A 57388-nucleotide genomic window follows, 5' to 3' on the forward strand; every position below is an offset into this window, starting at 1 on the left:
ATCCTGTGCCGTTTTGTGCACTTCAGCGCGCTGATGTCGCTGGCGGGGGCGGGTGCCATGACGGTTATGCTGGCCCCGGAGCACTATCGCCAGCCACTCAGCCAGCGGCTGATGCCGCTGATGCGCGCTGCCAGCTGGCTGACGTTCCTGAGCGCGCTGCTACTGCTGGCCGCGCAGACCGGGCTAATGGGCGATGGCTGGCAGGATATTCTCGATGGGGAAACCTGGCTTGCCGTGCTGCAAACCCGGTTCGGCCTGGTCTGGCAGGGCCAGTTAGCCTGCGCGCTGCTGGGCTGCCTCGCACTTTGGCTGCGCGGCAGTGTGCGCCAGACGGCCCTGTTGCTCATGGCGCTGGCACAGCTCGCCGGCCTGGCGTTTGTCGGGCACGCGGCAATGCTTGAGGGCTGGATGGGCGTGCTGCAGCGCACTAACCAGATGGTGCATCTGATTGCTGCCGCATTCTGGGCGGGAGGACTGGTGCCGGTGGTGGTGCTGATGCGCTTAGCACGCCAGGATAAGCCGCAGTATGAAGCGATTCGTACCATGATGCGCTTCTCGCGCTATGGCCATTTGGCGGTTGCGCTGGTGCTGATAAGCGGCATGGTCAACGCGCTGCTGATCCTTGGCTGGCCGCCCGGCAGTTTCCGCCTTTACAGTCAGCTGCTGCTGTTAAAAACCCTGCTGGTGGCGGCGATGATAGCCATCGCCCTGTTTAATCGCTACTGGCTGGTGCCGCGCTTTCAGCGCAGCGGAGAAGGGGCGCAGCAACATTTTATGACCACCACGCTGGCTGAGATAGCGCTGGCGGCGGCGGTCGTGCTGACGGTCAGCGTGTTTGCCACGCTGGAACCGTCATAAGCCCGATGATTATTCACATGGCAGATTAAGTTTTATTGTTTGAGGTATAGAGATGAAAAAGTTGGCACTGTTATTGGTAGCACTGGGCGTTAGCAGCAGCGCAATGGCCGGAATTGAAACCGTCAGCCGCTTTGAGATGGGTAAAGACAACTGGCCGTTTACCCGCGAAGAGATCATGCTGAGTTGCGAAAAGGGCAACGTGCTGTTTGCCATCAATGACGGCACGCTGGTGCAGTATCCGCTCAACGCCGAGGCTGAGGCGAAGGTGAAATCCGGCCAGTCAAAAGGCTTCCCTATCGACAAGATTCTGGCAGACGACCCCACTCATCCCGGCGAGAAGAAGAGCCTGGCGCCCATCATCGCCCGCGCCGAAAAACTCTGTCACTGATCCTCAACGCTGGCGCACCTGTCGCGGTTCGCCAGCCTGAATGTCTGAGCGGTTAACTCTTGCCGCGCAGCAAAACCCTCTGGTTATATGCAGCCGGGATCACAGCGCTAACAATCAGTTGCCGGGCTGTTGACAACTGGCTGGAAATCCCCCACTTCTGGTCTACCTTTTAAAGTGCAAGGCGTAACCGCCTGCATAAATGCCAACTTTTAGCGCACGGCTCTGAAAAGAGCCATTTCCCTGGACCGAAGACAGGAATCGTCTTCGGTCTTTTTTTAACGCATTGAAATTTTACAATATAAATAGTCTTTTGCTGCCTTACATGGTTAGTTCCAGATGTTTTCCGTTAGGGAGAACAATAGAAACATTGAGAGTCCCACCGATAGCTTCAACATATCGCTTAAGGGTCGAAACTTTAATCTCTGCGCCACGCTGTTCCATCGCCGCCACTGTCGGCTGTGCGATACCCATAGCTTTACCTACGCCGGTTTGAGACGCTTCTGCCGCCTCTCTCAGCTGGTCTAGTCTTGTAACTATCAATAACTCGTTTGTTCTTTCTATGATGCGCTGCTGGCTTTCTGGAGAGCGTTTAGCCATCAGTTCTTTTAAATTTGCCATCTTATTTCTCCAGACTATCTAAATGTTTTTGGTACGTTCTATCGGCTACTTTTATCATATCAGCATAAAACTTAGCCTCGTTGACCCCTGTCTTATCACCAGCACACAACGCGATGGCATTTCGTTGAGGGTCAAATGCAAAAAATGCTCTTATGGGGTCGCCTTTGTGTTGGACTCGCAACTCTTTCATATTCTTAAATTTAGAGTCACGTACAGTATCAACAAATGGCCGTCCAAGATTTGGCCCTCCGGCCTCAATCAGCCCTAACCCCGCGAGTATATCTTCCTGCAGTTCTTCCGTCTGACTATCAAACCACTTATCAAAGAGGTCCGAAGTATTAACTTCCCACATCCTGTGCTCCTTATAGCCTAAAGGCTATAGAGTTAATATATAGCCCAAGGGCTATGGTGTCAATTTACCGTCCAAAGTATTTTTTGGTTTCCACTCTGATAACAGCGTGTCCAGATATGACTTTAATTTTTAGACCTCAAAACGATGTTGAAATGAGAAGGGTGCTTAAGCGCTAACAGCCCAACAACAAAGTGGCGGGGATTGCTCCCCGCCGGTTGCCATCACGATTTGGATTCGTAAGCCATAAAGACGGCAACCTCCGTATGGTCGGTTCGGATGCGTACCTCACAGAGGTCTTTCCTGCTGACCAGCACGACTGCAATAGCCGCGATGATAATCAGAGCGGTGATCGTAATCACCCGTTGCTGCTTCATGGTTGCGTCTCCTTGCCTTTCGGCACGCAAGAAGCTAACCTAATGTTGTGGAGCATTAGAGATGGCCTCATTTTGATTAAGTGTCAAAGTGGGGCTTTTCTCTTTCTGCCGTCTGCAACATGCTTAAGGCAGAAAGCCTCAAGCACCCGCCGATAAAATACGCCCGTCTGGCTAATTAATCTCATTCATCAAACAAATTTGCGTAGCGCCTCGTAAATATGGCAGGTAATATTAACTGTGAAATTAACGTAAACAGGTTATTTAATTAACCTTATAAGGTTCGTGCAATGGGAACAGTATTAGGTTTTATGGGATTAATTTTGGGTGCATGGGCGGTACGCAGCATCTGCATGAAACAGCAAAATAATGTATTGAAAGCCTGTAAAGCGCTCTTCGCGGCAGTTTACTTTCTGGGGGCAGGCGGGTTGGGGGGGACGAATGAGAAGATGTTCCCAACGGCGATAGTCATGCTGCTGGTAGGGGCCGGCGTGATGCTCTATTCAAACTGGGCAGCAAAGAAGGGGGCCTAAGTGCTAATAGCCCTAATTTAAAAACAGAAATTGCGTAGCGGCGCATAAACTGGCAGCGTAAAGCGAAATAAAAAACGGGGCCTTATTCAGCCCCGTGACTTATTACTCGCTCTCTTTTTCCGGATGGTTTTGACCCTCTTCCATAAAGTCGCGATCGATTTCGTCGGTATTACCTCTATGGTCGCGGCCTGAAAGCAGATTCCAGCAGGAGATAAACAGCGCGGCGATCAGCGGACCGATAACAAAACCGTTAATACCGTAAATCTCCATACCACCCAGCGTGGTGATCAGTATCAGGTAGTCGGGCATCTTGGTATCTTTGCCGACCAGCAGCGGGCGCAGAATATTATCAATAAGACCAATCACAACCACGAAGAAGAAGGTCAGGATCACCCCTTTAACGATTGCACCGGTAAAGAAGAAGTACAGGACTACCGGCAGCCAGATAATAGCGGAGCCTACCGCCGGAATAATCGACAGGAAGGCCATCAGCGAGCCCCATAAAATACTGCCCTGAATCCCGGCAAAGAAGAAGGCGATACCGCCAAGCGCACCCTGTACGGCGGCAACCACCACCGTACCTTTTACCGTCGCGCGGGATACGGCGGCAAACTTCACGAACAGATGCTGCTTCACATATTGCGAAAGTGGGATCGCGTCCAGCGCCAGGCTAACCAGGTAAGCACCATCCTTCAGCAGGAAGAACAGCAGGTACAACATGATGCCGAAGCCAACGGTAAAGCTGAAGGTGCTTTTACCGATCATCATCAGGCTACCCGCAAAGAACTGCCCGCCCTTCATCGCCACGCCGGAGAGTTTTTCCTGAATAGCACCGGCGTCGTTCAGATTGTTTTCGGCAAGGAAGTGACGCAGCCAGTCGGGAAGATGGTTGATCACTCCGGCCGCTGCAGAGGTCAGTTCACTCTGGTTATTTTGGATGCGGTTGTATAACGCATTGAATTCAAGCGCCAGCGATGAGGCGACGATGGCCAGCGGAATGAAGACAATCAGGCAGATAATTAACATTGAAATCAGTGAAGCGAGGCCGTTACGGTCACCCAAATGCTTCCTGATTTTCGTTTTCAGCGGGTGGAAGATAATCGCCAGGATGGCGGCCCACAGAATGGCGGAGAAATAGGGTCCCAGGATGTGTAAAAAAGCGAAGGTGGTGATCGCCAGTATGAAGATGAAAAATCCCTTACTTAAGCCCTTAATGATCATTGATTGGTCTCTGTTATCAAAATGCTATCTGGTTACGCGCTAAAAGTAGACCAGCGGCGGGTTTACGGCAATAACGTGCGCAACATAAAACGAAAAGAGTCGTTACGGTCGGGAGCCTGGCCAGCGGTAAACCTTTTGCGCCAGCAGGGAAAAGTCACTCTGAAACAGCGCACCACTTTTCTTCATCCGGTCGCGCAGCTCAGACAATGGTGAAGGACAGTGCTCACGGCTGGCATAAATCACCACATTCCCGCTGGGAGTCGAGCAGTACAGCACGGTGCTGAACAGGGAGGTTAGCGCAGCGGAAAAGGCAGAATCCTCATCGGGGGCCGTTTGGTGATTAAGTACCAGCCACCCCCCCGGCTGCAGGGCCTGGGCGCAGTGGCGCAAAAAGGTGCGCGTCGACTGCAGCGGAACCGCTGCGCTGGCGGAGTAGAGATCGGAACAGATGAGCGAGTAGTGGCCTTTCAGCGCGTTGGCGATGAACAGTGCAGCATCGTCTACCTGATAGCGAATATCGTTGCTCAGCGGCAAACAGAAGTAGCTTTTCGCCACGTCAACCACGGCCTGGCGCAGCTCGACCACATCGATAGCGATGGCGGGATCGTGCGCATGCAGCGCGCGCACCAGACAGCCGCCGCCCAGCCCGAGCAGCAGAACCTTATCCAGCGGCGTGAGCGCTGCCGCCATCAGCATCGCGCTGATGTATTTATGCACCGGCAGCTCAGGGCGGCTCTTCTGCATCTTGCTTTGCTCAAAGACCCGGTCAAAGCTCATCAGTCGATAAATCTTATTATCGATCACCGAAACTTCTCCCTGCTCATCTTCAACGCTGGCGACCAGCTCTCCACGAATGCGAAACAGCGGGGATGAGTTATAGAGTTGGGCATCTGACATTTTAATCACTCCTTAAATGCACATCTTTCCTGATTATGCCGCCACATCTTCACATTTTTGCGGGTAAATGGGCAACCTTAGTCAAATTCGCACTACAAATGACATCACTGCTTGTGGATCGTCACGCAGCGCTTTACGATGTCAGGTGGCCCGGCGCCGCGGATACCCGCAGCGCTGAATACTGGCCGGGAGCCTGTTGCATGAAAAGCGAGAAAGAGATATCCATCGATCAGTTTACCGAAGAAGAGAAAGGGTTGGTGGAGCAGCGGGTGAAAACATTGACGGACAAATTAAGTCATGTTGCCAGTAAGAAAGAGGAAAAAGAGATCCTCAAAGAGGCGAAACGCCTGGTAATGAAAGAGCGCGTGATGCGCGAGAGCAGCAAAGTTGTGCTGGCGAAGAAACCGCGTAAGCCCTCCGCGGCGAAAGAGAGTGAAGTAAAAGAGTTTAACTGGACTGCATCGCTGCGTAAGAATCCGCGTGCGTTAAAATAATTGAATCTCGGGCCGCAAAGGCCCTTGTCACCCTGATCCTACCTGAGTCAGTCACCCGACCACAATCAGATGTACCATCCGCGCCAACACTTCAATAATCAGCAAACTGCCAATCGTAATTAGCACCAGCGTGAAATAAAACTGCTTACGGTTATTCATGACGCTGGAGTCCCTGTCTGGCTGAAAGGCTATACTTTATCGCAAATTCACTAAACCAGGCGTCAATATGTGCCGATAAGAAAGGTTTAAGCGATGCTTTACCACTATTTAAACGGGGAAAACTGGCGGCATATTTTCATCGTTGGCGATCTGCACGGCTGTCGTGACATGCTGCAGCAGCAGTTAACTGCTCTTCATTTCGATCAACAGCGGGATCTGGTCATCGGCGTAGGTGACTTGATCGACAGAGGTCCCGACAGTGCAGGTTGCCTTGCGCTGCTGCATCAGCCGTGGTTTCGCTGCGTGCGCGGCAATCATGAACAGATGGCGCTGGATGCGCTGAGCGGGGCGGGCAGTCAGATGTGGCGCCGCAACGGCGGCGACTGGTTTTACTCCATGAAGGGTTTACCGGTGCTGGAAGTTAAACGCAATTTGTTACGTTGTCACGAATTGCCACTGATTCTTCACCTGCAGCTGACAGAGCGCGTCGCGGTTATCGCGCACGCTGACTATCCGGCGGAAGAGTATGCCTGGGGCAAGGAGATCGATACGGAGGCTGTGCTGTGGGGGCGCGAGCGCGTTGCAGCAGCGCAGCGCGGTAAAGGGGCAAGGATCCGCGGTGCCGATGATTTCTACTTTGGTCACACGCCGCTGCCGGCGCCGCTGAATGCCTGGAACCAACACTACATCGATACCGGCGCAGTGTTTGGTAATAACCTGACGCTGGTCCAGGTGCAGTAATGATGCGGCCTGATGACAGGCCGCAGGCTGTTACACGCTGAACAGTTTGCCGTCGCGCACCAAATCGCGCGGGTAGTTATTTTTAATCCGGCTGCCCACCTTTTTGGCAATGCCAATCGCCTGCTGCTGATAGCAGACAATCACCTCGTCAGCAGGCAGGTCGCGTTCAGGATAGATATCCCGCCCGCGATACCACTCTTCCGCTTCGCTGCTGGTCAGTTCGAACGCGTTTGCCGCGTGAGGATCCGCCAGCGCAATCGCGGCTTCATGCTGCCAGCGCCAGCCTTTCGGGAATGTTTCCGCCAGCTTCAGGCCGATACGTGAGAAACGGACGCGCCCAAGCCACGGCTCCATCGCACGCGGGAACAGCCACAGCTCCTTATCACGCTGCCACAGCGACAGTTCATCGCTCCAGTTCAACCCGGCTTTTGCTGCGGCATCTGCCACGTCCTGCTGCTGCTTGCGGTTAAGCGGGCTAAAGGGCGGCTTGCCCACTTTATAGCCTGGAGCGGGCAGGCGCGGCACGCTTTCCAGCTTGCGCAGGCGGGCGACGAAGAAGCCTTCGCTGTCAAAAATATGCGGGAAGACGTGCAGAAACCCCTCCGCGGTGGCGGCCTGCTGCGCGCCGCTAAACAGCTGGTCGAGCGGCTCGATTTCAACGGCACCGGGATACTCGGCGAGCAGCCACTCAATGACCTGCTGATTCTCACTGCGGTTTAACGTGCAGGTGGAGTAAACCAGGATACCGCCAGGTTTCAGCGCGTGAAACGCGCTGTTGATCAGCTCCCGCTGGGTAGCGGCGATGTCGGCAGTGCTGGCTTCTGACCAGTTGCGCAGCGCATCGGGATCTTTGCGGACAACCCCTTCACCGGAACAGGGGGCATCCAGCAGTACCGCATCGAAACACTCGGGCAATGCAGGGCCAAATACCCGGCCGTCAAAGTGGGTCATGGCGCTGTTGCTGACGCCGCAGCGGCTGAGGTTAGCGTGCAGCACTTTCACCCGGCTGGCGGAGTATTCGTTGGCGAGGATGGTGCCTTTGTTCGCCATGCGCGCCGCAATCTGGGTGGTTTTAGAGCCCGGTGCGGCAGCGACGTCCATCACGCGTTCCGGCTGGCTACCGTTGGCAAACAGCGCGCTTACCGGCAGCATTGAGCTGGCCTCCTGGATGTAAAACAGCCCGGCAAGGTGCTCTGCCGTACTGCCCAGCGGTAACGCATCCGCATCGTCGCGGCTGATCCAGAAACCCTCTTCGCACCACGGGATCGGCGTGAGCGCCCACTGCCAGGGCGCAACCAGCGCCAGGAAGTCATCAACGCTGATTTTCAGCGTATTAACGCGCAGGCTGCGGCGCAGCGGCTGCTGGCTGATAGCAATAAAGCGATCGAAGTCGTTCGCATCCGGCAGCAGTTGCTGCATCCGATCGAGAAAAGGCTGCGGGAAAAACACGCGGGAAGAGTGAGGCACAGGCAGGATCCACAGGAAAAAATGTGCGCGCAGTTTAGCACAGGGGGGCAGGTAAAAAAATTGGGCAGCGAAGGCTGCCCAATAGGAGGTTACTGCGGCAGGGCGGTTCCCCACTTGCGCCAGTCCTTCGGCTCTTCATCTTCCAACAGGAAGTGTTTACCCGAATTCGCCTGCGGCGCCAGCGGCACCGTTGGCGGCGTGGCAAAGGCAATGCCACCCTGGATAAACTGCTGGAAGGTGCCGGTTTTCACCACGCCGCCAATCAGGCCAAACTTGAGGTTGTAGCCGGAAGCCAGCCAGAACACCGAGTTGTTCCGTACCAGATGTTGATATTTCTTGCTGATGCGCAGAGTGATCTGCACGCGGTCGGCCATCGAGCCGAGAGACGTTCCGGTCACCGTACCCACTTCGATACCGCGGAACAGCACCGGGGTTCCGACCGTCAGAGAACCTCCCTCCGGCGCATCCATCACCACATTCAGCCCATCAAGGTAGCGTGCGTCGGTAATGGTTGATTCCTGCAGTTCGAAGCTGCGCTGAGGGCGCCCTTTACCTGGGTCAACGTTAATGTACGGCTGCAGCAGCGTCTCAAGATGGTTGACCCCCGCCGCCGAGATCTGCGGTGAAACGACCGAGAAGCGCGAGCCGAGACGGGCAAAGTCCTTCACGTATTCAGGGTAGAGCACCGCTTTGGCGATCACCTGATTGTTACCTTCGCCGAGCGCCAGCGACTCCAGCTGACCAATCGTGATGCCAAGGTAGCGGATCGGCAAACCCGGCGACAGTTTGCTGGCGTCGTAGGTGCGCAGGGTGATCTGGCTACCCACCGCACGCGCGGCGGTTTCGGAATCATACAGCGTGCGTTTGTCCTGGCGGGTCAGGCCCACTCCGGCGCCGGTAAGATTTTCGAAGCTGATCGCCCCTTTCAGCGCGCGGTTAAGCGGCGAAGCCTGCACCGTCAGACCGCTGCCGTTAAGCTGCACGCGCGCCCCGCCTTCAGCCCAGAACACGCTGCTTTGGGTCAGCAGCCGGCGATATTCCGGCTTGATATGCACATTAACGTCGAAGGCATCGGCACGCGGCGTAACGCTGACGATTTCACCGACCTGGAATTTACGGTAAAGCACCACGGAACCGGCCTGGATATCCGGCAGGCTGGTGGCCGTCAGGGTGAGGGTAGTTGGCAAGCGATCGCCGACCACCCCTTCAGCGGCTTTTTCCGCATTAGCATACAGTGGGTAAGTTTTTTTCACTTCGCCTTTGCTGCCGGGATCGAGGCGAATACCGCCGTCCACCCACTCACGGGCGCTGGCACCCAGCACTTCCATGCCATCAATGCCGAGCTTCACGTCGAGACGGCTGTTAATGATGAATTTGCTGTCGCCATGGACGAGGTCGCGATAGTCCGCGGCCACCGCCACGTTGAAGGTGACGCCTTTTTCATTCAGCGTGCGCTTTATCACCTGGCCGATGCGCATGCCGTGCAGCATCAGGGGCTGGCCGGCGTCAATGCCGTAGCTTTCCGGGGCGGTGAGGGTGACCTCCAGCGCATTCGGCTGCTGCAGCAGCGACTCATTGCTTGGCAGCACCACGAAATGGTCCTGCGGCGCGCCGTCGCCGGGGATCAGTTCGAGGGTATTGCCGGTCAGCAGGCTGCTGAGGCTGCTGTCAGTCAGGCTAATTTTCGGGCTGCGCATCTCAATACGCGTACCGCTGCGCATCAGACCGGTGACGGAAGGATCCAGCGTCAGCTCACCGCTGACTTTGCCGTTATCCTGCAGCGTCATTTTGGTCAGTGAACCCACTTCAAGACCCTGATACATCAGCGGCGTGCTGCCTTCCTTGAGGTTTTTACCGTCCGGCAGGTCGAGCAAAATTTTCACGCCGCGCTGGCTCTGCGCCAGGTCAGGGTAGAGGTTATAGCTGTCCTCACTCTTCGCCGGCTGCGATGCCTGCGGTGAATCGAAGGCCACTGCGCCATTGACCAGCGCGGCAAGACTCTCCAGCTGAACTTTAGCTCCACTCAGACCCACATCGGCCTTGACGCCGGAGACATTCCAGAATCGACTCTCCTTTTTCACCAGATTGGTAAAGCGGCGCTCAATCAGCACGTCAATCGTGACCCCCTGATTACCGGAGTTGATGCTGTAGTCATACACGCGGCCAACCGGGATTTTGCGGAAGTAAACCAGTGAACCGCTGTTCAGCGCGCCGAGGTCAGGGGCGTGAAGGTGGATCATCATTTCGCCGGTATTTAAGCGGTATTTGGGCTGGGTATCGAGCGCGGTGAAGTTTTCACGCGGTTCCCCCTTCTTGCCCGGCATCATGCCGATGTAGTTGCCGCCTACCAGCGCATCCAGACCCGAAACGCCGGCCAGCGAGGCTTTCGGCGTTACCAGCCAGAACTGCGTATCCTCACGCAGTGCGCCTTTCATATCGCTTTTAATGCTGGCCTTGATCTTAATGGTACGCAGGTCGTCGGTCATGCTGATGCCCTGCACCAGTCCGACTTCGACGCCCTGATAGCGTACCGGCGTGCGGCCCGGCACAATGCCGTCCGCGGTGGCGAAATCAATGGTCACCGTGGTGCCGCGCTCCTGGTAATTTGACCAGATAAGCCAGCCGGCAATCAGCAGGGCAATAAAGGGCAGCAGCCAGAATGGCGATATTTTTCGCCGATTTTTGACGCGTGCATTAGTCGGTGTAGTCGGCGTTTCCTGTTGCATGAGCATCCCAAAGTAAACGGCTATCCAGCCACTCAACGGCAAGAATAGTGAGTATGACCGCTGAGCCGAAATAGAAGGCAGCCGGTCCCATAGTAAAAGCTAAAAGCTGGTCGCGATTAACCAGCGACATCGTTAGTGAAATGACGAACAGGTCGAGCATCGACCAGCGCCCCACCCACTGCACCACGCGCAGCAGGCGGATGCGGGTTTTCAGCCCTTGCTCACATTTGAAGTGAATACTGAGCAGCAGGGTCACCAGGACGATAACTTTGGTAAACGGCACCAGAATACTGGCGACGAACACCACGATAGCCACCGGGATATTGCCAGAGGCGAGCGAGAGAATACCAGAAAGAATGGTGTCATCCTGGCGAGAGCCGTTGAGATAGATGACTGAAATCGGCAGCAGATTAGCCGGGATCAGAAAAATAATCGAGGCGATCAGCGCCGCCCAGGACTTCTGCAGGCTGAAATGACGGCGGAAATAGAGCCGCGTGTGGCAGCGCGGGCAGCGGCCACGCTCATCGGCCACGCCGGTATGGTGGCAGCTCAGGCAAACCTGCAGCTGGGCAATCGGCACATTTGGATGAGGCTGCGGATAGAAACGGTGCCACAGCTGTTCAACGTTAAGGTGAATCAGCGTCAGCAGGCTGAGAAGCGTCAGAGAGATAAACGCCACCAGCCCAAGGCCCGGCGTAATGGCGGCATAGTCCTGCACCTTTATTGAGGCAACGGCCACGCCGACCAGGTAGATATCAAGCATCACCCACTCTTTCAGGCGGTCAAGCATCAGCAGCACCGGCCGCAGGTTCATGCCCAGCTTGTCACCGAAATAGAGGTAGCCAATTGAGACGACCAGCGTCAGCGGGGCGCCAATCGTGCAAAATGCCACCATTGAAGCGGCAATGACGTCACCTTCCCTGGTCATCTGCATGATGCCGCCCAGCAGGCTGGCGTAAATGTTGGTGCCGAGCAGCCGGATTGACATCAGCGGCTCATTGAAAGCGAAAGGCATCAGCAGCAGCATCGTCACCGCCATGGCGGTCAGTCGCGTCATCGACCAGTCCCGGCCATTCAGGATGCGCGCATTGCAGCGCGGGCAGTGCGCAGACTGGCTTGATTTAACATCTGGTAAGGAAAAAAGGGTATCGCATTGGGGACATCGCTGATAACGTGCCTGTGGCAGAGCATGACTTATGGCGTGTATTTTCATATTCCCGATCGTGCTTTGGCCCAACAGCGCAGGTGCAGGGCAGGTTAGGCTGATTAACGCCATGAGAGCAGGACTTCAGTATAGCCGTGCTTCAGTATTCGGATAAATCCAAGGTTATATTAACTAACGGAATGAATCACCTTGTCCCGCTGTACTTTTAATGCTTAATTTTATCGGACTCAGTGGCTACCGGCCTGGTCTCAGTTTCTACAATGGTTAAACAATGACAAAAGCAGAATTTTATACCGACCTCAATCGCGACATGCGCGCACTTCTCAGCGGCGAAACCAGCTTCCTGGCGGTGATGGGCAATTGTAGCGCGCTTTTATACGAACGTCTTGATGGGGTTAACTGGGCGGGTTTTTATCTGCTGACCGAAGAGAACACGCTGGTACTCGGCCCGTTCCAGGGCAAAATCGCCTGCGTGCGAATTCCTGTCGGGCGCGGCGTTTGCGGTACAGCGGTGGCAGAAAACAGCGTTCAGCGTGTTGATGATGTGCATGAATTCCCGGGCCACATTGCCTGTGATGCTGCCAGCAACGCGGAAATTGTGCTGCCGTTAGTGGTAAATGGTCAGATTATTGGCGTGTTAGATATCGACAGCGTTGAATATAACCGCTTTGACAGTGAGGATGAAGCGGGGCTGAAAGCGTTGACTGACGGGCTTTGCGAGGTGCTTGCCGGATCGGATGTGGAAAAATTTATTCACATGAAACGCACCTAAAGCGCTGGATCACGTAGCAATTGCTGATGGGGTCATTATAATGTCGCCTGTTCATGCCTGCGCTGATTGGCAAACCCGTTGTAATCAGGAAATTTCATGGAAAATCAACCTAAGTTGAATAGCACCAAAGAAGTCATCGCCTTTCTGGCCGAGCGTTTCCCACAATGCTTTAGCGCCGAAGGCGAAGCACGACCACTGAAGATCGGAATCTTTCAGGATTTAGTCGACCGCGTGCAGGGTGAAATGAACCTGAGTAAAACTCAGCTTCGTTCAGCACTGCGTCTATATACTTCCAGCTGGCGCTATCTGTACGGCATCAAAGTCGGTGCGACTCGCGTTGACCTTGATGGCAATGCGTGTGGCCTGCTGGATGAACAGCACGTTGAACATGCGCGCAAACAGCTTGAAGAAGCCAAAGCGCGCGTGCAGGCACAGCGCGAACAGCAGCAGGCGAAAAAGCGTGAAGCCGGTGAAGACACCGCACCGCGTCGTCCGCGTAAACCTGTTCGTAAACCTGCGGCCGAAGGTGAGCAGCCACGTAAAGTGCGCAGCAAGCCAGAGCGTCCGCAGGCTGAACGCAACTCTTCCTCAGCAAGAGAAGAGACTCAGACGTCGAGTAGCAAACCGGTTACCGACACCTCAGCGTTGCAAGTGGGCCAGAGCATTAAAGTTACCGCAGGCAAAAGTGCGATGGATGCCACCATTCTTGAAATCTCTAAAGATGGCGTCCGGGTACAGCTGGCTAACGGTCTGGCAATGATAGTACGCGCAGAACACTTGCAGTTCTGATACGGAGGCTAATCAGGGCATGAACACTCTTTTTAAACGCACCATCATTGCGGGCCTGCTGATTGCAGGCAATGCCTTCGCGGCCGATAACATCACCCGTGCAGACCAGATCCCGCAGCTGCACCAGGAAGCACAGCACGCGACCGTCAGCGAGCGCGTCACTTCCCGCTTTACCCGTTCCCATTACCGCCAGTTTGACCTCGATAAAGACTTTTCGGTCAAAATATTCGAGCGTTATCTGAACCTGCTCGACTACAGCCACAATGTGCTGCTGGAGTCTGACATTGCGCAATATGCGGACAAGAAAACCACGCTGGGCGATGAGTTAAAAAGCGGCCAGCTTTCGGCGTTTTACGATCTGTATAATCTGACGCAGAAACGCCGTTTTGAACGTTATCAGTACGCGCTTTCCGTGCTGAATAAGCCGATGAACTTTACCGGCAACGACACCATTGATATCGACCGCAGCAAGTCCCCCTGGCCCAAAAGCACCGCAGAGCTGAATGCCCTGTGGGACGCCAAGGTGAAATATGATGAGCTGAGCCTGAAACTGGCCGGTAAAGATGAGAAAGAGATCCGCGAAGTCCTCACCAAGCGCTATCAGTTCGCTGAACGTCGCCTGGCGCAGAGCAACAGCGAAGACGTGTTCCAGCTTGCGATGACCGCGTTCGCGCATGAAATTGACCCGCACACCAATTATCTCTCCCCGCGTAACACCGAACAGTTCAATACCGAAATGAGCCTGTCGCTGGAAGGTATTGGTGCGGTGCTGCAGATGGATGATGATTACACGGTGATCAATTCAATGGTTGCTGGTGGTCCGGCGGCGAAAAGCAAAACCATTACCGTGGGCGACCGTATTGTTGGCGTTGGTCAGCCGGGCAAACCGATGGTCGATGTGATCGGCTGGCGTCTGGATGATGTCGTTGCGCAGATCAAAGGACCGAAGGGCAGTAAAGTGCGCCTGGAAATCCTGCCTGCCGGCAAAGGTACCAAAACCCGTACGGTAACCCTGACGCGTGAAAAGATCCGCCTGGAAGATCGCGCGGTTAAAATGTCGGTCCATAACGTCGGCAAACAGAAAGTTGGCGTGCTGGATATCCCAGGTTTCTACGTTGGCCTGACTGACGATGTGAAGGTGCAGCTGCAGAAATTGCAGAAGCAGAACGTCGATAGCATTGTTATCGATCTGCGCACCAACGGCGGTGGGGCACTGACCGAGGCGGTTTCTCTCTCTGGTCTGTTTATCCCAAGTGGCCCGGTGGTTCAGGTTCGCGATAACAACGGCAAAATCCGCCAGGACAGCGACAACGACGGCATTACTTACTACAAGGGTCCGCTGGTGGTGCTGGTTGACCGCTTCAGTGCTTCGGCTTCTGAAATCTTTGCCGCTGCCATGCAGGATTATGGCCGCGCGCTGATTGTTGGTGAACCGACCTTCGGTAAAGGTACGGTACAGCAGTATCGCTCGCTGAACCGCATTTACGATCAGATGCTGCGCCCTGAATGGCCGGCGCTGGGTTCCGTGCAGTACACCATTCAGAAGTTTTACCGCATCAACGGCGGCAGCACGCAGCGCAAGGGTGTGACGCCTGACCTGCTGATGCCTACCGGCGTAGAAGCGATAGAAACCGGTGAGAAGTTTGAGGACAATGCGTTGCCGTGGGATAGCGTTCCTGCTGCTACCTATACCAAAACTGAAGACCTCAAGCCGCTGGAAGCACAGCTGATTAAAGATCATCAGGATCGCATCGCTAAAGATGCTGAGTTCCAGTACATCATTAAGGATATCGCCCGCTTTAATGCCAACAAGGACAAGCGCAATATCATCTCTCTGAATCTTGCCGAGCGCGAGAAAGAGAACAAAGAAGATGATGCATTGCGGCTGGAACGCATTAATGCTCGCCTGAAAGCAGACGGTAAGAAACCGCTGACCAAGCTGGAAGATCTGCCTAAAGACTACAAAGAGCCGGACCCGTATCTGGATGAGACGGTGAACATTGCCAACGACCTGGCGCAGCTGGAAAAACAGCAGCCGCCAGTGACACCGGCAGCGGCAAAATAAGCCCAACAGGCACAGCAATCGCTGTGCCTTTTTTTATCCTGTCCGTCCTGCCTGGCGCTGTGCGCGAAAAGTAACACAAAGTGTAAAGTTATGTCTTTTTAAACACTTAAAGATTAAGAGTGCTTGAAAAGCGGCGTATTGACCTTACGATGGTGGTACGCGAAAAGCGGAATAACTGAGGAAGTCTAATTTTATGATGCGTATTGCTCTTTTCCTGTTGACCAACCTCGGGGTTATGGTGGTTTTCGGGCTGATCCTCAGCCTGACAGGGATCCAGTCAAGCAGTGTAATGGGCCTGATGATCATGGCGGGTCTGTTTGGCTTCGGCGGTGCGTTTGTTTCACTGCTGATGTCGAAGTGGATGGCACTGCGCTCCGTTGGTGGTGAAGTGATTGAACAGCCGCGTAACGAAACCGAACGCTGGCTGATGGAAACCGTGGGCCGTCAGGCTCAGCAGGCCGGCATTGCCATGCCGCAGGTGGCTGTTTACCATGCGCCCGACATTAACGCCTTTGCTACCGGTGCGCGTCGTGACGCCTCGCTGGTGGCGGTATCAACCGGCCTGTTGCAGAACATGAGCCGTGATGAAGCGGAAGCGGTGCTGGCTCACGAAATCAGCCATATCGCCAACGGAGACATGGTGACCATGACCCTGATTCAGGGGATTGTGAATACCTTCGTGATCTTCATCTCGCGCATTCTGGCACAGCTGGCAGCGGGCTTTATGTCCGGTAACCGCGACGAGGAAGGCAGCAGCAACGGCAACCCGATGGTGTACTTTGCAGTATCAATGGTGCTGGAGCTGGTATTTGGTATTGTCGCCAGCATTATTACCATGTGGTTCTCACGCCACCGTGAATTCCATGCGGATGCGGGTGCTGCTCGCCTGGCCGGGCGTGAGAAGATGATTGCCGCACTGCAACGTCTGAAAACCAGCTACGAGCCGCAGGAAGCCAGCAGCATGATGGCCTTCTGTATCAATGGTAAATCCAAGTCGTTGAGCGAGCTGTTTATGTCGCACCCACCGCTGGATAAACGCATTGAAGCGCTGCGCAGCGGCGAATACCTGAAGTAGGGGCGCGGCATACCGCGCCCGTTCAGGGCAAAATCATCAGTAAACCGGGCATGCGCCCGGTTTTTTTATGCCCGGTGATTGCCCGGCTGTGTAATGCGCAGGGCGCTGACCAGCGCGGCGATAGCAGCGAAGCTGCCCGCCAGCAACAGCGAGAGATGGGTGCCCTGGTTAGCAAACAGGTTGAACATCAGGGCGACAAGGGCCGCGCCGCTGGTCTGACCCAGCAGGCGGGCGGTACCGAGCATGCCACTGGCTCCTCCGCTGCGGTGACGCGGGGCCGAAGAGATAATCGTGTGATTATTCGGGGACTGGAACAGACCAAATCCGGCACCGCACAGCATCATGCGCCAGATAATATCGGCGTCTGATGGGCTGGCGGGTAGCAGGGCGAGCGCAAACAGCCCGGCGGCAAACATTGCCAGGCCAATCGCACCGAGCAGGCCGGCGTGGAAGCGCTCAATCAGCCGCCCGGCAATGGGTGCCATCACCATCGTCGCCAGCGGCCACGGCGTCAGCAGCAGGCCGGTTGCCACCTCGCTGCGTCCCAGCACGCTTTGCAGGAAGAAGGGCAGAGAGACCATGGCCAACATTTGCGCGCAGAACGAGCACACGGAGGTGCCAATCGACATGGCGAAAATAGGAATACGGAACAGGTCAACCGGCAGCAGCGGGAACTCCAGCCGCAGCTGGCGCCGGATGAACAGGGTTCCGACCAGCAGCAGCGCCACCAGTTCAGCCAGCAGCAGTTTTCCGTTCTGGCCCTGGGCAAAACCACTCAGCAGCGAGATAAGCAGGCCAAAGGTTAACGCATTCATCACGCTGCTCAGCAGATCAAATCGCTGCCCGCTGGTTTTCTGCGGATTATCCGGTAAATAGCGCAGGGCCAGCACCAGCGCGGCGATGCCGACAGGGACGTTAATCAGGAACAGCCATTGCCAGGACGCCACCGAGAGAATGGCGGCGGCAACGGTCGGCCCGGCAGCGCTGGATACCGCCACAATCAGCGAGTTAATTCCCATGCCGCGACCAAGATGGCGCTGCGGGTAGATAATGCGTATCAGAGCGGTGTTAACGCTCATCAGCGCGGCACCGCCGAAGCCCTGCAGCACGCGGGCAAAGGTCAACATGCCGAGCGAGTCCGACAGCGCACAGAACAGAGACGTACAGCTGAACAGCACCAGCCCCCACTGATAGATACGGCGGTAGCCGAGCATATCGCCAAGAAAAGAGAGGGTCAGCAGCGAAATAATAATGGCCAGCTGGTAGGCGTTAACAATCCAGATTGACTCTGCCGGGCTGGCATTCAGCTCGCGGGCAATCGTCGGCAGCGCCACATTGGCAATCGCGCCATCCAGCACGGCCACCGTGATGCCGAGTGCAATAGCCAGTATGGCCCCGTAGCGCTGGGGTAGCGGCAATCCGTCGTTGGCTGAAGTTGAGTGCATAGCGTTGAAATAGTTACGTGGGAGAAGAGTCTCATGCTAATGGTTTTTACGAATTATGCCAGTATGTAAATTGCTGAAAACTATCAGCAGATGTGTCCACGCCGTTGTGGCTTTCATTGCGCCCGGCGGAGGGGCTACGTATACTGGAAATAGCGTTCCATTTTTTATAAAACACAAAAGGTAAGTCATGGCGAGTGCCGATCCAGATAAACAGCCCGATTCCGTCTCTTCAGTGATGAAAGTATTTGGCATTTTACAGGCGCTGGGCGAAGAGCGTGAAAACGGCATCACCGAGCTTTCCCAGCGCGTGATGATGTCGAAAAGCACCGTATACCGTTTTCTCCAAACCATGAAAACGCTCGGCTACGTCTCACAGGAAGGGGAGTCAGAGAAATATGCGCTGACGCTAAAACTGTTCGAGCTGGGGGCTAAAGCCCTGCAAAACGTCGATCTGATCCGCAGTGCCGATATTCAGATGCGTGAGATCTCGCGCCAGACGAAAGAGACTATTCACCTTGGCGCCCTGGAAGAAGACAGCATTGTCTATATCCATAAAATCGACTCCCTGTACAACCTGCGCATGTATTCGCGCATTGGTCGCCGTAACCCGCTGCACAGTACCGCAATTGGTAAAGTGCTTTTAGCGTGGCGCGAGCGTGGCGAAGTGGATGCGATTCTGGCTAATGTTGAGTTTACCCGCAGCACGGCACGCACCATTACCACTAAGGACGCGCTGTTGCCCGTGCTGGAGCAGGTGCGTAGCCAGGGATTTGGCGAAGATAATGAAGAGCAGGAAGAGGGGTTGCGCTGTATTGCAGTGCCGGTATTTGACCGCTTTGGCATGGTGATTGCCGGGTTGAGCATCTCTTTCCCGACCATCCGTTTCTCGGAAGAGAATAAAAAAGAGGTGGTGGCGATGCTGCATCTGGCGGCAAAAAATATCTCAGAACAGATGGGTTATCACAGCTATCCCTTCTGACATCAGCAGGCCGGCGTTGACCGGCCCGCCGGTTAATCAATTATCCACGACTTCGCTGCTTTTCTTCAGCAGCGGGCAATCCGTCACCCCAATAATGCCGCTGTCGGTGTGCAGATACTGTGCAATCACCATGCCGCGTGCGGTCAGGTACTGACACTGTAAGCCCATTCCCGCAACGTTTTTAGTGCTGCCCGTCAGAATGCCATAGCCAGTCAGCAGCATAGCCAGCCAGATAATGACCAGCAGCGCGACAATACGTAGCAAAAATTTCATGGTAATCCCCTTATTGTTTTCAGGCGGTGTCCTCACTGCCCGCAGCAGCATAACAGCTTGTCGCTGAGTACCACACAAATCGATAAGAGGATGCTGAAACCTTTGCACCTTTCTGAGGGTTAGATGCCGACTTTTTCGGGATCTGGCTATCATTTGTCGGGCTTACAGGTAAAATCATCTGCGCGGTACTGCCGCATAGAGGCAGCTCTTTTTCTGTATTGAGGCAAGTATGAATGAAATAAACAATGGTGCGATGGATATGGTCTCTGCTGGCATCGTGGCGTTGCTGGTGATAATCGGGCTGGTGGTATGGTTTTTTGTTAATCGCGCCAGCGTGAAGGCCAGTCAGCAGGTCCAACTGCTGGAAGCACTGCTGGAAGAGCAGAAGCGTCAGAACGCGATGCTGCGCCGCCTTACCGATGCGGTTGCTGGCAAAGAGCAGGGTGCTGCAGCGAAAGATGACGCTGATAGCAAAGATTTTACCCGGCTGATCCCGGAGCGCTAATTTTTTGTCGTGAAGTTGCAGGGCGACGGGTAAATTTTTTCCTGATAGTGCCCGCGAAATGGGCCAGTTTATCCTCAACCCCTGCAGCCCGATCGCCGTGCACCAAAATGGTTCATGCGTGACCGCGCCTGATAGCCGCCCAGGCGAGGTTACTCCGCGTCGGGTGCGAACAGATAATACCACCTAGGAATAATCCTAAAGCCATTTCATTATATCAGGCCACCTATTAAGAGAACCCAGTCTAAATACGCAAATAGATTGAGCGTAATAACGTTAATAAACTGGTGCAGATCAATGCATTTAAATGGGGCAGCGTGTCAGATAGTTTCCTGTTTTTGGTGCAATTTAATTTATAAACTGTACTAATCCGTGGTTGTTGTACAGTTGTGACACCTGAGCAGGATTGATAAATGGGCCTGAGTTTAATGAACTCTTTTGACAAAGCTTTGCCATATTTATGCCATCATTGGCGCTAACATTAGCCGCTACAGCCCGCAGCAGGACGGACTTGACACCTTCGGCCGTCTGTTATAAACCCTGTATTGGTCAGGTGCTTAAAGGCTCTGCGGAGTGAATTCTGTTCAGTCGTGAACGTCGTGATGCATCAATGTGCATTCTGTGCCAGCTATCGTTTTAAATGTGTGCGACATCTCTATCCCTGTTTAAAAATGACTTGCCATTAATTTGTGGATATGTGATAAAACATTCGGGTAAAACGAGGTACAGTTCTGTTTATGTGTGGCATCTTCAGTAAAGAAGTTCTGAGTAAAAGACTAACGTTGAATACCGCTTCCTTGCCGAGCTTTAATTTAGTGCCTCATGCAGTAATGTCTCTGGTTTTTCTGTACGTTAAGCCCACGGGCGAATAAACACTCTAAGGAAATTTGCAAAATGGCAAAGATTAAAGGTCAGGTTAAGTGGTTCAACGAGTCTAAAGGTTTTGGTTTCATCACTCCTGCTGACGGCAGCAAAGATGTGTTCGTACACTTCTCTGCAATCCAGGGTAATGGCTTCAAAACTCTGGCTGAAGGCCAGAACGTTGAGTTCGAAATTCAGGATGGCCAGAAAGGCCCTGCTGCTGTGAACGTCACCGCTATCTAATTTTCGATCTGAGCCTGACATTGCCGCCCGGCGTGTAATCCAGGCTGAAATCTGAATACTGAAGCCCTGTCATTCTTGACGGGGCTTTTTTATATCCGATTTTCGTGGTGCGCGGGATTTTCCACGGGCTTTGCAGTACACTGCCGCGTCTTAAATTGATGGAGTCTTGCTATGTCGTACCAGTGTCCTCTTTGCCAGCAGCCGCTGACGTTTGACCAGCGCACCTGGCGTTGTGAAAATCAGCACCAGTTTGACCAGGCGAAAGAGGGCTATGTCAACCTGCTGCCGGTACAGCATAAGCGCTCTAAGCAGCCGGGCGACAGTGCGGATATGATGCAGGCACGGCGCAATTTCCTTGATGCCGGTCACTATCAGCCACTGCGGCTGCAGGTCGGTGATTTGCTTGAGCGTGTGCTGCCGGCAGATGACGTCAGCGTGCTGGATATCGGCTGTGGGGAAGGCTATTACACCCATGAAGTCGCCAGCCGCCTGCAGGCCAGAGGTCAGGCTGAGGTGCACGGTCTCGATGTGGCTAAAATTGCCGTGCGCTATGGCGCTAAGCGCTATCGTAACGTGGAGTTTTGCGTCGCATCCAGCCACCGCCTGCCGTTCAGCGATCGGCAGTTTGACGCGGTACTGCGCATCTATGCGCCCTGCAAGGCTGAAGAGTTGGCGCGCGTCGTCAAGCCGCAGGGCTACGTACTTACCGTCACGCCAGGTCCGCGCCATTTAATGCAGTTTAAAGCACTGATTTACCAGGATGTGCAGCTACACGACACCACGCCTGAGCAGATGCCCGGCTTCACCCTGGTTGAGCAGCAGCAGCTCTCCTACCCGATGACGCTTAACAGTGAAGAGTCCGCGGCGCTGCTGCAGATGACGCCGTTTGCCTGGCGTGCGCGCCCTGAAGTGTGGGGGATTCTGGCCACGACCGAGCAGTTTGAGTGTGAAACTGACTTCACGCTGCGCCTGTGGCAGCGTGACGACGAAATCGTGCAGGATGTCAGCGACTCTCCAGCATAAACTGATAGATGGTTTCCAGATCGTCCAGCTTGCGTACATGAACCAACAGGCGCCGTTTCTCCAGGTTAATCACCAGTACGCCATCTTCTGACAGGTTGATGGCGCTGATACGCGCGTACTCAATAAAAACGTTCGCGTAGAAAAATCCCTTCTCCTTAAACAGCATCTTCGGCGCGCGGATCCAGAACAGCCAGGCGGAGAGGCCTCCCAGTGCCAGCAGCAGCATAGTGGTCAGCTGGGGCCCCTGTGCGGCAAGGTTGTTATACAGCAGGATAGCCAGCAGGCCGATAAAGATCAGGCTGTCGAGCTTGTTGCGGCGCTGCAGCAGGATTTTCAGGCGGGTGGGGCCATGCAGACGATCCATAATCAGCTCGTCATAGATCGCATACAGTAGAATGAGTACGATAAAAAGGAGTATCAGGCAGTCAGTCAGAGACATATCGGCGTCCATAAAAAGGGGCCAGACTGGCTGGCCCCGGGGTAAAGATTATTCGTAACGCAGGATTATACGCCCAGCAGGCCAATCCAGTAACCGAAGATACCGATAACGAAGAAGCCCATAATAATCCACAGGGCATTCACCTTACGGCGCAGCAGCCACATACAGCCAAAGGTGAGCAGCAGCGGGATTAAGCCCGGCATCAGCTGGTCAAGAATCGACTGTACGGTGGTGACCGTGGTTTTACCGGTCTGGTCGGTAATCTCAGAAACCACCAGCGGCACGTTCACGTGCGTCCACTTGTTGACCAGCGCCCCCATGACAAACAGGCCGAGAATCGACGCCCCCTCAGTCAGTTTTTGCAGGAAGCCGCCACCCATATCGCTAACGATATCGACACCTTTACGATAGCCATAAGCCACGCCGTAGTAGCGCACCAGCAGACGCACCAGGTTAAACAGGACAAAGAACAGCAGGGGGCCCATCAGGCTGCCGCTCATCGCGATACCTGCGCCCAGGGCCGCAAATACCGGGCGCACGGTGCCCCAGAAGATCGGGTCACCCACGCCGGCCAGCGGCCCCATCAGACCGACTTTAATGCCGTTTATGGCAGCATCGTCGATCGGCGCTCCGTTGGCGCGCTGTTCTTCCATGGCCATGGTCACGCCGAGTACCGGAGCAGCCACATACGGATGGGTGTTGAAGAACTCCAGGTGACGTTTGATCGCCTGTTTGCGGTCGTCGTTATTTTCCGGGTACAGACGGCGGATTACCGGTACCATCGAATAACAGAAACCCAGCGCCTGCATACGTTCGAAGTTCCACGAACCCTGGAACAGGTTTGAGCGTAAGAACACACCGCGCACATCGCCTGGCGTTAATTTCTTCTGCGTAGTGGTAGTTGTTGTGTCAACCATTTCTCTCACCTTTCCTTAATCGAGTTCGTTATCAAGGTCGTTATTAGCCGGACCTGCTGCCTGCGCACCGGCAACACGATTATATTTTGGCGCCAGCTGGATATACAGCATGGCCATCACTACGCCGATGACGCCCAGAGCCACCAGGTTGAAGTTGGTGAAAGCAGCGGTCACGAAACCAAGGTAGAAGAACGGCATCAGATAGCCTGCACGCATCATGTTAATAACCATGGCGTAACCGACCACCACGATCATGCCACCGGCGATATTCAGACCGTTGGTGACCACTTCCGGGATAGAGTTCAGCAGTTCCTGAACCACGCTGGTACCGACAGAAACGGCAACAATCACGGCAGGGATCGCGATACGCATTGCCTGCAGCACCAGCGCAGAGACATGGATCCAGGAAATTGCAGTCAGGTTGCCCTTTTCAGCTGCTTTATCGGCAGCGTGCTGGAACGCAACGGTGATGGTACGGACAATAATGGTCAGAACCTGACCGGCTGCTGCCAGCGGGATAGCCAGTGCGATACCGGCACCCACGCTCTGCCCACCGGCAATAACCAGAATGGTCGAGATGATCGAAGCGAGTGCAGCATCCGGCGCCACGGCGGCGCCAATGTTCATCCAGCCCAGTGCGATCATTTCCAGCGTACCGCCGATAATAATCCCGGTTTTCATATCACCGAGGATCATGCCGACTAACGTACAGGCCACGAGTGGCCGGTGGAACTGAAATTCATCGAGGATCGAGCCCATGCCCGCAATACAGGCAACGATAAATATCAGAACAATTTGCAGCGTGGTAATCTCCATTACACTTCTCCTATTAAATGCCAGAACGGAGTTCAACCTGAAATTTCAGGCCACGGGCTACTGATGCATTTTGGCGATCAGATCCATCATTTTCAGTCTCTGGTCGCTCGATACTTTACGCACTTCCAGTTCGATTCCGCGCTCATTCAACTTTTTGAACGCCTCAATATCTTTAGCATCTACCGATACCGCATTGTTGACCTGAGTTTTCCCCTGACGGAACGCCATCCCCCCGATGTTGACCGACGTGATATTGACGCCTTCTTCCACCAGTCGCACCACATCGGTAGGATTGGTAAACAGCAGCATCACTTTATCGTGGCCATATTTCGGGTTGTTCCACACGCGGATCATTTTCGCTACGTCCACCACATGCGCGGTAACGCCCGGCGGGGCAACCTGAGTCAGCAACGTTTTACGCACGTTATCGGCAGCAACTTCATCGCTGACGACAATAATGCGGGTTACGTTGGTTTCTTTGGTCCAGCGGGTGGCGACCTGGCCATGGATTAAACGGTCATCGATACGTGCCAGACCGATTTTCATGTGATCGCCGGGTGCCATTGGGGCCTGTGGTGCAGCCGGAGCTTTCACCGCAGCGGCGGGGGCAGGGGTTTTTGGTGCTTTCGCTTTCAGGGCTTTTACCCCTTCACGGCCAGTTTCCACGGCCAGCGCGACCAGTTCATCAAAGGTTGGGTTATCGTCTCGTGCCATCAGTACTTCGACCAGCATCGGAATATTGACCCCGGCGACGACTTCATAATCGGGTTTATCTACCACAAGGCGGCTGGCGGCGTTAAACGGGCTACCCCCCCAGGTATCGACCAGAAAAAGCACTCCCTGCGTACTGTCCATATTGGCTAACCGTGCCTGATATTTCTCGATCAGGGTTTCGGCGTTTTCTCCGGGGACAAAGTCAATCCAACCGACATTTTCCTGTTCCCCTAACAGCATTTCGGCAGTTTTCAGCAGTTGTTCTGCTGCCCAGCCGTGCGTGCCAATCATAATAGCAATAGTCACTTGCTACCTCCTTATCCAGTTAAAACGACGCTTTGGAGTAAACGTCGTTCGAGGTTCAGCTGAGTTAATTGCGTTCAGCATGATTGAGGTCCCACTTTTATCTGTTGAGTTACTTATCAGCGGTACTGAACACACACCACATTGACGGCATTTATTTTAGTACGCGAAAAAATAAATTATGTGACCGTGCTCAGTAATTTAGACGCTGATCCACATTTGTCGGCTGAATGTTGAAACAACATGTCTGTGAAGGATTGTGCACCCTGAGTGTAAGAAAATATTTTGACGTCCCTGTGGCAACTGATAAAGTAGTGATCCTTTTTTCATACAGGAGTAACGGGCCTCAGCCCTCCCTATGGACTGTCACCGAAGTCGCTTAATCATGCCGCCGGGCTATCCGGTATCGTTTTTAACGTCAATTGACGTCATCATGTTTTCCACCTGTCGTTATCTCTGCCGCACGTTCAGCCGAACGCCTGCTGCTATTTCCCGTTCCTTTTTCCGGAGTCTTTCATGGAATTTCTTTTAGACCCCTCAATCTGGGCCGGTCTCTTTACGCTCATTGTTCTTGAGATCGTGCTGGGCATCGATAACCTGGTGTTTATCGCTATTCTGGCCGATAAACTCCCGCCAAAGCAGCGTGATAAAGCCCGTCTGATTGGCCTGTCACTGGCGCTGATTATGCGTCTTGGCCTGCTGTCGCTTATCTCATGGATGGTGACCCTGACCCGTCCGCTGTTTAGCGTTGGCGAATTCAGCTTCTCCGGCCGTGACCTGATCCTGCTGGTGGGGGGGCTGTTCCTGCTGTTCAAAGCCACGATGGAGCTGCATGAACGGCTGGAAAACCGTGAGATGAATGACGGCGGCAATAAAGGATATGCCAGTTTCTGGGCCGTGGTGGTGCAGATCGTTATTCTTGATGCGGTATTCTCCCTCGATGCGGTAATCACCGCTGTCGGGATGGTTAACAATCTGGCGATTATGATGACCGCCGTGGTGATTGCGATGGGCGTGATGCTGCTGGCATCCAAACCGCTGACCAACTTTGTCAACGCGCATCCGACCGTGGTGGTGCTGTGCCTGAGCTTCCTGCTGATGATTGGTCTCAGCCTGGTGGCGGAAGGATTCGGCTTCCATATTCCAAAAGGTTACCTGTACGCAGCGATTGGCTTCTCGATTCTTATTGAGCTGTTTAACCAGATTGCGCGCCATAACTTTATGCGCCATCAGGAAAGACGCCCGATGCGTGAACGCACCGCAGAGGCAATCCAGCGCCTGATGGGCGGGCGTCGTCAGAGCGAAGTGCAGAACAGTGAAAGCAGTGATGTTGCCGCGATCATGCCGCAGGAAGCGTTTAAAGATGAAGAGCGCTACATGATCAATGGGGTACTGACGCTGGCATCCCGTTCAGTGCGCAGCATCATGACGCCGCGTGGTGAGATCTCCTGGGTTGACGCCACGCGTCCGCTGGATGAAGTTCGCCTGCAGCTGCTGGATACGCCGCACAGCCTGTTCCCGGTTTGCCGGGGCGAGCTGGATGAAATCATTGGCGTCGTGCGCGCGAAAGAGCTGCTGGTGGCCTTGGATCATGGGATTGATGTGGCAACCTTTGCCAGCAATACTCCGCCGATCATCGTACCGGAAACGCTCGACCCGCTGAACCTGCTGGGCGTGCTGCGCCGGGCGAAAGGCAGCTTTGTCGTTGTCACCAACGAGTTTGGCGTGGTGCAGGGGCTGATTACCCCGCTGGACGTACTGGAAGCGATTGCCGGTGAGTTCCCGGATGAAGATGAAACCCCGGATATCATTGCGGATGGTGATGGCTGGTTGGTGAAGGGCGGAACCGATCTGCACTCGCTCCAGCAGCTGCTGGATACTCAGGAGCTGGTTAAGCCGGAAGACGATCATGCTTCGCTGGCAGGGCTGCTGATTGACCAGAAAGGTCAGCTGCCAAAAGCCGGTGAGGTGATTGAGATGCTGCCGCTACGCTTCCAGATTATTGAAGCCACCGACTACCGTATCGATCTGGTGCGCGTGACCAAAGAGCGTCAGGAAGACGAAGAAGAGTAACTATCCGGCGTGCCTGAGCCGGATTAACAGCGGCCAGGCACGCCTCCCAACATCTGAAGCCTCATCGTCGCAGTTTAAAACCCACAGCGAGCACGAGGCGAGTGGGGGATGAGCTCAGAGCGGTCAGAGGACGTTAGCGCTGGGAGCGATGTCTGAAGATAGTTAAAAGGCATGCCTGGCCGCTACAGGTCAACCCATCACGCGCTCAGCGTCTCCTGATGATTCATCAGCCATTCTGGGAAATCCCCCAGCGGCATCGGGCGGGCAAAGAAGTAGCCCTGAAGCGTATCAACGCCTCTCTCACGCAGATACTCAGCCTGTTCCGCCGTTTCTACTCCTTCAGCCACCAGGCTAATGTTCAGACGCTGCGCCAGTGAAATCACCATATCGGTCACGGTTGCATTGATCGCATCGGTGCCGATAGCGGCGGTAAAGACTTTATCAATCTTCAACACGTCCGGGCTCAGGGTCTTCAGGTACGAAAGGGAGCTGTGGCCAGTACCAAAATCATCGATCGCCAGCTTCACCCCAATCTTATGCAGATGCGACACCACGCGCTGATCGACCACCGGCAGCGAATCCCGCTCGGTCAGCTCGACAATCAGCTGTGGCCTGGGATTAGCCGGCCACCACAGTTGCTGTAAATCGTCGATAATGGCGCGCTCGTGGAAATGGCTGGCCGCCACATTGATCGCAATATGGAACGATTGACAGGCTGGCAGCTGCGGCAAATGGCGCACCACTTCACTGATGACAAAGCGGGTCAGCGGAGCTATCAGATTCTGCCGTTCGGCCAGCGGGATAAATACATCCGGCGGGATCCAGCCCTGGCGCGGGTTATGCCAGCGCAGCAGCAGTTCAATACCTTCACAACCCCCGCTGCGTGCGTTGATCAGCGGCTGGCAGTACACCATAAATTCACGGGCGGTGATGCCATAGCTAATCTGCCACGACAGGCTCATACGGTTGGCGGTTGCCAGCCAGACGATATAGCCCATCAGCAGGCTCAGCAGCAGGGCCAGCGGCAGCTGCGAAGGCACCGTCACCAAAGCCAGCCGCGCCGGGGATGGCCCAAATAGTGTGATCGAGAACGGGTAGCGCAGTGACGACTCTTCATAGGTCACTTCATCCTCTGAAGGCACCGCCGGTTCAATCATCGGATTACCAAACTCCAGGCTCTTACCACCCACGTTAAAAATGGCGCGCTCAACCCACGGTAGGGTCGGCTCCAGCAGATAGTTGGTCATCAGCTCAATATTGATGATCTGAATGATGCCGGAACGGTTGTCGAGGGAGCGTGGCGTCCAGAGCAGCAGCACCGGCGATCCCTTGATCAAATGCTCATCAACCGACAGCATCATGCGCTGGTTATTGACTGCCAGTTCTGGATAGTTGTCGGCAAAGCCAACATCCGTGGAGCCATAGATGCTGGAGCAGTAAACGCGGTCTCTGTCCACCAGTAAAATAGACCTGACCGTCTGCAAGGAAGCCAGTTTTTCAATCAGCGGAAAACGCACTTCACCACAGGTCAGGCCCACCAGGCCAAGGGTATTGTTTGCCGCGACGTCAAGCGGCGAGAACATTCGGTCAAAACGCTGGATAGCGTTGTCTGCGAAACTTCGCGACTGCTGCTCTATTCGGCCTTTCTCTTCCAGAAAACGGAAGGTTAACGTGAGAATGAGCACCAACGCGGCAACCACCACAGCGATCAGTAACCGCTTGCGGCGAAACTGTCCTAAAACTTCCTGGGACATGTGCATCAGTAACCACCCTTAGATCAAGACGCGTATAAATAGAGACCGAATACCAATTATCGGCAACAGGGGCATTAAGTTTAGTCGTGCTGAAGATAAAAGCTGAAGCGCTCAAAAACAGGAAGTTACTCGCGTAGATACGCCGAAAACACTCTAGCGGTTTCCGGGTTGCGGAGATAGCAGGAGAAGAAAATTATTTTTACGTTAAGACACAAAAAAAACGCCACCGCAGAGGTGGCGTTACGCTGTGATTAATCACACTGGACTTTTATCGCCAGCCCGCCGCGTGATGTTTCACGATATTTTGCATTCATGTCTTTGCCGGTCTCGTACATAGTTTCAATCACTTTATCCAGCGAGACGCGCGCTTCGCTGGTACGGCGCATCGCCATGCGCGCCGAGTTGATCGCTTTCACCGAAGCAATGGCATTACGCTCAATGCACGGCACCTGCACCTGACCTGCCACCGGGTCGCAGGTCAGTCCAAGGTTATGCTCCATACCGATTTCGGCAGCAACGCAGACCTGTTCCGGGCTGGCACCCAGTAGCTCGGCGAGACCCGCTGCGGCCATTGAGCAGGCGACGCCAACTTCGCCCTGGCAACCCACTTCAGCGCCAGAGATTGACGCATTCATTTTATACAGGATGCCGATAGCGCCGGAGGCCATAAAGTAGCGGATGAAGATGTCAGGGCTAACCGATTCGATAAAGCGATCGTAATACGCCAGCACCGCAGGCACGATGCCGCAGGCGCCGTTGGTTGGCGCTGTCACGACGCGGCCACCGGCAGCGTTCTCTTCATTCACCGCCAGCGCGAACATGTTGACCCAGTCGATAACGTTCATCGGATCGCTGGACAGCTTATCGGAAGAGGTCAGCAGCCGGCGCAGCGCGGAAGCACGGCGCGGAACGCGCAGCGGGCCTGGCAGTACGCCTTCGGTATTCAGGCCGCGATCGATACAGTCGCGCATGGTCTGCCAGATATCGGCAAAGTAACGCTCAATGTCGGCACGGCTGTGCACGGCCAGTTCGTTCTTCATAATCATGCCGGACAAGGAGAGGCCGGTCTGATGGCAGTGCTCCAGCATCTCTTTGGCGGAGTTGAACGGGTAGGGGACCAACACTTCGTTCAGCACGGTTTTACCAAAACTCTCTTCATCGACAATAAAACCACCGCCGACGGAGTAGTAGGTTTTGCTGTAAATTTTCAGGTCGCCAGCAAAGGCGTGAATGCTCATGCCGTTCTCATGCAGCGACAGATTATCACTGCGGAACACCATGCCGCCCTCACGCGGGAAGTCGACTTCGTGTGCGCCGTTAGCCAGCAGCAGGCGTTGGCGCTGCTCCACGTCGCGGATGAAGCCGGGAATAGCATCAATGTCGACCGTTTCGGGGGAAGCCCCGGATAGCCCCATAATGATGGCGATATCGGTGTGGTGCCCTTTGCCGGTCAGCGACAGGGAACCATACACATCGACGGCGATGCGCGTCACGGAAGAGAGCTGGCGGTTATTTACCAGATCGTCGACAAACAGTTTGCCGGCTTTCATCGGGCCGACAGTATGAGAACTGGACGGGCCAATGCCGATCTTAAACATGTCGAAAACGCTAATCACGTTACACGCTCCTGTCAGGATTATTGCTCGCGGTGGGCATTGCTCACGGTGGTAGCCCACGAATGGCGAGAAATATAAATGAAAAACTGCCGAATTGCAGTGATTTGGATCGCCACGCTGCGATTTTCTGGTGATAAATAATGTGAAGGTGGTTTTATCTGCAACTAATGGCTGGATTTTAACCGATTCAGGCCGGTTTAGCTACCTGAAGGCTAAGCTGGCGAATAATCCCGGCGGTCATTCCCCAGATAAAGTAGTCATCAAACCATGATAGCCAGACGCGGTGTGACTGCCCGCCACGATGCACATCCAGCGCGGAGTAGCGGCTCAGACGCAGCGCTTCTTCCAGCGGCATCTCAAACACCGATTCCACTTCGCCCTCGTTGGCCTGCCACTCCAGACCCGGCTGCAGCACGCCGACGACCGGCGTAACCTGGAACCCGGTGCTGCTGGTGACCGCAGGCAGAATGCCGACCACGCTGACCGCCGCCGGCGGGATCGCGACCTCTTCAGCGGCTTCACGCAGGGCGGTGGCCACCAGGGAGGCATCGCTGCTGTCCATCATGCCGCCGGGAAACGCCACCTGCCCGGCATGTTTACGCAGCGTGGCGGCACGGCGGGTCAGCAGTAAGGTTGGGCTGGGATGAGCGACGATCGGCACCAGCACGGCAGCCTGCCGACGCGGCAAATTCTGCTGCCCGGCAGCGGGCGGTTGCAGAATAAAACGCGCCAGAAAGCGCTCCAGCACCGGGTTGTCATGCGTCATCAGTCAGCTGCTCCAGGCAGGGTAAAATGCGGTTCACTTTATCGAAGGTTTCCTGATATTCCGCCGCTTCTTCGCTGTCGGCAACGATCCCGCCTCCGGCAGCACAATAGAGGGTGCCGCGCTCGGCAATCAGCGTGCGGATGGTAATGCTGGTGTCCATGCGCCCGCAAACGCTGAGATAGCCGATACTGCCGCACCAGGCATTGCGCCGCTGTGGCTCCAGCTCTTCAATAATTTCCATCGCCCGCACTTTTGGCGCACCGGTAATCGACCCGCCCGGGAAGCAGGCGCGCAGCAGATCGCAGGCGGAAAGCGCAGGTTTTAGCTCGGCAGTGATAGTGCTGACCAGATGATGCACCGCCGGGAACGGCTCAACCACGAACAGCTCGGGCACTTTGACGCTGCCCGGGGTGGCAACGCGGCCGATATCGTTACGCAGCAGGTCGACGATCATCAGATTCTCGCTGCGATCCTTTGGCGACTGCGCCAGCTTCTCTCCCTGCAGGCGGTCGGCCACGGGATCGGCCAGGCGCGGCAGCGTGCCTTTAATCGGGCGCGTTTCAATCTGCTGACGCTGCAGCTTGATAAACCTTTCTGGCGACAGGCTGAGGATTGCGCTGTCCGGCAGGCGCAGAAAAGCGCTGAACGGTGCGCGGTTGGCGGCGCACAGCTGGCGGAATGCCTGCCATTCATCGCCCGCGTAGCTGGCGTTGAAGCGTTGGGCGAGATTTACCTGATAGCAGTCGCCGGAGAGCAGCCACTGCTGCACTTGACGGAACTTCTCACCGTATTCTTGACGCGACATATTCGCCTGCCAGCTGCTGGTCAGGCGGAAGGCGGGCTGAGCTGCCGCCTGCTGATCGTCCAGCCAGTCCAGCCGCGCCTGCACGTCGCCATGAACCACCAGCGTCAGTTTTTGCTGGTGGTGATCGGCAATCAGCGCCCAGTCGTAAATGCCTACCGCCATATCCGGCGTGGTCAGCTGCTGCTGTGCTGTAACGGGCAGTTTTTCAAAGCGCCGGCCGAGGTCGTAGCCAAACAGGCCAAGCACACCGCCCTGAAACGGCAGGCTGTCATGATGCTCAGCACGCAGGCCGCAGTTTTCCAGCTGCTGCTGCAGCAGCGCGAGTGGGTCATCCTCACTGACTATCGTCCCGGCTGCATGCTCGATTACCGTCTCTGCGCCGCGCGTGGTGAGGGTGATACACGGCTGAGCCACCAGGATATCAAAGCGGTTATCGCTGTGGTCGGCAAAGCCAGAGTGCAGCAGCATTGCCCATGGCAGATGGGAAAGGGTGGCAAACCGATCGGCCAGCGCATCTGGCGTATACTTCAGAGGATGATAGACAGGCGACATGGTTCTTCAGCAGATAAAGGTACACAGGTGCGCAAGCCTGACATATTTTTAAGCCGCTGGCATCTCTTTGTCGCCCGTGGAATAATCCCGCAGCAAATCCACCCAGGAGTCACTATGTTTACAGGATTACCCGCGCTGTCGTACGAAGAGCAGCAACAGGCCGTAGAACGCATTCAGGAACTGATGGCAAATGGCATGAGCAGTGGCGAGGCCATTGGCATGGTGGCAGCTGAAATTCGTGAGAATCACACGGGCGGACATGTTCCGGTGATGTTTGACGAAGATGAAGAAGACTACATGGGCGATAACAACCACGACGAAGAAGAAGACGAAGAAGAGTGAGCATCTGTCTTACCGGGCGTAATTGCCGCAGACAGTTTGGACGCGGACAGTGCGGAAAAACCGTAGCGTACACGCAGTACGTGAGGATTTTACTCGCGAAGCTCGCCCTCCGGGCCGCCCTGAAGGGCGTTCAAACTGCTCGCAGTTTGTGAGCACTGCCCAGGGACAAAATACCAAGTAAAATAGCCTGATAAGATCGATGCAAGTGGTTTACCCCTGCCCGCTGCTAGCAGGGGAAAGAGGTTACTTCGCGGCAACCACTTTAATTTCGACCAGATATTTCGGGTTCATCAAATTGGCCTGTACGGTGCAGCGCACGGGCGCATTACCCGGCGAGACCCAGGCATCCCACGCGCGATTCATCGCGGCAAAATCTTCTTTGTGCACCAGAAAAATGGTGGCATCCAGAATCTTACTTTTATCTGAGCCGACGCGCGTCAGCAGCTTATCAATTACCGCGAGGGCGTTGGCGGTCTGCGCTTCGGCATCCTCATCCAGATTTTCCGGCACGCTGGTGTAATACACCGTGTCGTTATGGATCACGGCTTCTGACATGCGGTGCTCTGGGTCAATACGTTCGATGGTCATGTGCATTCCTTTATTACTGATACTTTTAAACGCAGACAGACTGGCACAGATTCAGGCGGCTTGTCACCTTAAGGGTGGCTCAGACCGGTGGATACTGACATAATTACAGGTGTTTTTTTCCGGCAGTGAGGATGTGTGGCAGACGATTTTGCAGCAGACGGCGCCCTGGCGCAGGCTATACCCGGCTTCAGGCCGCGTGAACCACAGCGGGAGATGGCCGCCGCCGTGGCCCGGGCGATTGAGGGCAAGAGCGAACTGGTGGTCGAGGCCGGTACCGGCACCGGTAAAACCTATGCCTATCTTGCCCCGGCACTGCGTTCCGGAAAGAAAGTGATCGTCTCGACCGGTTCAAAAGCCCTGCAGGACCAGCTTTACAGCCGCGACCTGCCGACGGTCGCCAAAGCGCTAAAGTTCAAAGGCAGCGTGGCCCTGCTGAAGGGGCGCTCCAACTATCTGTGTCTGGAACGCATGGAACAGCAGTCGATGGCCGGTGGTGAACTGGCGGTGCAGGCGATGAGCGATCTCGTTCACCTGCGCGGCTGGTCAAACGAAACCGTCGATGGCGATATCAGCACCTGCGGTGGCGTGGCGGAAGACAGCACCATCTGGCCGCTGGTCACCAGCACCAACGATAACTGCCTTGGCAGCGACTGCCCGCAGTATAAAGATTGCTTCGTGGTTAAAGCCCGCCGTAAAGCGATGGATGCCGACGTGGTGGTGGTCAACCATCATCTGTTTCTCGCCGATATGGTGGTGAAAGAGGGGGGCTTTGCGGAGCTGATCCCGGATGCTGACGTGATGATCTTCGACGAAGCGCATCAGGTGCCGGATATCGCCAGCCAGTACTTTGGCCAGCAGCTCTCCAGCCGCCAGCTGCTTGACCTGGCGAAAGACATCAATATTGCCTACCGTACCGAGATCCGTGACGTCCAGCAGCTGCAAAAATCCGCCGACAGGCTGGCGCAGTGCGCCCAGGATTTCCGCATCGCGCTGGGCGACCCCGGTTTTCGCGGCAACCTGCGCGATTTACTGAGCAATCAGCAGATTCAGCGCGCGCTGCTGCTGCTCGACGACGCGCTGGAACTCTGTTACGACGTGGCGAAGCTCTCGCTGGGGCGCTCTGCACTGCTGGATGCCGCCTTTGAGCGCGCCGCGCTCTACCGCGGGCGTTTAAAGCGCCTGAAAGATGTTTCGCAGCCGGGATTCAGCTACTGGTATGAGTGCAACTCGCGCCACTTTGTGCTGGCGCTGACGCCGCTCTCGGTGTCCGATCGCTTCCGCGAAGTGATGGATGAGCGTCCGGCCAGCTGGATCTTTACCTCGGCCACGCTGGCGGTGAATGAGCAGATGACCCACTTTGTCGACCGCCTTGGCGTCGGCCAGGCGGAGACGCTGATCCTCAACAGTCCGTTTGATTTCGCCAGCCAGGCGCTGCTGTGCGTGCCGCGTAATCTGCCCTCACCAAATCAACCCGGCGGGACGCGCCAGCTGGCACGCATGCTGCGCCCACTGATTGAAGCCAACAACGGGCGCTGCTTCTTCCTGTGTACCTCGCACAAGGTGATGCGCGAGCTGGCGGAAGAGTTTCGCGCCATGCTGACCTTACCCGTGCTGCTGCAGGGTGAAACCAGCAAAGGCCAGCTGCTTAAGCAGTTTGTCGCGGCGGGTAATGCCCTGCTGGTGGCAACCAGCAGCTTCTGGGAAGGGGTGGATGTGCGCGGTGATGCCCTGTCGCTGGTGATTATCGACAAGCTGCCGTTTACCTCGCCGGACGATCCGCTGCTAAAAGCGCGTATGGAAGACTGCAAGGTGCGCGGCGGGGATCCGTTTGATGAAGTGCAGCTGCCGGATGCGGTGATCACCCTTAAACAGGGGGTAGGCCGTCTGATCCGCGATGTTGACGATCGCGGCGTGCTGGTTATTTGTGATAACCGCCTGGTGATGCGCCCCTACGGCGCGGTTTTCGTTAACAGTTTGCCGCCGACGCCGCGTACCCGAGATTTAGACAAGGCCGTGGCGTTTCTTAAGCCAGCGACAAGCAGTAATGGATCCGGCGGCAGTATGCTATGATGCGCGCCGAAAATTTTTCTCCCCCTGAGGTTGTGATGTCCACGCGAATTTTAGCTATTGATACGGCGACAGAAGCCTGTTCGGTTGCGTTGCTGAACCACGGTCAGACGTTAGCCCACTTTGAACTCTGCGCGCGTGAACATACGCAACGCATTCTGCCGCTGGTGCAGCAGATCCTGCGCGAGGGCGGGGTGGCATTAAGCGAACTGGATGCGCTGGCATTCGGGCGTGGCCCCGGCAGCTTTACCGGCGTGCGCATTGGCATTGGCATCGCTCAGGGATTATCGCTGGGTGCCAGCCTGCCGCTGATTGGCGTTTCCACCTTGCAAACCATGGCGCAGAGCGCATGGCGTCTGCATGGGGCTTCCCGCGTGCTGGCCGCGATTGATGCACGCATGGGCGAAGTTTACTGGGCAGAATATCAGCGCGATGAGCAGGGCGTCTGGCACGGTGAGCAGAGCGAAGCGGTGCTGAAACCGGAAGCCGCCGCGGCGCGTATGGCGCAGCTGAGTGGTGAATGGGCCTGCGTTGGCACCGGCTGGCAGGCATGGCCGCAGCTGGCAGAAAACAGCCCGCTGAGCTTAACCGTCACTGATGTGACGCTACCGCGCGCAGAAGATATGTTGCCGCTGGCCGGGCAGGCGCTGGCCGCCGGGCAGACCGTGGCCCCTGAACACGCAGAGCCGACTTACCTGCGTAATGAAGTGGCGTGGAAAAAATTACCGGGTCGCGAGTAGCCGTCGGCAACTATTTAAATGGGATGCAGTCGAAGTAGCATAAACCAGGGAGAATCTTAATGCGTAAACCGAGTATCTGGCAGTTAAGTGGTTTGTTATTGGTGTCGCTGTTGCTCAGCGGCTGTGTCACCGTGCCGGATTCAGTTAAAGGCTCCTCGCCCACGCCCCAGCAGGATCTGGTGCGGGTGTTAAGTGCGCCAGAACTGTTTGTTGGTCAGGAGTCGCGCTTTGGCGGGAAAGTCATCAAAGTCGACAACCGCAACGGTATGACGCGGCTGGAAATTGCCGCCATGCGCCTTGATGACGGGGCGCGCCCAATTCTTGGCAGCGCCTCTATTGGCCGTATCTTTGCTGACGTGAACGGTTTCCTCGATCCGGTGGATTTCAATAACCAGATGGTCACCGTGGTCGGGCCGATCAAGGGCACTGAGAAAGGCAAGATTGGCGAGGCGCAGTATAGCTTCGTGGTGGTGAGTGTGACCGGCTATCAGCGCTGGCATATGAGCCAGCAGATCGTTACGCCGCCGCAGCCTATCGACCCGTGGATCTGGTATGGCCCCGGCAACGGCCGCCATCGCGGAGGTTACTGGGGCCCGGCCCCGTGGGGTTACTACAACACCGGCCCGGCGCAGGTGCAGACCATTCTCACCGAGTAGCCACAGCGCGTAAACATTGACGACGGCATATCTGCCAGCCGCTGGCGATATGCCGTTTTTATTGATTCTCTCCGGATGAGAGAAATTTAGTGATGGGCTTCGCAACCTCAAAACAGAGACCTGAGCAAACTGGTACGCTGAGTTAAAATAATGTTAACAGATGCCGATCGGTCGAGGCTGCGATGACAACAAATAATAATTTTCGAGGTGATTCCTTGCATAAGGTTTGGCTAAACCGCTACCCCGCTGATGTACCTGCTGATATTAACCCCGATCGCTACCGGTCGCTGATCGAACTGTTTGAGCACGCGGCGCTGCGTTACGCTGAGCAAACGGCATTTATCAATATGGGGCAGAGCATGTCCTTCCGTCAGCTGGATGCGCGCAGCCGCGCATTTGCCGCCTATCTGCAACAGGGGTTGGGGCTGAAAAAGGGCGACCGCGTAGCGCTGATGATGCCAAACCTGCTGCAGTACCCGATTGCCCTGTTCGGCATCCTGCGTGCCGGCATGATTGTGGTGAACGTTAACCCGCTGTATACCCCGCGAGAGCTGGAACATCAGCTGAATGACAGCGGTGCCAGTGCGATTGTGATTGTCTCCAACTTTGCCCACACGCTGGAAAAAGTGGTGGCAAAAACCCAGGTTAAGCACGTGATCCTGACGCGCCTTGGCGACCAGCTCTCCCCGGCCAAGGGTACGCTGGTCAATTTCGTCGTCAAATACATCAAAAAAATGGTGCCGAAATATTATCTCCCCGGAGCGATTTCGTTCCGTCAGGCGCTGCACAGCGGGGCACAGCTGGAGTATGTTAAGCCGGAGATTATCAATGACGATCTCGCTTTCCTGCAATATACCGGCGGCACTACCGGTGTCGCCAAGGGCGCCATGCTGACGCACCGCAACATGCAGGCTAACCTTGAGCAGACCAAGGCGACCTATGGCTCGTTGCTTAAGGCCGGTGAACATACCGTGGTCACCGCGCTACCGCTGTACCATATTTTCGCGCTGACGGTGAACTGCCTGCTGTTTATCGAGCTGGGCGGCGCTAACCTGCTGATCACCAACCCACGTGATATTCCGGGGCTGGTAAAAGAGCTGGCGAAATATCCCTTTACCGCGATCACCGGCGTTAACACGCTATTTAACGCGTTGCTTAACGATGCCGCGTTCAACCAGCTCGATTTCTCAACGCTGAGTTTATCCGCCGGTGGCGGCATGGCGGTGCAGAAGGCGGTGGCCGAGCGCTGGGAGAAGCTGACCGGCCATTATCTGCTGGAAGGTTACGGCCTGACAGAATGCTCCCCGCTGGTGTCGGTCAACCCGTACGACATTACCTGCCATAACGGCAGCATTGGTTTACCGGTGCCCTCTACCGATATCATGCTGGTGGACGAAGCCGGGAATGAAGTGCCGGAAGGTGAACCGGGCGAACTCTGTATTAAAGGCCCGCAGGTGATGCTGGGATACTGGCAGCGCCCTGATGCAACCGATGAAGTTTTAAAAAATGGATGGCTTCGCAGCGGTGATATTGTTACCGTTGACCACGAAGGTTTCCTGCGTATTGTCGATCGTAAAAAAGATATGATTCTGGTTTCCGGTTTCAACGTTTATCCTAATGAGATCGAGGATGTGCTGATGCTGCACCCAAAAGTGCGCGAAGCAGCCGCCATTGGCGTGCCGAATGATGTCGCGGGTGAGATGGTGAAAATCTGCGTGGTGAAGAAGGATCCGTCACTGACGAAAGATGAACTGCTGGCTCACTGCAAGAAGCATCTGACAGGATATAAAATTCCTAAAATTGTTGAGTTCCGTGATGAGCTGCCGAAGACCAACGTCGGCAAAATACTGCGTCGCGAACTGCGCGAGGAAGCCATCAAGACGGCCCAGCCCACAGGCTGATCGCCAATGGCTTTTCCTGCTAACGTACAATGCCGGGTTACCCGGCATTTTTATTGTTAACGCCAGCTGACTACAGGGCAATGGCCCCTGTGGCGAGAGAATACAAATTTGAATTACACCATGATCACCACCAATGAGGCGCTGGCCGAGGTCTGCCTGCGCGCCCGTCAGGTTCCTGCGCTGGCGCTGGATACTGAATTCGTCCGTACCCGTACTTACTACCCGCGTCTCGGTTTAATCCAGCTGTTCGATGGGGAGACTATTTCACTGATCGACCCGCTGCCGATCACCGACTGGACACCGTTCCGCGATCTGCTGGTCGATGCACAGTGCATCAAATTCCTGCATGCCGGGAGTGAAGACCTCGAAGTATTCCATCACGAGTTTGGCGTGCTGCCGCAGCCGATGATCGATACGCAGATCCTCGCTGCCTTTAGCGGCCGCCCGCTGTCGTGCGGCTTCGCGACGATCGTTGAGTCCTTTACCGGCATTGCGCTGGATAAAAGCGAGTCACGTACTGACTGGATAGCGCGCCCGCTAACCGAAAAACAGTGCCAGTACGCTGCTGCTGACGTGTTCTATCTGCTGCCGATTGCGCATAAGCTGATGGCAGAGACCGAAGCAGCAGGGCAGATGGACGCGGCGCTGGATGAGTGCCAGCTGCTGTGCAAGCGCCGCACTACGCTGCTTGACCCGCAGGATGCCTGGCGTGAAATCACCAATGCCTGGCAGCTGCGCCCACGTCAGCTGGCCGCGCTGCGCCTGTTGGCTGCCTGGCGGCTTGAGCTGGCACGCGAGAAAGATATGGCGGTTAACTTTGTGGTACGCGAAGAGAACCTGTGGAAAGTCGCCCGCTTTATGCCGGGTTCGCTGGGCGAGCTGGACCATCTGGGGCTGGCCGGGCAGGAGATCCGTTTCCACGGCAAAGCGCTGGTAGCGATGGTGGCGCAGGCCAATGCACTGAGCGAAGCAGAGCTACCGCAGCCGTTGCCGAATCTGGTTGACTATCCGAACTACAAGCAGGTTTTCAAAGGGTTAAAAGCCCTGGTGGCGGAGTCGGCGGAACAGCATGGCGTCAGTCAGGAACTGCTGGCATCGCGCCGTCAGATCAATCAGCTGCTGAGCTGGTACTGGAAATTGAAACCACAAACGACCAAGCCGGAGCTGGTGGATGGCTGGCGTGGGAAACTGCTGGAAAAGGGTATCAACGAACTGCTCGCGGCGTACTAAACGCGCGAAGAAATTGTCCCCTGCTGCGATAGCAGGGGAAAATCAGGAACGGTTGGGGATCATTTCGGTGTGTCTTCCGCTTCCGCTTCTGTCTCTGGCAGGGTGACGTTCAACTCAAGAATAGAGATGTCATCATCCTTTTGATCCAGCTTGACGCTCAGCATCTCTGGATCAATTTTCACGTATTTGCAGATCACTTCCAAAATGTCCCTTTTCAGCTGTGGCAGATAGTGGGGCTCACTGTCGCCCCTTCTGCGTTCCGCCACAATAATCTGCAGCCGCTCCTTGGCTATATTGGCTGTGCTCTTTTTACGGGATAAAAAGAAATCGAGTAAGGCCATGGTTTATCCCCCAAACAGGCGTTTCAGGAAACCCTTCTTCTCTTCTTCAATGAAGCGGAAGGGACGTTCTTCACCGAGCAGACGGTCAACGGTATCGGCATAAGCTTTACCTGCGTCTGATTCAGCGTCCAGGATCACTGGCTCACCCTGGTTTGAGGCGCGCAGCACGGACTGGTCCTCCGGAATCACGCCGGCCAGTGGAATACGCAGAATTTCCAGTACGTCTTCCATGCTCAGCATGTCACCGCGGTTTACGCGGCCCGGGTTATAGCGGGTCAGTAACAGATGCTCTTTAATCGGGTCCTGGCCGTTCTCCGCACGACGTGATTTGGAGGACAGGATACCGAGAATACGGTCGGAGTCGCGCACTGACGACACTTCCGGGTTGGTGGTGATGATCGCTTCGTCGGCGAAATAGAGCGCCATCAGGGCACCGGTTTCAATCCCCGCCGGGGAGTCACACACCACGAAATCGAACTCCATGTTGCCGAGGTCATTCAGCACTTTTTCCACGCCTTCGCGGGTCAGTGCATCTTTATCACGGGTTTGCGACGCTGGCAGAATAAACAGGTTTTCGGTGCGTTTATCTTTGATTAACGCCTGGTTCAGCGTGGCATCACCCTGAATCACGTTAACAAAGTCATAAACCACACGGCGTTCACAGCCCATAATCAAATCGAGGTTACGCAGACCGATATCGAAATCGATAACGACAGTTTTTTTACCTTTCTGCGCCAAACCGGTAGCGATGGCCGCGCTGGACGTGGTTTTACCAACGCCTCCCTTACCCGATGTAACAACAATAATGCGTGCCATATAGTAATTTCCTTAAGAAAAGAAAGGGCTCGTGAGCCTGGCTCAGTTCAATGTTTGTATAGTCAGGGCGCCATCTTTGAGACAAAGACGCGACGCTTTTCCGAAAAATTCAGCGGGGATCTGGTCCATAATCCAGTAGTTACCGGCTATGGAGACCAGTTCAGCTGATAAACTGGTACAAAAAATCTGGCAATTTTTATCGCCGGAGGCGCCAGCCAGCGCACGCCCACGCATCATGCCGTAAATATGGATATTGCCATCGGCGATCAGTTCAGCACCGGCGCTGACGCTGTTAGTGACGATAAGATCGCTGTTTTTGGCATAGATTTGCTGCCCGGAACGAACCGGTGTGGAGATAATCCGGGTTTTGGTGGCAGGTAGCTCAGTCGGGGCAACCGGCACCGGCAGTGCGGCTGCCTCAGCATTTTTCTTCTGCTCTTTGCCTTCGCTCAGGACGGGCAGGCCCGAGCGCGCAATCATGCGTTTTAACTGCTCATCCTTGCAGCCACTGATGCCAACAATATGTAAGCCTGTCGCCACAATAGCCTGCTGCATCAGCCGCCAGTTAACTTCGCGCGAAAGCGACGAAACGTTGACGACCACGGGGGCATTCTTCAGAAAGGCCGGAGCCTGGCTGACCTTCTCCTCCAGTGCCCGACGCACGGTATCAGGATCGGTGTGGTGCAAATGAACGACCGACAGCGTAAAACTACTGCCCTTTAACTCGATTGGCGATTGTGACATCTGTCCCGCTCAGTCCTGTTATTTCTTACCCGGCTAAATCAACCCCACAAGACGGTGATTAATCAAAGCCGTGAATATTCCGAAGTTCTGCAAGCATGTTATAGTTACTGTAATATTCAGGCAAGCCACCATCCCGGTTAATTCGAGTAAAAAATATGTTTTGTGTGATCTACAGAAGTCCCCAGCGTGACCAGACTTATCTTTATGTCGAAAAAAAAGACGATTTCTCCCGCGTTCCCGAAGCCTTACTGAAAGGGTTCGGCAAACCGCAGCTGGCAATGCTGCTGCCGCTTGACGGCAGTAAGAAGCTGGTAGGTGCGGATATCGAGAAAGTGAAAGCGGCGCTGCGTGATGAAGGCTTTTATTTACAGATGCCGCCGCCGGTAGAAAGTCTGCTTAAGATGCACCTGGAAAATGATAAAAAACTTTAATTAGGATTCATCTGCAAATATATCTCCACCGTTCAGAACCCCCCTGGATGTTTTAATTCGACGGTGGAGAGCGTAAAAAAAAAGGATGCCGCATGAAGCTGTCAGCCCTGCACACTTTACTGTTCACCGTCGCCCTGGCTGGCTGTGCCGCCAGTAACCACGCCGCTCCGGCCCCCGAAACCTCAGAACCTGCAGCTAAACCTGCAGCCAGCCCCACACCTTCCGGTGGCTTCCTGAAGCCAACCCCGAGCAGTAGCACCCTGGCGCAACAGGGGCGCGATCCCGCAGAGTTCCCGGCCTACGTGGAGCAGCTTAAAGCCCAGGCCCGCCAGCAGGGAATCGACCAGGCTACTATCGATACGGCATTCACCGGCGTGCATTTTGTTGATCGGGTGATCAAATCCGACCGCGGGCAGCTCGAGAAAAAAATCACCCTTAACGACTACCTTAGCCGGGTGATCACCCAGGCGAAGATCGATAAAGGGCGCGAGAATCTGCAGCAGTATCAGAATCAGCTGCAGCCGATTGCTGCCGCTTCTGGCGTGCAGGCCAATTACATTGTGGCGCTGTGGGCTATGGAAAGTCAGTTCGGCAGCATCCAGGGCAAAGAGGAAGTGGTCTCCGCACTGTCAACGCTGGCATTTGAGGGCCGCCGCGAGGCGTTCTTTACCAAAGAGCTGATGGCGGCGCTAAAAATCATTCAGCAGCAGCAGATGTCCGCTGCCGATCTAAAGGGCTCGTGGGCCGGTGCGATGGGGCAGAGCCAGTTTATGCCAAGCTCTTTCCTGACTTATGGTAAAGACGGCGATGGCGATGGCAAAATCGATATCTGGAACAACCTTGATGATGTCTTTGCTTCCACCGCTAATTATCTGCAGCGTGAAGGCTGGCAGGCGGGCCAGCGCTGGGGCGTGGAAGTGACGCTGCCGGGCAACTTTGGTGCGCAGCTGGCCGGGCTGAAAACGCCGCAGGCGAAAACCGTGGCGCAGTGGCAGCAGCTGGGCGTGCAGGCCAATAATCCCGATGCGGCCAGCAACGGCGCACAGCGGGCATGGATTGTGACCCCGGAAGATGGCGACGGCCGTTCATTCATGGTTTATGACAATTTCCGCACTCTGATGCACTGGAATCGATCCTATTATTTCGCTATCAGTATTGGCACCATGGCCGATGCACTTGCGGCACAGTAAGCACTAAACCCATCACGACGTGCGCTGGCACGATGTCGGCGCCGCTCACCAACCAGGCAGGGGAAGAGTATGTATCAGCATCACAACTGGCAGGGCGAACTGTTAGATTTTCCGGCAAGTAAGGTCGTGTGCGTGGGCAGTAACTACGCTAAACATATTAAAGAGATGGGCAGCGCTACGCCGACTGAGCCGGTACTGTTCATCAAGCCGGAAACTGCGCTGTGCGATATGCGCCAGCCGCTATCGATTCCGCAGGGGTTAGGCGCGGTGCATCACGAAGTTGAGCTGGCAGTGCTGATTGGCGCGACGCTGAAGCATGCAAGCGTTGAGCATGTGGCAAAGGCGATTGCCGGCTACGGCGTTGCGCTGGATTTAACCCTGCGTGACGTGCAGGCCGGGTGCAAGAAAGCCGGTCAACCCTGGGAAAAAGCCAAAGGCTTTGATAACTCCTGCCCGCTCTCTGGTTTTATTCCGGTCAGTGAGTTCAAAGAAGATCCTCAGGACGTAGAACTGAAGCTGGTGGTCAACGGCGAAGTGCGCCAGCAGGGCAGCACCGCGGACATGATCCATAAAATTGTGCCGCTGATTGCCTACATGAGCCAGTTCTTCACCCTGCGTGCGGGCGACGTGATCCTGACCGGCACGCCAGAAGGGGTTGGCCCGATGGTTTCTGGCGATAAGCTGGAAGTCTCTCTGGGCGGAAGAGGGGTTGCCACCCGGGTCCTGTAATCACCCGCCAAGGCGACAACACTTGCAACTGAAGCCCAAACCCCTTATAAGGTTCGGGCTTTTACTTTTACTGGACGCTAACATGACTGAGACCCCTTTCTGGCAGCGTAAAACGCTGGAACAAATGAGCGACGAGGAATGGGAATCCTTATGTGATGGCTGCGGTCAGTGCTGCCTGAATAAGTTGCAGGATGCCGATACCGATGAAATCTACTTCACCAACGTCGCCTGTAATCAGCTGAACATCAAAACCTGCCAGTGCCGTAACTATGAAACCCGTTTCGAACTGGAGGAGGATTGCATCAAGCTGACGCGCGATAATCTGCCCACCTTCCAGTGGCTGCCGCCGAGCTGCGCCTATCGCGTGCTGGCTGAAGGCAAAACTCTGCCGCCGTGGCATCCACTGCGCAGCGGTTCACGTGCCGCAATGCATGCCGCGCGTATTTCGGTGCGCCACATTGCCGTGCATGAGAGCGAAGTCGTAGACTGGGAAGAGCACATCATTAACCGTCCGCGCTGGTACGGCAAGTAGTACAGAAGGCGGAGGAGCAGAGCCAGCGGACGCTGGCTCTGGCAAGCTTAACGTGAGAACAGATCGCGTCTTTTCGGTTTAAACGCCTGGGCAATCAGCACCAGCACGCCAACCAGCAGGTAAGCCGCAAAGATTCCCACCAGCCACTGCGGCATACCCAGCGTCAGAAACGACCAGGATTTCTCCGCGCAGTCACCTGAGGCGACAAATACCGACGGCAGCCATTTATCCAGCGGCAGCCACGTCGGGAAGCGAGCAGCAAAATCACAGGTGACAAACGGTGACGGATGCAGCTGGATCATCGTGTGTTCCCACGCCAGACGCACCCCTTCCCAGGCACTGTACAGCCAGATGACGATTGCCACCCAGCGCAGCGGTGTTTTTGGTGCGATGGCACCGACAATCCCTGCACCCATAATGCCAAACAGCGCGCAACGTTCATAAATGCACATTACGCAGGGTTTCAGCAGCATCACGTGCTGAAAATAGAGCGCTGTCATCTCCAGGGCAAAAGCCGCTAGCGCCATTAAAAGCCAGGCACCCCGGCCATAAGAGCAGCGATTCAGGTATCTCAACATAAGTCTGTCCGTGTAGTAGGCGTTGAAACGGCAGTGTAAACGAAAAGCGCCAGCATGCCAGCCTGCGTGAGAAAAATTTAAGCGGGAAAATGACTTAAAATAAACCCGTTAGTAAAAAAGTGAAGTTTTCAGCTTTCGAACCCGACACGGAAAAAGAAGCCGATAAAGCGCCATCCGTTACCGGAAAAGAATCTCTGATTTTTGCAGATGATCGCTTTTTCCCCGGTAGCCAGGCTAGGTGAAGCCTGGGGCGTCTGGTATGATGAGCTGAAATTTTGCAGTCCTGAACGCAACGGAAATAGAACGCTATGGTCATTAAAGCGCAGAGCCCTGCGGGTTTCGCTGAAGAGTATATTATTGAAAGTATCTGGAATAATCGTTTTGCTCCGGGTTCTATCCTGCCTGCAGAGCGTGAGCTCTCCGAACTGATTGGCGTTACCCGCACCACGTTGCGCGAAGTGCTTCAGCGCCTGGCGCGCGATGGCTGGCTGACCATTCAGCATGGTAAACCGACTAAGGTGAACAATTTTTGGGAAACTTCCGGGCTGAGTATTCTGGAAACCCTGGCCCGGCTTGACCATGACAGCGTGCCGCAGCTGATCGACAATCTGCTCTCCGTGCGCACCAATATCTCTTCAATCTTTATCCGCCGCGCTATCCGCACCTATCCGGAAAAAGCCCGCGAAGTGCTGGAAACGGCCAATCAGGTTGAGGACCAGGCCGAGGCGTATACCAACCTTGACTACAATATTTTCCGCGGGCTGGCCTTTGCTTCAGGCAACCCGATATACGGTCTGATTCTTAATGGATTGAAAGGGCTTTATACCCGCGTTGGCCGCCACTACTTCTCTAATCCGGAAGCGCGCCGTCTGGCGCAGGCGTTCTATCAGCAGCTGCTGGAAATCCTGCAGACTAAAAACTATGAGCTGATTGTCGACAGCGTGCGTGACTACGGCCGCCGCAGCGGCGAAATCTGGCACGCCATGCAGATCAGCATGCCGACCGACCTGCCGCCGGCGCGTCGCTGAAATTAAAAGGGACGACCATAAAAGCGGTCGTCCCCTACAATTGTCCTCAGATAGCTGTTCCGGCACGCGGCGGACAGCGGTCTAAAATTTCAACGCTGCCGTCATCGTTCTGCTGCTCGAGATTGACATCAAAGCCCCACAGGCGGTGTACGTGTTTCAACACTTCACGACGGCTCTTGTCGAGCGGTGCCCGGTTATGCGGCACATAGCGTAACGTCAGTGAGCGATCCCCACGTAAATCAACGTCATAAACCTGAATATTCGGCTCCAGATTGCTCAAGTTATATTGAGCGGACAGCTGCTGGCGAATAGCCCGATATCCGGCTTCATCGTGGATAGCCGCAATCTCAAGGAAATTATTGCGGTCATCATCCATCACGGTAAACAGGCGGAAGTCACGCATCACTTTCGGTGACAGGAACTGGCTGATAAAGCTCTCATCCTTAAATTCGCGCATCGCGAAGTGCAGGGTATCCAGCCAGTTCGAACCGGCGATGTCCGGGAACCAGTAACGATCCTCCTCCGTCGGCTCTTCACAAATACGTTTGATATCCTGGAACATGGCAAAGCCCAGCGCATAGGGGTTGATGCCGTTGTACCACTGGCTGTTATACGGCGGCTGGAACACCACGTTGGTATGGCTGTGCAGGAACTCCAGCATAAAGCGCTCGGATACTTTGCCTTCATCGTACAGGTGATTAAGGATGGTGTAGTGCCAGAAGGTCGCCCAGCCCTCGTTCATAACCTGAGTCTGCTTTTGCGGATAGAAATACTGGCTTACTTTACGCACGATACGCAGGCACTCACGCTGCCACGGTTCGAGCAGCGGAGCATTCTTCTCCATAAAGTAGAGAATGTTCTCCTGCGGCTCCGCCGGATAGCGGGTATTGGCGAAGTGGGTCTCCTCACGCTCGCGGCGCGGCAGGGTGCGCCACAGCATGTTAACCTGGCTTTGCAGATACTCCTCGCGGCTCTTCTGGCGGGCTTTCTCCTCCTGCAGCGAGATCTTCTGTGGGCGTTTGTAGCGGTCAACGCCGTAGTTCATCAACGCATGACAGGAGTCCAACAGCCGCTCGACCTGTTCCACCCCATAACGCTCTTCACACTGGGTAATATAGTTACGGGCAAAGATCAGATAGTCGACAATCGAGCTGGCATCGGTCCAGCTGCGGAACAGGTAGTTATTTTTGAAGAAGGAGTTGTGCCCATAACAGGCATGCGCCATAACCAGCGCCTGCATCGTCATGGTGTTTTCTTCCATCAGATAGGCGATGCAGGGATTGGAGTTAATGACGATCTCATACGCCAGACCCTGCTGCCCATGCTTGTAACGCTGCTCGGTCTCAATAAATTTCTTACCGAATGACCAGTGGGCGTAGTTGATTGGCATGCCGACGCTGGAGTAGGCGTCCATCATCTGTTCCGAGGTAATGACCTCGATTTGGTGCGGGTAGGTATCAAGGCGGTAAGATTTGGCGACGCGGTCAATCTCCTTGAGATACACATCAAGCAGGTCGAAGGTCCAGTCTGGTCCATCATCGAGTCGTTTGCTGTCCTTAATCGGAACGTCAAAGATCGTGGTCATAGCGCACCCCTTTTTATAAAACCGGTTTCTGGCGATACATCCGTAGCGGCAAAATGTCCGTTTTCATGTCAGCTTCACCCGCAGCCGTGCCGTGATGATAAGCCTGGAATTAAAACCAATATCTCAATGATAGTTCACTGTCTCTTATCCCTCTTGCGAAAACAATTGAAATTTTCGATACAAAATACAGCGTTGGGTTAAAAAAGGTTTTTACCTGAGGTTAAATGCAGCTTAAGGCTGTTTTTTTAGAATAATATACTGTTTATCGTGAAAAGTTATGACGGGGATCGTTTGTGCTGATGTTTGCGCAATTATGCTATTTATTGATTATTACCTGCTTGAAAAGTGTCTTTGTTAGAGTTTTCAACTGAAATGATGGCAGCATCTTGTTTTTATTTCGGCATCAGGTAAAAAATATGTGAAATTTGTCAGTGGCAGGATGAAGTGCTCTCTGGTTTTTTCATCCAGTCGATAACTAAAAATCCAGTGCATTGTTCTTTTCTAATTCTCGGCGAGGTGGTTATGCGTGTTGTCATTCTGGGCAGTGGAGTGGTTGGCGTGGCGAGCGCCTGGTATCTGGCACAGGCCGGGCATCAGGTGACGGTTATCGACCGGCAGCCCGGCCCGGCACTTGAAACCAGCGCGGGTAATGCCGGGCAGATCTCGCCGGGTTATGCTGCCCCCTGGGCTGCGCCGGGCGTGCCGCTAAAAGCCATTAAATGGATGTTTCAGCGCCATGCTCCGCTGGCGATTCGTCTGGACGGAAGCCGTTTCCAGCTCGAGTGGATGTGGCAGATGCTGCGTAACTGCGATATGCGCCACTATCAACAAAATAAAAGCCGCATGGTGCGCATTGCCGAATACAGCCGGGACTGCCTGAAGGCGCTGCGCCAGCAAACAGGCATTGCCTATGAAGGGCGCCAGGGCGGCACGCTGCAACTGTTCCGCACCGCCCAGCAGTATGAAAGCGCGGCCAAAGATATCGCCGTGCTGAAGGAGGCCGGCGTGCCTTACGAGCTGCTGGAAGCCGCGCAGTTGGCGCAGGCGGAACCGGCGCTGGCCGCCACGCAGCACAAGCTGACCGGCGGGCTGCGGTTACCTAATGATGAAACCGGTGACTGCCAGCTGTTTACCCAGCGGCTGGCTAAAATGGCTGCTGACGCTGGGGTAGAGTTTCGTTTTAATACCCCGGTTGACGGGTTACTCCAGGAAGGGAATAAGATTACCGGCGTGCAGTGTGGCGATGAGCGGGTGACGGCTGAGGCTTACGTCGTTGCGTTCGGATCGTATTCAACGGCGCTGCTGGATGAGATCGTCAAAGTGCCTGTCTATCCGCTAAAAGGTTACTCGCTGACCATTCCAATTAAAGATGCAGATGCCGCGCCGGTCTCAACGGTGCTCGATGAAACCTACAAGGTGGCAATCACCCGATTTGACGACCGCATCCGCGTGGGCGGCATGGCGGAAATTGTCGGCTACAACACCAAACTACTGCCTGCGCGTCGCGCCACGCTGGAGATGGTGGTGCGCGATCTCTATCCGCAGGGTGGGCATATTGAGCAGGCGACGTTCTGGAGCGGGCTGCGCCCGATGACCCCGGACGGAACGCCGATTGTCGGCCGTACCCCATTGAAAAACCTGTTCCTTAATACCGGTCATGGTACTCTTGGCTGGACCATGGCATGCGGTTCTGGTCAGCTGCTGGCCGACATTATTTCCGGCCGCACGCCCGCGATTGCGGCTGACGATCTGTCCGTCATGCGCTATCTGCCGGGATATGCTCCGGCTGCAGCGACCACGCTGCACGGTGCCAATATTCGTTAATGCAGCCCACGGTTATAAGTTATTCAAGGAGAGGAGAGGGTATGTCACGTCCGATTGTCGCAACGATTAATCGCGCCGCGTTGCGGCAAAACCTGGCAGTGGCGCGCCAGGCCGCCCGGAATTCGCGCCTGTGGTCCGTGGTGAAAGCCAACGCCTACGGGCACGGTATTGAACGCGTCTGGGAAAGTCTGGCAGAGACCGATGGTTTTGCGCTGCTCGACCTCGAAGAGGCGATCCTGCTACGCGATCGCGGCTGGAGAAAGCCGATACTGCTGCTGGAAGGCTTCTTCCATCCCAGCGATATCGAACTGCTCGATCGCTACCGCCTGACCACCAGCCTGCACAGCAACTGGCAGATCAAAGCGCTGGCAGAGGCGAAACTCTCTGCGCCGCTGGATATCTACCTGAAAATGAACAGCGGGATGAATCGACTCGGCTTTCAGCCAGAGCAGGTGCACAACGCCTGGCAAAAACTGCGTTCATTAGCTAACGTTGGCGAGATGACGCTGATGGCGCACTTTGCCGAAGCAGAGAGCGCAGCAGGCATCGTCGAGCCGATGCGGCGTATCAACCAGGCCGCGGAGGGGCTGGACTGTGCGCGTTCGCTGGCTAACTCCGCCGCCACGCTGTGGCACCCAGAGACCCATCATAACTGGGTGCGGCCCGGCATTATTCTTTATGGCGCTTCCCCAAGCGGACAGTGGCAGGATATCGCCGGGAGTGGGCTGCAGCCGGTGATGAGTTTAAACACGGAAATAATCGGCATTCAGCAGCTGGCTGCCGGTGCCGCAGTCGGTTATGGCGCGCGCTATCGTGCCGCTGGCGAACAGCGTATCGGTGTGGTGGCCTGCGGCTACGCGGATGGCTACCCGCGCCACGCGCCGACCGGCACGCCGATCGTGGTCGACGGCACGTTAACACGCACCGTAGGGGCCATCTCAATGGATATGATCACGGTAGATTTAACGCCGTGCCCGCAGGCCGGTATCGGCAGCAAGGTTGAGCTGTGGGGCAATAACGTGAAGATTGATGACGTGGCGTCCGCTTCCGGCACCGTAGGTTACGAGCTGATGTGCGCGCTCGCCCGTCGGGTGCCGGTCGTCGTGGAGTAAACTTAGAGCGCGGTCAGCGTACCGCGCACTTTACGGCTCATACGCCATGCGGTAAATGCCAGCAGTGCTCCGGCCACCATCATCAGCGCCAGTGCGGATTTCTCCGCCAGCGGCAGCGCCATCACCAGCAGTCCCGCAGAAGAACCCCCGGCCATCTGAATAAACCCAGCCAGCGCGGAAGCCACGCCTGCCTGCTGCTGATAAGGCTCCAGCGCATAGCTGGTGGCCGGACCGACGGTAAAGGCCAGACCCGCAACGGAAACCGCAACCGGGAGCATATACAGCGCCCAGTGGCTCTGCATACTTTCGGGGAACAGCATCACGCCAGCCATCAGCATCAGCGCGCCCAGCGTCATGGCCAGCGCGCCGCTCGCCAGGCAGATCGGGCGGCCCAGCTTGCGGATCATCTTATTGACCAGCACGCTCACCAGCATGATCCAGAATCCGTTCGCGCCAAAGGCAATCGAGAACTGCAGGGCACTGAGCTGGCCTTCGGTCATTAACACGTGCGGGGCGAGAGAAACGTAGGTCAGTACCATACCGAGCGCGCCCGCATTGGCAAAAGCAAAGGCGAGGAAACGCGGCTGGCGGAGGATCTGCCAGTACTGGCGCAGCGGCACTCCTTTGACTTTTTGCGTGTCGGCCGGTCGGGTTTCCGGCAGGAAGAAGATCACCAGCAGGCCAATAAACAGCGCATAGCCGGTCAGGAACCAGAAATTGGCGCGCCAGCCGAAGGCTTCAGCCAGAAATCCGCCGAGCATCGGTGCCAGCGCCGGGACAATGTTCAGTGCGCCATTCAGGAAGCCGTAAGCGCGCGCCGCTTCATCGCCGTCAAGGCGGTCGCGCACGCCACTGAATGCCACCACGGCGGTGCAGCAGACGGCACAGCCCTGAATAATACGGGCGCTAAGAAACTGCGGCCAGCCCGTGGCGGTCGCGGCCAGCACGCTGCCGCCGACATACAGCAGCAGACCGATCAGCGCGATAGGCTTACGACCCAGATTGTCCACCAGCGGTCCGGCAATGATCTGCCCCAGCCCCATAACCAGCAGAAACAGCGGGATAGTGGTCTGAATGGTGGTGACAGGCGTTGCCAGTCCGGCGGCGATATCCGGCAGCGTAGGTAAATAGAGGTCAATACCCAGCGGGGCAAGGAGCACCAGGCTGAGCAGTAGCAGCGTGAATTTTTGCATGGAATGGAGAGGTCCGAAGTAAAGCAAGCCGGACAGGGTAGAGATAACGCCGGGAAAAGAAAAGCAGAAAATGGCAAAAAGGGGAATTGAGGTGGCGATAGTCATGCCCGGCGGCACGGCATGACTATCGCAGACGGGCGTTACTGAGGATTAATAAGCACCGTCACGACGTAATACCACGCCTGCGGTTTTGAACAGAATGGCAATGTCGGTCCACAGCGCCCAGTTTTTAACATACCAGGAGTCGAAGTAGACGCGGGTGTCATAGTCGATATCGTTACGACCGCTGACCTGCCACAAACCGGTCATCCCCGGTTTAGCCATCAGGTAGTAGTCAACGTCACCGGCATAGCGCTCCAGCTCGGCTTCAATAACCGGGCGCGGACCGACCAGACTCATTTCACCGCGGATCACATTCCACAGCTGCGGCAGCTCATCAAGGCTGGTTTTACGCATAAACGAACCGATTTTGGTCACGCGCGGGTCGTTTTTCAGCTTGAAATCTTTATCCCACTCGGCGCGGGCTTCTTCGCTGGTCGCCAGCAGCTTCTCCAGCACTTCTTTGGAGTTCATTACCATTGAACGGAACTTCAGGCATTTGAATTTCTTGCCGTCCTGGCCCACGCGCTCGTGACCGTAGATTGGGCTGCCGCCGTCACGGCTGACCATCCAGCAAATCAGGCCAAAGGCCGGGGCGAGCAGCAGCAGCAGCATTGAGGCCACCACGATGTCAAACATGCGCTTGAGGAAGCGGGAAGAGCGCTTTGCCAGATTGTTGCTGACGCGCAACAGCATCACTTCATGACTGAAGATAAAGGACATGTCTGTACCATACAGCGGCACGCCACGCAGGGTAGGTACCACTGAGACCGAACGGCATTTTTTCTTCGACAGCAGCTTGAGCCACTTATCGCGGATTGCACGCTGGTCGTTCTCCATCGCCACGATAAACTGGGTGTTATCGAGGTCGACGGTATCCCAGACGATATCTTTATGGGTGATAACCGGAATGCCGTTAAAGCTTTCAGGGCCGCTTTCACCGGCCGGTGCGACGAACGCTTTCACGTCATAGCCCAGCAGCTCTTCGCTCTGTAATGCGGCATAAGCTTCCCGGGCATTTCTACCCGAGCCGATAATGATGGTGTGCTTCTGCCACTGACCTGCTTTCAGAATGGCATTCTTCACGCATGAGCGCAGTAGCGGAACCAGAATCAGCGCGTAGATCCAGGTAAAACTCCACAGCATGCGGGAGAAATCCCATTTAGAAAACGCAATCAGGGCCAGATCCAGCAGCGAGAAAATCACCAGAGTTTTGATAATCTCTTTTAATTCAAACCAGAATGGCTTGCGATAAGTATAGTGGCGCAGTCGCATCCAGAACCAGGCGGTACACAATACTGACATGACGGACTGGGCAATAAAGCGCACTTCAACTTCCTGCGGTGGAATAAATATATCCAGATTACCCCAAATACCCTGCAGGGTGGCAGCAGAAAGAAACAGTGCCAGGTTAATCGAAAGTAAATCTGAGAAGCTTAATGCGACTTTCGCGATGACGTTTTTTCTTGTGCCGCTAAACGTGCGGCGACGGTCATTCAGTACCAGAGTACTTGCCATAATGCCTGCTCTCTTTTCATGAGGAATCAGTAACCTGACGGGAATAAAGCACGCGTCAAGGCGTCGCTACATCAAACCTTCACGGTTATCCGGACTGACTTTAATGTTTCTGTTGTGTGACAAAATCAGGGCAGCGGAGCGGTGATGAAAAAGGCCATCACGCAATTCCGTCATAATTGAAGAGATGAGTATGCAGGAGTTATTTGGCTTAGTTAATACGGGAAAATCCTAAAAGACGATGAAAAATCGAACAGGATAATTCTGAAAGGGAAAATAAGCGCAGCGGTAATTTGAAAATTAAAAAATGTGGTTATGACAATAAGATAACAATAAAGCCCCCGTTTGATGAAAATGAAAACCGCCAGCGGCAATTATGGCGGTTTTCGGATTATCCCTATCTCAGCGGCAAGCGCGAAATGACGCTACTCCTTCTCTTCCTGAACCCTTACGCCAATCTTGACGATCTCATTGGCTTCTTTTTCTGCCACGGTCCAGATCATATTTTTCCATTCAACCTGATCCCCGACCACCGGCGCGCCGCCGATAATGCCGGATACCAGCTGGCCCAGCGTCTGCTGGCTGTTGGCCTCTTCATCCAGGTCGATGCCATAGATCTCTGACACGTCGTGCAAACGTGCATCAGCCTGCAGAATAAAATCACCAAAGAAGCGCTGGTCGAGGGCGACAGGCGGCGACTGGCTGAACAGCTTACCGAGCGCAGGCAGGTCGCGCTCGCGGCCAATCACGCACAGTACATCGTTCTCACGCAGTCGCGTGCTGCCGGTGGGGTGCAGCAGCAGGTTATCGCGAAACAGCGCGGCGATGCGCGTTTCACGCGGCATCTTCAGATCGCGCAGCGCCGCACCTACGCACCACTTGTCGGCGCTTAGCTGATAGACGAACTGCTCCCACGGATTCTCCGGATGGATGTCGAGGCCGACGCGGGAGATTGGCGAAGCCATGGGGGGCACAATCACCCTGGCTTTGCGCGCCGCCCAGCCCAGCGAGGTGCCCTGAACCATCAGCGACACCAGCACCACGAAGAAGGCGATATTGAAGAACAGCGGGGCGTGAGGCAATCCGGCCATCATCGGAAATACCGCCAGGATAATCGGTACTGCGCCGCGCAGCCCCACCCAGCTGATAAATATGCGCTCGCGAATATTAAAGCCGCGAAACGGCAGCAGCCCGATGATAATTGACAGCGGGCGAGCTACCAGGATCAGGCACAGCGACAGCAAAGTGGCAGGCAGCGCGATGTGCCACAGGTCAGTCGGGTTAACCAGCAGTCCCAGCACCAGGAACATGCCAATCTGGCTAAGCCAGGCCATACCGTCAAAGGTCTGCAGGATGCCGTGGCGATTGCGAATTGGGCGGTTACCCAGCACAAAGCCGCACAGGTAGACGGCGAGGATACCGCTGCCTTCCAGCACTGTCGTCAGCGCAAAGACCAGAATCCCACCGCTGACCGCCAGCAGAGGGTAGAGGCCGCCCGCGAGAGAGACGCGGTTAATCATTTGCAGCAGCGCCCAGCCGCCGCCCAGCCCAAGCACGATCCCGAGGCCAAACTGCTGCACCAGATGCACCACAAACATCCAGCTCAGCCCGCTTTGCCCCTGCTGGATCATCTCAATCAGGGTGATGGTCAGGAACACCGCCATCGGGTCGTTGCTGCCGGACTCAATCTCCAGCGTGGCGCTGACGCGCTCGTTGAGACCTTTGCCGCCCAGCAGGGAGAACACGGCTGCAGCATCGGTAGAGCCGATAATTGCCCCGACGAGAAAACCGTTCATCAGATTAAGGTCGAACAGCCAGGCGGCAGCCAGACCGGTCAGCCCGGCGGTGATCAGTACCCCCACCGTTGCCAGCGACAGCGCCGGTCCGAGTGCCACCTTAAAGGAGCTGGCCTGAGTACGCATGCCGCCGTCCAGCAGGATGATGGCCAGCGCAAGGTTACTAATCAGATAGGCTGCCGGATAGTTGTCAAAGGCAATGCCGCCGATGCCGTCAATCCCGGCAAGCATACCGAGGGCGAGAAAGATAACTAATATCGGGATGCCCAGCTTAGATGAGAAAGAGCTGAGCAGAATGCTCGAAGCTACCAGCACTGAACCAATGATGAAAAGACTGTAGATCGCGCTGGCTTCCAATGGGCATTTCTCCTGTGAAGATTAAAAACCTGTTTTTACAGTGTGTTGTAACAGCCGGTATAAAGTCAAAACCCGAAGGTCACTGATTGGCATTCTGAGGGTACTATTTTAGCCAGAATAAAATATCGCATAAAGTCATGAAACAAATGCTGATGAGTGCGATAAAAGTACGCTTTATTTCGTGGATTGAAGCGAAAGGCGGGTAGTGAGGGGAAATCTGCCGTTTAAAGCGGCATCGTCACCCTGGCACCAGGTGATTCTACGGGAAAAGGGTTGACCAGGCGACCGGTCAACCCGCTGGTTTTAATAATTCTCTTCGGCCTGCTTGTGAAACAGCTCGCGGAATACCGGGTAGATATCTTCCGGTTCGCGAATGTGCTGAATGGCGAAGTTATCAAACGTCGACTGCAGATGTTCATACTCACGCCACAGGGTTTGATGAGCACGCCGGGTGATTTCGATATAGCTGTAGTAACGCACCACCGGCAGGATGTTTTTTGCCAGGATCTCATGACACAGCGGCGAGTCATCGGCCCAGTTATCGCCATCGGAGGCCTGTGCGGCATAGATATTCCACTGTGCCGGGTCATAGCGCTCTTTAACCACTTCATCCATCAGTTTTAACGCGCTGGAGACGATAGTGCCGCCGGTCTCCTGCGAGTAGAAGAACTCCTGTTCATCCACTTCTTTCGCCTGAGTGTGATGACGGATATACACCACATCCACGTTCTTGTAAGTGCGGCTGAGGAACAGATACAGCAGGATATAAAAGCGCTTCGCCATATCCTTGGTAGCCTGATCCATGGAACCCGAAACGTCCATCAGGCAGAACATCACCGCCTGGCTGGAGGGCTCCGGACGCTTCTCGAAGTTCTTATAACGTAAGTCAAAGGTGTCAATAAACGGCACGCGTTTAATGCGCGCGCGCAGTTCGGCAATCTCTTTACGCAGCCGCTCTTCTTCGAGCAGCTGAGCCGGTTCGCTGTTCTCCACTTTCAGCAGGGTGGCTTCCAGTTCGCCCAGCTCGCGCCGCTTGCCGGCGGTCATGGCGGTGCGCCGCGCCAGAGAGTTTTGCAGTGACCGCACCACGCTGATGTTGGCTGGAACGCCGTTAGCGGTGTAGCCGGCGCGGTGGGTTTTATATTCATTCAACTGCCGGTGCTGATTTTTCTTCAGGTTAGGCAGTGCCAGATCTTCAAACAGCAGGTCGAGATACTCATCT

56 protein-coding genes (2 of these 56 only partly in view) are annotated in these 57388 nt (G+C 55.2%); 28 read left to right on the plus strand and 28 right to left on the minus strand.

Annotated features, from left to right (window positions below; genetic code table 11):
* Together copD and ID864_RS02430 are read left to right on the plus strand one after the other, a co-directional pair.
* A protein-coding gene (gene copD / locus ID864_RS02425) for a copper homeostasis membrane protein CopD (RefSeq protein WP_224750360.1) crosses the window boundary here: on the plus strand, positions 1–858 show its 3' portion. Its footprint begins 24 nt before the window's first position; 858 of the gene's 882 nt are visible here — the last part of the coding sequence; its start codon lies beyond the left edge, outside the window; it ends in the stop codon at positions 856–858.
* A 52-nt stretch (positions 859–910) separates the two neighbouring features.
* Entirely contained in the window at positions 911–1246 is a 336-nt protein-coding gene (locus ID864_RS02430) for a YebY family protein (protein WP_048915849.1), read from the plus strand.
* Positions 1247–1564: 318 nt separating this feature from the next.
* On the opposite strand, the gene ID864_RS02435 is transcribed toward ID864_RS02430, so the two are convergent.
* The 3 genes from ID864_RS02435 to ID864_RS02445 form a co-directional block, all read right to left on the minus strand.
* Positions 1565–1864, minus strand: a complete 300-nt coding sequence (locus ID864_RS02435) for a helix-turn-helix domain-containing protein (RefSeq protein ID WP_048915850.1) — start codon at positions 1862–1864, stop codon at positions 1565–1567.
* Between the two features lies 1 nt (position 1865).
* The gene (locus ID864_RS02440) at positions 1866–2216 is read right to left on the minus strand and encodes a type II toxin-antitoxin system RelE/ParE family toxin (RefSeq protein WP_048915851.1); all 351 of its coding nucleotides are present in this window, start codon (positions 2214–2216) and stop codon (positions 1866–1868) included.
* A gap of 221 nt (positions 2217–2437) precedes the next feature.
* Positions 2438–2590, minus strand: coding sequence for a Hok/Gef family protein (locus ID864_RS02445; RefSeq protein ID WP_048915852.1), 153 nt, complete (start codon positions 2588–2590; stop codon positions 2438–2440).
* 287 nt (positions 2591–2877) lie between these two features.
* Between ID864_RS02445 and ID864_RS02450 the strand changes: the two genes are divergently transcribed.
* Positions 2878–3120, plus strand: coding sequence for a hypothetical protein (locus ID864_RS02450; protein ID WP_062818242.1), 243 nt, complete (start codon positions 2878–2880; stop codon positions 3118–3120).
* Positions 3121–3222: 102 nt separating this feature from the next.
* Here the strand turns inward: ID864_RS02450 and ID864_RS02455 are convergent, their stop codons facing one another.
* Together ID864_RS02455 and ID864_RS02460 are read right to left on the minus strand one after the other, a co-directional pair.
* Positions 3223–4341 (minus strand): AI-2E family transporter, encoded by a 1119-nt coding sequence (locus tag ID864_RS02455; protein ID WP_048915854.1) that lies wholly within the window; start codon positions 4339–4341, stop codon positions 3223–3225.
* A gap of 102 nt (positions 4342–4443) precedes the next feature.
* Positions 4444–5238 carry a spermidine synthase gene (locus ID864_RS02460; RefSeq protein WP_048915855.1) on the minus strand — a complete coding sequence of 265 codons (795 nt, stop codon included), beginning with the start codon at positions 5236–5238 and terminating at the stop codon, positions 4444–4446.
* 200 nt (positions 5239–5438) lie between these two features.
* Between ID864_RS02460 and ID864_RS02465 the strand changes: the two genes are divergently transcribed.
* Complete coding sequence (locus tag ID864_RS02465) at positions 5439–5732, plus strand: hypothetical protein (protein ID WP_048915856.1); 294 nt, start codon at positions 5439–5441, stop codon at positions 5730–5732.
* Positions 5733–5984: 252 nt separating this feature from the next.
* The gene (locus tag ID864_RS02470) at positions 5985–6632 is read left to right on the plus strand and encodes a metallophosphoesterase (protein WP_048915857.1); all 648 of its coding nucleotides are present in this window, start codon (positions 5985–5987) and stop codon (positions 6630–6632) included.
* A 30-nt stretch (positions 6633–6662) separates the two neighbouring features.
* On the opposite strand, the gene rsmF is transcribed toward ID864_RS02470, so the two are convergent.
* The 3 genes from rsmF to yebS all read right to left on the minus strand — a co-directional run bounded on the left by rsmF (position 6663) and on the right by yebS (position 12038).
* On the minus strand, positions 6663–8099 hold the full coding sequence (rsmF, locus tag ID864_RS02475) for a 16S rRNA (cytosine(1407)-C(5))-methyltransferase RsmF (RefSeq protein ID WP_099753652.1): 1437 nt from the start codon (positions 8097–8099) through the stop codon (positions 6663–6665).
* Positions 8100–8188: 89 nt separating this feature from the next.
* Positions 8189–10825, minus strand: a complete 2637-nt coding sequence (locus ID864_RS02480) for a PqiB family protein (RefSeq protein ID WP_191149354.1) — start codon at positions 10823–10825, stop codon at positions 8189–8191.
* Entirely contained in the window at positions 10794–12038 is a 1245-nt protein-coding gene (gene yebS / locus ID864_RS02485) for a membrane integrity lipid transport subunit YebS (protein WP_048915893.1), read from the minus strand. The genes ID864_RS02480 and yebS overlap by 32 nt, the downstream gene beginning before the upstream one ends.
* A 223-nt stretch (positions 12039–12261) precedes the next feature.
* Here yebS and ID864_RS02490 point away from each other — a divergent pair, with 223 nt between their 5' ends.
* From ID864_RS02490 to htpX, 4 genes are all read left to right on the plus strand, one after another.
* Entirely contained in the window at positions 12262–12762 is a 501-nt protein-coding gene (locus ID864_RS02490) for a GAF domain-containing protein (protein ID WP_048915859.1), read from the plus strand.
* 96 nt (positions 12763–12858) lie between these two features.
* Entirely contained in the window at positions 12859–13551 is a 693-nt protein-coding gene (gene proQ, locus ID864_RS02495; RefSeq protein WP_048915860.1) for an RNA chaperone ProQ, read from the plus strand.
* A 19-nt stretch (positions 13552–13570) separates the two neighbouring features.
* Positions 13571–15616 (plus strand): carboxy terminal-processing peptidase, encoded by a 2046-nt coding sequence (gene prc, locus ID864_RS02500; protein ID WP_048915861.1) that lies wholly within the window; start codon positions 13571–13573, stop codon positions 15614–15616.
* A 193-nt stretch (positions 15617–15809) separates the two neighbouring features.
* The gene (htpX, locus tag ID864_RS02505; RefSeq protein WP_048915862.1) at positions 15810–16691 is read left to right on the plus strand and encodes a protease HtpX; all 882 of its coding nucleotides are present in this window, start codon (positions 15810–15812) and stop codon (positions 16689–16691) included.
* Between the two features lie 65 nt (positions 16692–16756).
* Here htpX and ID864_RS02510 read toward each other — a convergent pair whose 3' ends face one another.
* Positions 16757–18136, minus strand: coding sequence for an MFS transporter (locus ID864_RS02510; RefSeq protein ID WP_099753631.1), 1380 nt, complete (start codon positions 18134–18136; stop codon positions 16757–16759).
* A gap of 187 nt (positions 18137–18323) precedes the next feature.
* Here ID864_RS02510 and kdgR point away from each other — a divergent pair, with 187 nt between their 5' ends.
* Positions 18324–19115 carry a DNA-binding transcriptional regulator KdgR gene (gene kdgR, locus ID864_RS02515; RefSeq protein ID WP_048915864.1) on the plus strand — a complete coding sequence of 264 codons (792 nt, stop codon included), beginning with the start codon at positions 18324–18326 and terminating at the stop codon, positions 19113–19115.
* Positions 19116–19151: 36 nt separating this feature from the next.
* Here the strand turns inward: kdgR and ID864_RS02520 are convergent, their stop codons facing one another.
* Positions 19152–19388 (minus strand): YobH family protein, encoded by a 237-nt coding sequence (locus ID864_RS02520; protein ID WP_048915865.1) that lies wholly within the window; start codon positions 19386–19388, stop codon positions 19152–19154.
* Positions 19389–19617: 229 nt separating this feature from the next.
* On the opposite strand from ID864_RS02520, the gene ID864_RS02525 reads away from it, so the two are divergent.
* From ID864_RS02525 to rlmA, 4 genes are all read left to right on the plus strand, one after another.
* A complete protein-coding gene (locus tag ID864_RS02525) occupies positions 19618–19893 on the plus strand; it encodes a YebO family protein (RefSeq protein WP_048915866.1) in 276 nt (91 codons plus the stop codon).
* 734 nt (positions 19894–20627) lie between these two features.
* Positions 20628–20762 carry a DUF2627 domain-containing protein gene (locus ID864_RS23670; protein WP_224750361.1) on the plus strand — a complete coding sequence of 45 codons (135 nt, stop codon included), beginning with the start codon at positions 20628–20630 and terminating at the stop codon, positions 20760–20762.
* Positions 20763–20784: 22 nt separating this feature from the next.
* Positions 20785–20994, plus strand: a complete 210-nt coding sequence (gene cspE / locus ID864_RS02535; RefSeq protein WP_001062678.1) for a transcription antiterminator/RNA stability regulator CspE — start codon at positions 20785–20787, stop codon at positions 20992–20994.
* Between the two features lie 171 nt (positions 20995–21165).
* Positions 21166–22017 carry a 23S rRNA (guanine(745)-N(1))-methyltransferase gene (gene rlmA / locus ID864_RS02540; protein ID WP_048915867.1) on the plus strand — a complete coding sequence of 284 codons (852 nt, stop codon included), beginning with the start codon at positions 21166–21168 and terminating at the stop codon, positions 22015–22017.
* On the opposite strand, the gene ID864_RS02545 is transcribed toward rlmA, so the two are convergent.
* The 4 genes from ID864_RS02545 to manX form a co-directional block, all read right to left on the minus strand.
* Entirely contained in the window at positions 21998–22456 is a 459-nt protein-coding gene (locus ID864_RS02545; protein ID WP_048915894.1) for a DUF986 family protein, read from the minus strand. The two genes, rlmA and ID864_RS02545, sit on opposite strands and share 20 nt — an antisense overlap.
* 65 nt (positions 22457–22521) lie before the next feature.
* Positions 22522–23373, minus strand: coding sequence for a PTS mannose transporter subunit IID (locus ID864_RS02550; RefSeq protein ID WP_048915868.1), 852 nt, complete (start codon positions 23371–23373; stop codon positions 22522–22524).
* Between the two features lie 15 nt (positions 23374–23388).
* Positions 23389–24189, minus strand: a complete 801-nt coding sequence (locus ID864_RS02555) for a PTS mannose/fructose/sorbose transporter subunit IIC (protein WP_048915869.1) — start codon at positions 24187–24189, stop codon at positions 23389–23391.
* Between the two features lie 57 nt (positions 24190–24246).
* Positions 24247–25209 carry a PTS mannose transporter subunit IIAB gene (manX, locus tag ID864_RS02560; RefSeq protein ID WP_191149355.1) on the minus strand — a complete coding sequence of 321 codons (963 nt, stop codon included), beginning with the start codon at positions 25207–25209 and terminating at the stop codon, positions 24247–24249.
* A gap of 513 nt (positions 25210–25722) precedes the next feature.
* On the opposite strand from manX, the gene ID864_RS02565 reads away from it, so the two are divergent.
* Positions 25723–27279 carry a TerC family protein gene (locus ID864_RS02565; protein ID WP_191149356.1) on the plus strand — a complete coding sequence of 519 codons (1557 nt, stop codon included), beginning with the start codon at positions 25723–25725 and terminating at the stop codon, positions 27277–27279.
* A gap of 197 nt (positions 27280–27476) precedes the next feature.
* Here the strand turns inward: ID864_RS02565 and ID864_RS02570 are convergent, their stop codons facing one another.
* From ID864_RS02570 to pabB, 4 genes are all read right to left on the minus strand, one after another.
* Entirely contained in the window at positions 27477–29039 is a 1563-nt protein-coding gene (locus ID864_RS02570; RefSeq protein WP_048915872.1) for an EAL domain-containing protein, read from the minus strand.
* A 245-nt stretch (positions 29040–29284) separates the two neighbouring features.
* The gene (locus ID864_RS02575; RefSeq protein ID WP_191149357.1) at positions 29285–30649 is read right to left on the minus strand and encodes an L-serine ammonia-lyase; all 1365 of its coding nucleotides are present in this window, start codon (positions 30647–30649) and stop codon (positions 29285–29287) included.
* 187 nt (positions 30650–30836) lie between these two features.
* On the minus strand, positions 30837–31415 hold the full coding sequence (locus ID864_RS02580; RefSeq protein WP_191149358.1) for a CoA pyrophosphatase: 579 nt from the start codon (positions 31413–31415) through the stop codon (positions 30837–30839).
* Positions 31405–32772 (minus strand): aminodeoxychorismate synthase component 1, encoded by a 1368-nt coding sequence (gene pabB / locus ID864_RS02585; RefSeq protein ID WP_191149359.1) that lies wholly within the window; start codon positions 32770–32772, stop codon positions 31405–31407. The genes ID864_RS02580 and pabB overlap by 11 nt, the downstream gene beginning before the upstream one ends.
* Positions 32773–32886: 114 nt before the next feature.
* Here pabB and ID864_RS02590 point away from each other — a divergent pair, with 114 nt between their 5' ends.
* A complete protein-coding gene (locus ID864_RS02590; RefSeq protein WP_048915876.1) occupies positions 32887–33114 on the plus strand; it encodes a YoaH family protein in 228 nt (75 codons plus the stop codon).
* A gap of 243 nt (positions 33115–33357) precedes the next feature.
* Here the strand turns inward: ID864_RS02590 and ID864_RS02595 are convergent, their stop codons facing one another.
* Positions 33358–33702 (minus strand): RidA family protein, encoded by a 345-nt coding sequence (locus ID864_RS02595; RefSeq protein WP_048915877.1) that lies wholly within the window; start codon positions 33700–33702, stop codon positions 33358–33360.
* A 135-nt stretch (positions 33703–33837) separates the two neighbouring features.
* On the opposite strand from ID864_RS02595, the gene ID864_RS02600 reads away from it, so the two are divergent.
* The 5 genes from ID864_RS02600 (at position 33838) to rnd (ending at position 40296) form a co-directional block, all read left to right on the plus strand.
* Positions 33838–35772: an ATP-dependent DNA helicase gene (locus tag ID864_RS02600; protein ID WP_048915878.1), complete on the plus strand. Its 1935-nt coding sequence runs from the start codon at positions 33838–33840 to the stop codon at positions 35770–35772.
* 35 nt (positions 35773–35807) lie between these two features.
* Positions 35808–36509 carry a tRNA (adenosine(37)-N6)-threonylcarbamoyltransferase complex dimerization subunit type 1 TsaB gene (tsaB, locus tag ID864_RS02605; RefSeq protein ID WP_180276724.1) on the plus strand — a complete coding sequence of 234 codons (702 nt, stop codon included), beginning with the start codon at positions 35808–35810 and terminating at the stop codon, positions 36507–36509.
* 59 nt (positions 36510–36568) lie between these two features.
* The gene (locus ID864_RS02610; RefSeq protein WP_048915880.1) at positions 36569–37165 is read left to right on the plus strand and encodes a Slp family lipoprotein; all 597 of its coding nucleotides are present in this window, start codon (positions 36569–36571) and stop codon (positions 37163–37165) included.
* 215 nt (positions 37166–37380) lie between these two features.
* Positions 37381–39066, plus strand: a complete 1686-nt coding sequence (fadD, locus tag ID864_RS02615; RefSeq protein WP_133623769.1) for a long-chain-fatty-acid--CoA ligase FadD — start codon at positions 37381–37383, stop codon at positions 39064–39066.
* A 120-nt stretch (positions 39067–39186) separates the two neighbouring features.
* The gene (gene rnd, locus ID864_RS02620) at positions 39187–40296 is read left to right on the plus strand and encodes a ribonuclease D (RefSeq protein WP_191149479.1); all 1110 of its coding nucleotides are present in this window, start codon (positions 39187–39189) and stop codon (positions 40294–40296) included.
* A gap of 59 nt (positions 40297–40355) precedes the next feature.
* On the opposite strand, the gene minE is transcribed toward rnd, so the two are convergent.
* The 3 genes from minE to minC are packed head-to-tail and all read right to left on the minus strand — an operon-like array spanning position 40356 to position 42197.
* Entirely contained in the window at positions 40356–40637 is a 282-nt protein-coding gene (gene minE, locus ID864_RS02625; protein ID WP_099753633.1) for a cell division topological specificity factor MinE, read from the minus strand.
* Positions 40638–40640: 3 nt separating this feature from the next.
* Positions 40641–41453 carry a septum site-determining protein MinD gene (gene minD, locus ID864_RS02630; RefSeq protein ID WP_048915883.1) on the minus strand — a complete coding sequence of 271 codons (813 nt, stop codon included), beginning with the start codon at positions 41451–41453 and terminating at the stop codon, positions 40641–40643.
* Positions 41454–41495: 42 nt separating this feature from the next.
* The gene (gene minC / locus ID864_RS02635) at positions 41496–42197 is read right to left on the minus strand and encodes a septum site-determining protein MinC (protein ID WP_048915884.1); all 702 of its coding nucleotides are present in this window, start codon (positions 42195–42197) and stop codon (positions 41496–41498) included.
* 155 nt (positions 42198–42352) lie between these two features.
* On the opposite strand from minC, the gene ID864_RS02640 reads away from it, so the two are divergent.
* The 4 genes from ID864_RS02640 to ID864_RS02655 all read left to right on the plus strand — a co-directional run bounded on the left by ID864_RS02640 (position 42353) and on the right by ID864_RS02655 (position 45079).
* Positions 42353–42628: a YcgL domain-containing protein gene (locus ID864_RS02640; protein ID WP_048915885.1), complete on the plus strand. Its 276-nt coding sequence runs from the start codon at positions 42353–42355 to the stop codon at positions 42626–42628.
* Between the two features lie 92 nt (positions 42629–42720).
* Positions 42721–43818 carry a lytic murein transglycosylase gene (locus ID864_RS02645; protein ID WP_191149360.1) on the plus strand — a complete coding sequence of 366 codons (1098 nt, stop codon included), beginning with the start codon at positions 42721–42723 and terminating at the stop codon, positions 43816–43818.
* 69 nt (positions 43819–43887) lie between these two features.
* Positions 43888–44547, plus strand: a complete 660-nt coding sequence (locus tag ID864_RS02650; protein ID WP_191149361.1) for a fumarylacetoacetate hydrolase family protein — start codon at positions 43888–43890, stop codon at positions 44545–44547.
* Between the two features lie 82 nt (positions 44548–44629).
* The gene (locus ID864_RS02655) at positions 44630–45079 is read left to right on the plus strand and encodes a YcgN family cysteine cluster protein (RefSeq protein WP_048915888.1); all 450 of its coding nucleotides are present in this window, start codon (positions 44630–44632) and stop codon (positions 45077–45079) included.
* 47 nt (positions 45080–45126) lie between these two features.
* Here the strand turns inward: ID864_RS02655 and dsbB are convergent, their stop codons facing one another.
* Positions 45127–45657 carry a disulfide bond formation protein DsbB gene (gene dsbB / locus ID864_RS02660; RefSeq protein ID WP_191149362.1) on the minus strand — a complete coding sequence of 177 codons (531 nt, stop codon included), beginning with the start codon at positions 45655–45657 and terminating at the stop codon, positions 45127–45129.
* 308 nt (positions 45658–45965) lie between these two features.
* Here dsbB and fadR point away from each other — a divergent pair, with 308 nt between their 5' ends.
* Positions 45966–46685, plus strand: coding sequence for a fatty acid metabolism transcriptional regulator FadR (gene fadR / locus ID864_RS02665; protein ID WP_048915890.1), 720 nt, complete (start codon positions 45966–45968; stop codon positions 46683–46685).
* A 46-nt stretch (positions 46686–46731) separates the two neighbouring features.
* On the opposite strand, the gene ID864_RS02670 is transcribed toward fadR, so the two are convergent.
* Positions 46732–48270, minus strand: a complete 1539-nt coding sequence (locus ID864_RS02670) for a SpoVR family protein (RefSeq protein ID WP_048915891.1) — start codon at positions 48268–48270, stop codon at positions 46732–46734.
* A gap of 522 nt (positions 48271–48792) precedes the next feature.
* On the opposite strand from ID864_RS02670, the gene ID864_RS02675 reads away from it, so the two are divergent.
* Together ID864_RS02675 and dadX are read left to right on the plus strand one after the other, a co-directional pair.
* Entirely contained in the window at positions 48793–50094 is a 1302-nt protein-coding gene (locus ID864_RS02675; RefSeq protein WP_191149363.1) for a D-amino acid dehydrogenase, read from the plus strand.
* 41 nt (positions 50095–50135) lie between these two features.
* On the plus strand, positions 50136–51206 hold the full coding sequence (gene dadX, locus ID864_RS02680; protein ID WP_191149364.1) for a catabolic alanine racemase DadX: 1071 nt from the start codon (positions 50136–50138) through the stop codon (positions 51204–51206).
* A gap of 2 nt (positions 51207–51208) precedes the next feature.
* Here dadX and ID864_RS02685 read toward each other — a convergent pair whose 3' ends face one another.
* The 4 genes from ID864_RS02685 to ID864_RS02700 all read right to left on the minus strand — a co-directional run.
* Positions 51209–52399 (minus strand): multidrug effflux MFS transporter, encoded by a 1191-nt coding sequence (locus ID864_RS02685; RefSeq protein WP_048915899.1) that lies wholly within the window; start codon positions 52397–52399, stop codon positions 51209–51211.
* A 150-nt stretch (positions 52400–52549) separates the two neighbouring features.
* Positions 52550–54016, minus strand: coding sequence for an undecaprenyl-phosphate galactose phosphotransferase WbaP (gene wbaP, locus ID864_RS02690; RefSeq protein WP_048915900.1), 1467 nt, complete (start codon positions 54014–54016; stop codon positions 52550–52552).
* Between the two features lie 422 nt (positions 54017–54438).
* On the minus strand, positions 54439–56166 hold the full coding sequence (locus ID864_RS02695; protein ID WP_048915901.1) for a potassium/proton antiporter: 1728 nt from the start codon (positions 56164–56166) through the stop codon (positions 54439–54441).
* A 303-nt stretch (positions 56167–56469) separates the two neighbouring features.
* On the minus strand, positions 56470–57388 hold the 3' portion of the coding sequence (locus tag ID864_RS02700; RefSeq protein ID WP_048915902.1) for a YeaH/YhbH family protein. 362 nt of this gene lie beyond the right edge of the window; only the last 919 of its 1281 coding nucleotides appear in the window; its start codon lies off the right edge, out of view; it ends in the stop codon at positions 56470–56472.

Source organism: Erwinia aphidicola, from assembly GCF_014773485.1.
Classification (GTDB): Bacteria; Pseudomonadota; Gammaproteobacteria; order Enterobacterales; family Enterobacteriaceae; genus Erwinia; species Erwinia aphidicola.

Coding starts and splice junctions, on each gene's coding strand:
- ID864_RS02430 (WP_048915849.1), top strand. CDS start 911: ATGAAAAAGTTGGCACTGTTATTGGTAGCACTGGGCGTTAGCAGCAGC.
- ID864_RS02435 (WP_048915850.1), bottom strand. CDS start 1,864: ATGGCAAATTTAAAAGAACTGATGGCTAAACGCTCTCCAGAAAGCCAG.
- ID864_RS02440 (WP_048915851.1), bottom strand. CDS start 2,216: ATGTGGGAAGTTAATACTTCGGACCTCTTTGATAAGTGGTTTGATAGT.
- ID864_RS02445 (WP_048915852.1), bottom strand. CDS start 2,590: ATGAAGCAGCAACGGGTGATTACGATCACCGCTCTGATTATCATCGCG.
- ID864_RS02450 (WP_062818242.1), top strand. CDS start 2,878: ATGGGAACAGTATTAGGTTTTATGGGATTAATTTTGGGTGCATGGGCG.
- ID864_RS02455 (WP_048915854.1), bottom strand. CDS start 4,341: ATGATCATTAAGGGCTTAAGTAAGGGATTTTTCATCTTCATACTGGCG.
- ID864_RS02460 (WP_048915855.1), bottom strand. CDS start 5,238: ATGTCAGATGCCCAACTCTATAACTCATCCCCGCTGTTTCGCATTCGT.
- ID864_RS02465 (WP_048915856.1), top strand. CDS start 5,439: ATGAAAAGCGAGAAAGAGATATCCATCGATCAGTTTACCGAAGAAGAG.
- ID864_RS02470 (WP_048915857.1), top strand. CDS start 5,985: ATGCTTTACCACTATTTAAACGGGGAAAACTGGCGGCATATTTTCATC.
- ID864_RS02480 (WP_191149354.1), bottom strand. CDS start 10,825: ATGCAACAGGAAACGCCGACTACACCGACTAATGCACGCGTCAAAAAT.
- yebS (WP_048915893.1), bottom strand. CDS start 12,038: ATGAAAATACACGCCATAAGTCATGCTCTGCCACAGGCACGTTATCAG.
- ID864_RS02490 (WP_048915859.1), top strand. CDS start 12,262: ATGACAAAAGCAGAATTTTATACCGACCTCAATCGCGACATGCGCGCA.
- proQ (WP_048915860.1), top strand. CDS start 12,859: ATGGAAAATCAACCTAAGTTGAATAGCACCAAAGAAGTCATCGCCTTT.
- prc (WP_048915861.1), top strand. CDS start 13,571: ATGAACACTCTTTTTAAACGCACCATCATTGCGGGCCTGCTGATTGCA.
- htpX (WP_048915862.1), top strand. CDS start 15,810: ATGATGCGTATTGCTCTTTTCCTGTTGACCAACCTCGGGGTTATGGTG.
- ID864_RS02510 (WP_099753631.1), bottom strand. CDS start 18,136: ATGCACTCAACTTCAGCCAACGACGGATTGCCGCTACCCCAGCGCTAC.
- kdgR (WP_048915864.1), top strand. CDS start 18,324: ATGGCGAGTGCCGATCCAGATAAACAGCCCGATTCCGTCTCTTCAGTG.
- ID864_RS02520 (WP_048915865.1), bottom strand. CDS start 19,388: ATGAAATTTTTGCTACGTATTGTCGCGCTGCTGGTCATTATCTGGCTG.
- ID864_RS02525 (WP_048915866.1), top strand. CDS start 19,618: ATGAATGAAATAAACAATGGTGCGATGGATATGGTCTCTGCTGGCATC.
- ID864_RS23670 (WP_224750361.1), top strand. CDS start 20,628: ATGTGTGGCATCTTCAGTAAAGAAGTTCTGAGTAAAAGACTAACGTTG.
- cspE (WP_001062678.1), top strand. CDS start 20,785: ATGGCAAAGATTAAAGGTCAGGTTAAGTGGTTCAACGAGTCTAAAGGT.
- rlmA (WP_048915867.1), top strand. CDS start 21,166: ATGTCGTACCAGTGTCCTCTTTGCCAGCAGCCGCTGACGTTTGACCAG.
- ID864_RS02545 (WP_048915894.1), bottom strand. CDS start 22,456: ATGTCTCTGACTGACTGCCTGATACTCCTTTTTATCGTACTCATTCTA.
- ID864_RS02550 (WP_048915868.1), bottom strand. CDS start 23,373: ATGGTTGACACAACAACTACCACTACGCAGAAGAAATTAACGCCAGGC.
- ID864_RS02555 (WP_048915869.1), bottom strand. CDS start 24,189: ATGGAGATTACCACGCTGCAAATTGTTCTGATATTTATCGTTGCCTGT.
- ID864_RS02565 (WP_191149356.1), top strand. CDS start 25,723: ATGGAATTTCTTTTAGACCCCTCAATCTGGGCCGGTCTCTTTACGCTC.
- ID864_RS02570 (WP_048915872.1), bottom strand. CDS start 29,039: ATGCACATGTCCCAGGAAGTTTTAGGACAGTTTCGCCGCAAGCGGTTA.
- ID864_RS02580 (WP_191149358.1), bottom strand. CDS start 31,415: ATGACGCATGACAACCCGGTGCTGGAGCGCTTTCTGGCGCGTTTTATT.
- pabB (WP_191149359.1), bottom strand. CDS start 32,772: ATGTCGCCTGTCTATCATCCTCTGAAGTATACGCCAGATGCGCTGGCC.
- ID864_RS02590 (WP_048915876.1), top strand. CDS start 32,887: ATGTTTACAGGATTACCCGCGCTGTCGTACGAAGAGCAGCAACAGGCC.
- ID864_RS02595 (WP_048915877.1), bottom strand. CDS start 33,702: ATGACCATCGAACGTATTGACCCAGAGCACCGCATGTCAGAAGCCGTG.
- tsaB (WP_180276724.1), top strand. CDS start 35,808: ATGTCCACGCGAATTTTAGCTATTGATACGGCGACAGAAGCCTGTTCG.
- ID864_RS02610 (WP_048915880.1), top strand. CDS start 36,569: ATGCGTAAACCGAGTATCTGGCAGTTAAGTGGTTTGTTATTGGTGTCG.
- rnd (WP_191149479.1), top strand. CDS start 39,187: ATGATCACCACCAATGAGGCGCTGGCCGAGGTCTGCCTGCGCGCCCGT.
- minE (WP_099753633.1), bottom strand. CDS start 40,637: ATGGCCTTACTCGATTTCTTTTTATCCCGTAAAAAGAGCACAGCCAAT.
- minD (WP_048915883.1), bottom strand. CDS start 41,453: ATGGCACGCATTATTGTTGTTACATCGGGTAAGGGAGGCGTTGGTAAA.
- minC (WP_048915884.1), bottom strand. CDS start 42,197: ATGTCACAATCGCCAATCGAGTTAAAGGGCAGTAGTTTTACGCTGTCG.
- ID864_RS02640 (WP_048915885.1), top strand. CDS start 42,353: ATGTTTTGTGTGATCTACAGAAGTCCCCAGCGTGACCAGACTTATCTT.
- ID864_RS02645 (WP_191149360.1), top strand. CDS start 42,721: ATGAAGCTGTCAGCCCTGCACACTTTACTGTTCACCGTCGCCCTGGCT.
- ID864_RS02650 (WP_191149361.1), top strand. CDS start 43,888: ATGTATCAGCATCACAACTGGCAGGGCGAACTGTTAGATTTTCCGGCA.
- ID864_RS02655 (WP_048915888.1), top strand. CDS start 44,630: ATGACTGAGACCCCTTTCTGGCAGCGTAAAACGCTGGAACAAATGAGC.
- dsbB (WP_191149362.1), bottom strand. CDS start 45,657: ATGTTGAGATACCTGAATCGCTGCTCTTATGGCCGGGGTGCCTGGCTT.
- fadR (WP_048915890.1), top strand. CDS start 45,966: ATGGTCATTAAAGCGCAGAGCCCTGCGGGTTTCGCTGAAGAGTATATT.
- ID864_RS02670 (WP_048915891.1), bottom strand. CDS start 48,270: ATGACCACGATCTTTGACGTTCCGATTAAGGACAGCAAACGACTCGAT.
- ID864_RS02675 (WP_191149363.1), top strand. CDS start 48,793: ATGCGTGTTGTCATTCTGGGCAGTGGAGTGGTTGGCGTGGCGAGCGCC.
- dadX (WP_191149364.1), top strand. CDS start 50,136: ATGTCACGTCCGATTGTCGCAACGATTAATCGCGCCGCGTTGCGGCAA.
- ID864_RS02685 (WP_048915899.1), bottom strand. CDS start 52,399: ATGCAAAAATTCACGCTGCTACTGCTCAGCCTGGTGCTCCTTGCCCCG.
- wbaP (WP_048915900.1), bottom strand. CDS start 54,016: ATGGCAAGTACTCTGGTACTGAATGACCGTCGCCGCACGTTTAGCGGC.